The organism is Marinobacter salexigens (genome assembly GCF_002806945.1).
In the GTDB taxonomy this organism is placed as follows: Bacteria; Pseudomonadota; Gammaproteobacteria; order Pseudomonadales; family Oleiphilaceae; genus Marinobacter; species Marinobacter salexigens.
In genome coordinates, this window is the sequence record NZ_NIHC01000001.1 from 746,901 (window position 1) to 802,274 (window position 55,374).

The window sequence follows — 55,374 nt, forward strand, 5'->3', positions numbered from 1 at the left end:
TTATCCATGGCCTTCTCAAGCTTGCTGATGGCGTCTTCATCGATGAACACTTTCAGATCGCCCACATCTGAAAAGTCCAGCATGCTGTTGAGAAAGGTTGCACTCTTGACCCGGTCATCTTCCCGGGCAGCCAGCCATGAAAGTGTGCACCCCAGCAGGGTGCCTCCAATGCAGTAGCCCACGGTATTGAGCTCTCGCTCGCCGGTCGCTTGTTCGATGGCATCCATGGCTGCTACAGGGCCTTCGAGCATGTAATCTTCAAAACTTTTATGGGCCAGCTCGGCTCCCGGGTTTATCCAGGAAATCACGAACACAGTATGACCATGTTCTACCCAATAGCGGATGAATGATTTTTTCTCGCCAAGATCGAGAATGTAGTATTTGTTGATCCAGGGTGGCACTACCAACAAGGGTCTGCGATGAACCTTTTCTGTAGTTGGCCGGTACTGGATCAGTTGCATCAACTCATTCTGGTAGATCACATCCCCGGGTGTGTTGGCCAGGTTCTCACCAACTTTGAATGCGTCGGGGTCAGACATGCGAAAAGGCAGAGGGCCCTCGCCCTCATCCAGATCGCGCAACAGATTAGCCAGGCCCCGCAGCAGGTTAGCGCCCCGAGTCTGGATGGTTGTGCGCAGCACTTCCGGGTTGCTCAGGATAAAGTTGCTCGGCGCAAGAGCATCGGTCATCTGGCCCGTGAAGAAACGCAGTTTGAGCCTTGTATGCGGGTCCACGCCTCGCACGTCATCAAGGGTATCCATAATCCAGCGGTTTGATAACAGATAGGCCTGCTTGATGACATTAAAGGCAAGCGCATCTGTCCAGGCGTGGTCACGAAAACGCCCGTCACCCGGTTCGGGCTGAGCCACATCCAGGGGCTTTTTGCCAAGACCACTGTACAACAAGCCCGACCAGAAGCGGCTGCTGTCCCGGATAAGCCGCATTTGCGCGAGAATGACGGTGTCAGGTTGCGTTGCAAGCTTTCCTGTCAGTTTTACGAAAGGTTTTGCAATGCTCTTGATGCTGGTGGCATTGGGTTCGCCGCCCCGTAGCCGGCGCATGATTGAGCGCTTCAGCAGGTTACGGCCATGCTCCCCAGCTCGTATTAACGACTGGGGCACAACGTCAGGCTCGAATTCGGGGGAAGAAGATTTCTTAATCGGTTTCTCGGACATAGGCACAGTCTCCACATCGCGGACAACGGGCCGCGGACCTGTTAAAAAAGCTGCGACGAACGCAGGAATTGAGCGCGTTTGTCGCGGCAAAACTCAACTACATATACACGCCACCATTCACATTAATCTGCTGGCCTGTAATGTAATCGCCTTCAGCTGCCAGAAATACGACGGCCCGGGCGATTTCTTCGGGTTGGCCGAAGCGGCCCATGGGTACTCTTGAAATGATCTGTTCACGGATATTTGCGGGCACCTGTGCCAACATTTCAGTTTCGGTAAAACCGGGAGCAATGGCGTTTACTGTAACGTTGTGCTTTGCAGCTTCAAGCGCCAGGGTTTTTGTAAAAGCGATGATACCGCCCTTACTCGCCGCATAGTTGGCCTGCCCGAAGTTGCCAGCCTGGCCAACGAACGAGGTTATGTTGATGATGCGGCCGTATTTTTGCTCCAACATGATGTTCAGCACTTCAGAACATGTGGCGTAGACGCTTCCCAGGTTGGTATCAAGCACCTCGTTCCAATCGTCGTCTGTGAGCTTCCTCATGGACCTGTCCCGGGTAATACCAGCATTGTTTACCAGTATGTCGATGCGCCCCCAGGTATCGTGAACCTCCTTGATCATACTCCGTGCCTCGGGCATTTTTGAAAGATCTGCCTGAATGGCCAGCGCCCGGACGCCAATGGCTTCGAGTTCTTTTATAACGGCGTCTGCATCGGACGCCCTGGAGCGGTAATTAATGGCGACATCAGCGCCGCGCTGGGCAAGCTGAAGCGCGATGTGGCGTCCGATCCCACGGGATCCACCGGTAACGATTGCTATTTTGCCTTTCAGATCCTGCATGGCACTCTCCTTGGTCTGTTGTTGTTACTTCACACTTCGAATTATATTTATTGGATGAATACAACATGGCAACACGCAATACGTTTGCGAGGTACTCCTAAATCAAGCTAGCAGAGCCCTTCTGGCTTCACAAGGAGCCAGGTCAAAGCAACGCATCATGCTGAGCGAATGAAGTCCCGCAGCTTTGGAGCAATGGATTCGCGCCACTGGCTACCGTTGAAAACACCGTAATGGCCAACGCCTTCCTGCAGGTGTTGCACCCTGCGGGAATCTGGCACATTCACGCACAAACTATGGGCGGCGCGAGTTTGGCCTGGGCTGGAGATGTCGTCTTTTTCACCTTCTACCGTCATCAGGGCGGTATTGCGAATGGCCGCCGGCTTTACGAGTCGTCCCCGGTGTTCAAAGCAGCCTCTGGCCAGATGAAACTCCTGAAAAACACGCTGAATAGTGTCCAGGTAATAGGTGGCTGGCAGATCCATTACGGCCAGATATTCGTCGTAGAAGTTGCGGTGACGAGTAACCTTGTCGGATTGCTCGTCGCGAATGGAGCGGAACAAACCGCGGTATGCGTCAACATGGCGGTCGAAGTTCATATTCACAAAGCCGGCCAGTTGAAGGAATCCAGGGTAAACCTTTCGCATAGCCCCGGGGTAGGGAGCCGGAACCGGATGGACGAGATTGCGTTTGAACCAGGCCAGTTTGTTCTTGGTGGCGAGTTTGCATGGGGCAGTCGGGTCCACGCGGCCATCTACCGGGCCACTCATGAGTGCCAGAGAACGCGGTGTTGCAGGGTGGCCATCTTCAGCCATGATTGCCGTAGCCGCAAGCACCGGTACGACAGGCTGGCAGACCGCGAGTACGTGAGTGTCTGGGCCTAGATGGTCAATAAATTCAATTACATAGTCGATGTAGTCGTCAAGGCCAAAGTCTCCATCGGAAAGCGGTACCTTGCAGGCATCACGCCAGTCTGTAATGTATACGTCGTGCTCTGGCAGCATGGCCTCTACCGTGCCGCGCAGAAGCGAGGCAAAATGGCCAGACAGCGGCGCAACGATCAGCAATTTGGGGTCGTTGGGACGCTGCACGTCGCGCTGGAAGTGCTTCAGCTGAGCAAAAGGTTTGCGCTTTACAACGGTTTCACTAACCCCAACCACTTCCCCGTCACAAATTGTTGTTGACAGGTTGAATGCAGGTTTTGGGTAGCGGCGGGTAAGATCACCAAACACACCATAGGCAGAGGCTACGCTGCGTGCACCAGGAATGCGGGAGACCGGGCTCCAGGGGTGCTGGAGCAGTGTGCTTTGGGCTTTGGTCAACAAACGCACCGGCTCCAGTGCTACTCGGCCTATCTCGTGGGCAAAATACATCATAATATTGTCCTACTTGGGTTCCGGGTTATGGCCTCGCGTGCCAGCAGGTTATTGGCAAACAGGGTTTTCCACATTAACACCTTTCTGGAAAACCGAAACAAGAAGCTGAAAGTGTTTACACTTTTGAAGGTTGCGGGTGATTTAACACTAAAGAGCCAACTTTGCGCTTCTCAAGCGAATCTTTACTATAGAGCTCGCCACCTCTTTCCATAAGGCTTTCATGAAATTTCCGACTGTTACCGTGATTCTGGTTATAGCTGCTCTGGCATTTGTTCTATGGGATCAAACCCGTGAGCAGCCACAAGCCGTTGATGCAAGCCGGTTTACCAACCTGGGATCGAACCCCGCAAAACTCAGCGACACCGTAGACTGGCTGGTTACACAGGTGCCCTCGTTATGCGAACAGGCCACTGGCCAGGCTAAGGGTACTGAAGCTAGTGCCAGTTGCGTCAAGCAGGCAAGAACCCGCACCTCAGCTTGCCGGCGCGGGATCTACGATAGATTCCCAGGCGTTGTAAGCTCAGATGCGGTCTTTCGGGATGTGTCGATTACGCTGATTAACTGTCTTGTGCAGGATGCATCACCTTAGTACCACCGGCACACGGTGATACCCGCCCACAGGCGCCACTTCCCGCTCCAGCGGCTCTCCGGGGGCTAGTTCAATTGTCTGCACAGACGTGAGAATAGTCTGCAGAGCGATACGCAGTTCCCATGTAGCTAGCAGCCTGCCTGGGCAGACGTGTTTGCCAGCACCATATAGGAGGTTGTTGGCTGCATTGCCTTCCGGGTCAAACTGGCTGTTGTCGAACACAGATTCATCGCGGTTGGCGGAAGTCCAGTTCAATTTCACCCGCGCACCAGCAGGGATCTCCCGGCTACCGATATGAACGGGGCAGGTGGTTACACGGCGGTTGGATACAAACGGGTTATCCAGGCGCAGTATCTCATTGATGATGGCTTCGGCTTCAGGATTGGAGGCTTCTCGCACCTGCTTAAGTAGTTCAGGATGCTGGGCCAAGTGAGCGATGATGACGCCAACACACAGCGCGATGGAGCCCAGATCCCCGCCTGTCCAGTTACGCAGAATTGAAACCAGTTCCGCTTCGGTCAGTTCACGCCCATTCACTGTTTCGCGGCATAGCTTTGTCGTCAAATCGTCGGGAGCGCTAGCACCAGCAGCACGTCGTGGTTGGACAACCGAGCGAATAATTCCATCAAACTGCTCAGCAACCTCTGCCATCCGCCTGTGGTCGCCGGAGCGGGTGGCAGCATGGTTTTCTTTCATCCAGGCCAGTAGCTTTGGTTCTAGCTCCTCAGGCCACCCCAGCCAGGCGCACTGGGCGCGAACGGCAAATACTGCACCTATATCGTTAACGGCATCCAGTACTTCACCTTTGGGCAACTCAGCGATTAGTTGGTTGGCAACGCGCTTGAAGGCTGGCACGAATGGTTCCACCGCTTCCTGGCTGAGATACCGCTCGATCAGGTTTCGGTAGAGCGTGTGTTCCTCCCCATCAAGCCCGTTCGGAACTTGTAGGTAGCGGGAAACCTGGCTGGAAAAACGCTCATGATCCAGGGCGGCGGCCAAAACGTCGGCATGCCGCAGCAGCACCCATTCACCCCTGATGTTTCGCACAACTGGATGCTTCGGGCGCAGCTCATCGGTATACGCTCTCAAGTCCCGGCCAGTTGCGGACAAGTCATCCGGCATGTGGTCTGTCATAGTGACTCCTTTGCCATCAAAATCATATTGCCTGGCCAGCATAGCGGTAATTGCTTGAATCAAAAATGCGAAAGCGCAAGACTGCGGGGGATTTGCCCGGTATTTTGCCTGATCGACAGAAAAGGAGAGTCCATGCTTATTTGTGGTGTTGAACTAAGTGGAAGTGATGCCGTGGTGTGTTTGCTGAATCTGGATGCAGGGCAGTTCAGCCTGCCGGATACCAAGGTTCGCAAAATCACCTTGAAGAAGAACCACACCCGTGAGGATCTCCAGGCATTTCAGGCGTCTTTTGCAGCGTTTCTGGCAGAACACGGGGTGAAAAAGGTGGCCATCAAAGAGCGCATGCCCAAAGGCAAGTTTGCCGGTGGTGCCATCAGTTTCAAAATGGAAGCAGCTATTCAATTGATGCGAGAGACGGATGTTGAGGTAGAGTTGCTTTCATCAGCAACCATCAAATCAACATTGTCTGCCAAGCCGCTGCCCATTCCTTTTGCAGAGACAGGGTTGAAGATGTTTCAGGAAGCGGCGTTTGTTGCGGCTTATGCAGGGCATCTGGCGAAGTAGCCGCGCTTGGCACTTCGCCTGATGCACATCCTGTTACTGTGCTGTTGTAACGTATTTCAGAATCTCGACCACCTGCTCGGGAGTTTGCGCCCACGCCATGGCGGATGCGTCTACTTCCTTCAGTGGGTGGATAATGTCTTCAGCGTGCAGGGTAACGTAGGGCGTGCCCATAGCGGCACAGTAGCCGGCATCAAAGGCCGCGTTCCATTGTTTGTACTTGTCACCGAAACGGATCACCGCCAAATCGCATTGCTCCAGCAGAGTTTTGGTGCGAATGCCGTTTACCTTGGATGACTGGTGATCCCGCCAAAAACCTACATCTGGCTTGCCCAGCATATCGCCGGCTGCATCGCTGGCTTCGTGGTTTGTAACCGGTGCGGTGAATTCCACAGGTAATCCCGCGGCTTCTGCTCCAGCCTGAATTTGCTCACGCCAATCAGTGTGAATTTCGCCAGAGAGATACACAGTCCAAATCATGGAGTTCTCCTAAGTAAAATGGATAAGGGGAGGGTTCAAACCTGCGAAGCCCTATTATAGCCCAGCAAGTTAGAGATTCTCAGCCCGGTTAATCCCTATCATCGTCAGCCACTTTCGCCAGCTGAGCGCGAGTCTTCAGGCGCCCCTCTCGGCGAATCTCGGCATTATCGAACCGCTGTCGCTGTTTTGCGGTTTCTGGCACAACGGCCGGAACATTTACCGGCTTGTCGTCTTCATCCAGAGCTACGAATGTGAAGAAGGCCGAGAGAATATGACGGGTTTCGCCGGTGTAACTGTTCTCCGCAACAACCTTGGCGCCGATTTCCATAGATGACCCCCAGCTACGATTCAGCGCTAAACTGAACAGCAAGGTGTCATTGCCTTTTGCAGGGGCACGAAAATGAATGGAATCCACCGCAGCAGTCACACAAACACAGGTGGAATGTCGCTCGGCAACCACCAGAGCCAGGCGGTCGCATTTTGCCATGATCATGCCGCCGAATACGGTGTCGTGGGAGTTCATATCGTTGGGAAACACTTTATAAACGTGCTTCTCAATGGCCGAGGCGGATACGGGTTTTGGTGCAGGGTTTGGCATAACGTTCTTTCTCTGCGTTGATTTTAAGCTAAGGTTGATCGTGAAAGGTGCGGCTGAGGGTACTACATCTTTAACTGTGCCGGGCCAAGCTTGTATTTTTTCCAATTGCGCCAATCATATATAACCAGAGAACAATCTTTCATCAGATGCGAGGAGTTCAATGGACTTCAAAGACTATTACGCCGTGCTTGGTGTGAGCGAGTCTGCCTCCCCCGAGGAAATCAAAAAATCCTACCGAAAACTGGCCCGAAAGTATCACCCGGATGTCAGTAAAGAGGAAAATGCCGACGAGAAGTTCAAAGATCTCGGCGAGGCATACGAGGTGCTGAAAGATCCGGAAAAACGCACCGAATACGACCAACTGCGTAAATACGGTGCGCAGGCCGATGGGTCTTTCCAGCCGCCTCCCGGTTGGCAGAGTGCATCCGGTTTTGGTGGTGGCGGTTATACCGATGCAGATGCACGTCAGTTCAGCGACTTTTTTGAAGAAATCTTCGGTGGCAGGCGGGGTGCCGGCCCCGGCGCAGGAGGCTTTTCCAGCGCTGAATTCGGTGGAGCAGGGGGTGGTTTCAGGCAGAACGTTCGGGTGCGTGGTGAGGATGTTCACGCACGGCTGGCGCTGTTCCTGGAAGAAGTGTTCAATGGATGCGAGAAGCAGGTGTCCTTTGTCGTCCACGAGGCTGATGAACACGGCCGCATAGTTGCACGCCAGAAAACCTTGAAGGTGAAAATCCCGGCCGGTATGCGTGAAGGGCAGCATCTGCGGCTGAAAGGCCAAGGTTCGCCGGGAATTGGAGGTGGCGAGCCAGGTGACCTGTTAATAGAGGTTGAACTGGCACCACACCCCCTTTTCAGTGTGGAAGGCCGGGATGTTGTGGTGACGGTTCCCGTGGCGCCATGGGAGGCGGCATTGGGTGCAACGGTTACCGTGCCGACGGTGGGCTCAAAAGTGAACGTGAAGGTGCCAAAGGGAACCTCTTCGGGTCGCAAACTTCGCCTCAAAGGCAGGGGTTTGCCGGGCAAGCACCCGGGTGATCAGATTGTTATCCTGCAGATCACCATACCAGAGCAGCATTCTGCTGAAGCAGAAGAGCTCTACAAGCAGCTTGCCGAAGCTGAAAAAGCGTTCAACCCACGCAGCAAACTCCATCTGTGAAGGGGAGAGTAAACAATGAGTGAAAGAAACAGTGTTCTGACCGTTGAAGTAATGGACTCAGATGGCAGCACCTTCACCCTTCACGAAGTGTGCGAGCGTGGTGAGTGTCATGCGGAGTTTGTGATCAAGCTGGTCAACTACGGCGTTATTGCGCCTGTAGAACCCGCAACCGAAGCACGGCAGTGGCTGTTTGATGTGGCGGCTCTGGCTCGGCTGCACAAGGCCAGGCGTTTGCAGCGCGACCTTAAAATGAACCTTCCGGGCCTTGCCATGTCGCTGGAACTTCTGGATGAGGTTCAGGAAATGCGCAAAGAGGTGGATCGCCTCAACCGGCAACTGCAGCAGTTAACGGGGGAGTGGTAGCGCTGCTTGCTGCCACTCGTCCGTAAGATTTTCTCTACGGATTCTCGCCGAGCGCCCTGATCTCGGCGTAAATCTTTTCTGCCTCCTCCATCAGGGTGCCGTGGCTTCTTAAATCTCTATTGCGCTGCGCATGCAGCGCTTTCGCCAGTTTTGCTTCGTACGCTTTCTGCAGTTTCTTCTTCGGATCACCCTTCAAGAATCCCAGCATTTTTTGCGCCTCGCATTTGGTTCCTGTTCATAAGGTTACGCAGGTTCTGTCTGAAAGTTCATAAATTATTCGAGTCTATTGCTGGACAAATTTCATTTGTGGGATTAAATTCCCAATTAACGTTTTGGGAAAATTTTCCCATATTGTTCGGGCGGTCGAAGTTCGATTGCCGAACCCGTGAAAACAGCCTGGAGAAGAACCATGAAGCACAATCTTTTAGTCTCAGCGATAAAGTTAGCTCTGACCGGCGCCCTCGCGGGTTCACTTCTAGCCTGTGGTGGCGGCTCAGAAGGCTCAGACTCCGCCGGCGTTTCGTCCGGCACCAGTGTTGGCCGGGTATCTGGCTTTGGTAGCGTGTACGTGAATGGCACCAGGTTCAGTACCGATGGCACCGTAAAAAGTTATGACGGTATTGAACGTGAAGAACAGCTAGAGAAGGGCATGATCCTGAAGGTCCGGGGTGACTGGGATGGTCAGGGAGAAGGCAAAGCAAGAACGGTCATTTACGATGACACCTTGCGTGGCCCGGTTACGTCAATGACCTGGGACGCAGCCAATCGTACCGGCGAAATTGTAATGCTTGGCCAGACAGTGTTTGTGGATGGCCAGACTGTATTCCGCGGTGCGACCCCCACACTAATGGCGAGTAACGCAAGCGAGTATCGGGTTCGCGTGAGTGGCTGGCGCACTGCAGAAGGTGAATTTCGCGCAAGTTTTGTAGGGGCCAAATCGGATGGGGTGGATTTTGATGATGTGAATGATGTTGAAATAGAGGGCGTTGTGAGAAATCTCGACAAAGTTGCCGAGGCCTTCACCATCAACGGATTCACAATCGACTACGGAAGTGCCACGCCAGAAGATGGGTTCTCTTTGGAGGACCTGACTGAAGGCATGGTTGTGGATGTAGAGGGGGCTCTATCGGCAGACGGGAAAACCATTTTGGCCGCCGAAATTGACGACGAAAGCGATTGGCTTGATGGTGACGATAACGACGTAGAGATCTCTGGCGAGCTGTATGACTACGATGAAACCAATCTGCAGTTTTACATAAACGGCGTATTGGTGCAGATAACGGCCAATACCGAGTTTGATGACATTGGCAAATCCGACTTGCAAAACGGCGTTCACATACAGGTGGAAGGTGAGTACCGCGATGGCCTTTTGTATGCTGAGGAAATCGAAGGCCAGGAAGCGGATGTTGAGCTTGAGGGCGTTGTTGAATCCGTAGATCTGGAGAACGAAACGCTCAGGGTCAGCGGTGTGAAGGTTCAGCTCACTACCAGCACATTGATCGATGAGGGCGACGACAATGACCGGCGCACCCGGGTTCTCGATATTCAAAGCTTCGCAGCGGGTGATTACCTTGAAGTAAAAGGCTACCAGCGCAGCAATGATGGTGGCTACCTTGAGGCCGCAAGCGTGAAGTACGAAGACGAAGACGAAGGGAATTGTGCGGAGTTGGAGGCGTTTGTTACTGTGACGGATTCCGGCTCAATCCGTGTAATGAATCTGGAGATTCTGGCAGGTGGTTATAGCCTTGAGGATTTGGACCTCCAGGAAGAGGTTGAGCTTGAGTATTGCGCTACGGCTGGCGGAGAGTACGAGCTTCAGGCTAGCCCTGATCAGTAAGACAGCGCAAAAACTGGTTGTAGCCTTTGCGGGCGGGCTTGCCCCGTCCGCGCTTCTGGCTTTTAGTGGCTATGTGGGAATATAATCCCAAATATGATCGAGTCCCGTACGAACCCATTGCACCAGGCCCTGTTCCGTATTCTGCGCCCCCTTGCGAGGTTGCTTCTGCGTAACGGCGTTCCCTATGGTGAGTTTGCCGAGCTGGTCAAGCGAGCCTACGTGGAAGCGGCCCTGGAAGATTTCCCCGGCGAACGGCGCAAGCCGTCTGATTCCGGGGCGGCAGTGATGACAGGATTAACGCGCAAAGAAGTTAAGCGCCAGCGGGAGATTCTTGCGGGCCAACACACGGGAAAATTCGAAGTTTTGCACACCAATCGTGCATCCCGGGTAGTGTCTGGCTGGGTGCACGATAGCCTTTTTCAGGACGCTGCCGGAGAGCCAGCTATACTTCCTTTTGATGGGGCGTTGAGTTTTTGTGAACTGGCAAAAAAGTATAGCGGGGATATGCCCCCCCGTGCCGTACTAGACGAGCTGTTAAGGGTTGGGGTGGTGACTGTGGATAATGCCACCGGCCAACTTACTCTGAAGCAAAGAGCCTACGTGCCTGCGGGAGATAGCAAGGAATTGCTCCGGTTCTTTGGCGAGGACGTATCAGATCTTATAGCCACGGTGGATCATAATCTGGTGTGTGGCGAGGGCGATCCAGCGCCTTTGTTTCAGCGCACGCTGAGTTATAACAACATACCTCCTGAAACCATGGAGGCATGGCGAGCCCATGCTGCTGAGCAGTCCCAGAAGTTACTGGAGCAACTGGATTCCTGGCTGGGGCCCGAAGATCGCGATGTTTCAGGTAAGCAGGATGACGCCTCACCGCAGCAATCCTTCAGAACAGGTGTCAGCGTCTTCTATTTTGAAGAGCCACTTTTACCAGAAAATCCCGAGCCAGGCTCTGGAAGAGGGAAAATGACATGAGCGCTCGCCACGAGCCAAAGTTTGTTTGCCGCTGGGAGCCTACTGTCCTTGCTAGCACCCTGTTATCTGCTCCCAGCCGTGAGGTGATAAAACACTGGATTAGTGCAGTAGCGTTTCTCGATGAGAACCAGCACCCCGTTTTGTTGTCGATGAACAGTCAAAACGAGCCAACTTTCAGCCAGCTTGTACAGGCGGCTAATCCGAAGCTTGCCCCTTCTGTAGTGCTCAATGAACTTTTGCGTAAAGGTATTGTTGAGCAACTGGACAGTGGGCAGGTTCTGCTCAGACGAAGCACCTACATACACGATGTGCCCAGTTTCGAGGTGACGCCCGCTGTTCGGCGCCAAAACGACAGGCCCGGCCAGAAGGCAGGCAGGCGGCGCAGTGATGAAGTTTGATACACACCTCCTCCGAAACTGCATAGCAGGCCAATTTGAAACGGTGAAATTAATGAAAGTGACACTCCGCAAACGTGTGTTTCCTGCGCTGGCGACACTGCTGGCTATGGGGTTGTTTTCAGCTTGCGGCAGTGAGCAGCAAGTAGCAGACGGCGGAATTCGCGGTACTGGGTCTAGTGTTGGGCCTGTATCGGGGTTTGGTAGTGTTTTTGTGAATGGTGTGAAGTTCACAACTGATGGTTACGTGCGCAGTGATGATGGTATTACAACCGAGAGTCAACTCGATGAAGGGATGATCCTTCGGGTTGAGGGTGAGTGGCGAACTGACTACACAGGTCTTGCCGAATCGGTTGAGTATGATGATAGTTTGCGCGGAGAAATAGCCATTGTTAAGGCTTGGAATCACGCTTCAAAAACCGCTGAAATCAGCATTCTTGGTCAGACAGTTCGAATTGACTCACAAACTGTTGTGAAAGGAAAAATGATCGAAAACGTTGTTGAGGGTGACTTTGCAAGAATGTCTGGGTGGAGGATGCCTAATGGCGATTTTCGGGCCAGCTACCTTGGAGTCCGCACTAATCAGAACAAAAGTAACTTTGACGGCTTCAATGAAGTAGAGCTCGAAGGCAAAATATCGCAGTTGAATACCTACAAAAAGACTTTTTTCATAGGTATGCAGCTTGTTAATTATGGGGGCGCAGAGTTTAAAGGTATTGCCGAAACAGACCTTGCAGACTCGGTAGTGGTTGAGGTTGAGGGTAATTTGGGTAGCGATGGTATTTTTCTGGCCAATGAAATAGAGCCTGATGATTCCCGGCGCTATCGCCAGAGCATGGAGGCGGGCATTGAGTTTGTAGGCCCAGTTACCAGTCCGTTTGAAGTCGGCACTGGTACCTTCAAGGTTAACGGATTAACAGTCGAGGTGACTGGCGATACTAAGTTTGATGATGGTATTCAGAGCAGTGATCTGGTTGAGGGAGCACTGATTCAGGTAGAGGGCAACTTCGTTGCTGACGGAACTGTAAAGGCAGAGGAAATCAGCCTGCGTGAGTCCGATGTGGAAGTCGAGGGCGGCAAAACCTCTGCAATAGATTATGGCAGCCGTCAATTGTCCGTGGGCGGCGTTTTGGTGCAACTCACACCTCTGACCGTTATCACTGATGACAGTGAGCGGCGCCTCAAATTATCCAACCTTGAGGCAGACTTCAGCCTTGAGGTTGAGGGGATAGAGCGCGAGAACAGTGAAGGGCAAACGTTCCTTGAGGCGCTTAAGATTGAGCAAGACGATGATGCACCGGGTTCCGAATATGAACTCACTGGGCGTGTAGCTGGAATGGCGGGTAATGATATCCGTGTTCTTGGCGTGGATATGCGCTTGGATAGCGAGACGGAGTACGACGGTGTTACCAAAGCAGGCCTTCAGGCAAAGATTGATAAAGACGAGCGCCCGATGGTTGAAGTGGAGTATGAGTTACGCTCCGGTGCTTACGTCATCACCGAAATCAAGTTGGATGAACCTGACTGAGTTGACAGTCGCCTGGTGTTGAAAGTGCCCCGGCCAACTCGCCGGGGCAATCTCTCCACATCCCGCCTTTTTAAAGATCCGCAACAAATCCTTGCATAAAGAAGTCCCTCTTTGTCGCCCACTTTGCTACAACTGGTAGTAAGAGGCATCTCAATGGCTGAATAAAAAATCCTTGGGATGCCGGAATACTCTGTTGAGGGATTGAATTATGGCCTCTCGTTTCCTGAAAAACCTGGTTGCCAGCAGGCTGTTCCGGCCAGTGTTTGTTGTTCTGGTGGTGGCTGGCCTGGCACAGGTTTTTATCAGTCAGTGGTTGATAACGGAGCAGGTTGAACGCTTGATAAGCACCGCCAGCTCAGCACTGGAAGCGAGCAGCGACCAGCTTAGCGAATCCTTTGAAAACACCCGCGAGGATGTGCGCCTGCGCTTGCAGACCATGCGGGAGCAAAGCGTTGGTGAGCTGACGCAAGAACTTACGTCCAAGCAAAGTCAGCAGCAGGAACGCGTGGCAGCAAATGTCCGCAATGCTGTTATGGCAGAGGCACAGGGCTTGGCTGATGTACTGGCAGCGGTAGCGGCCCCACTCATTTGGGACCGGGATATTCCAAAACTGACTGATCTTGTGGAGTTGGCTGATGCCAGAGAGTCGGTTCTCTTTGCAATCTATTTTGATCAGTACGGTGAACGCATGACCCGCTATGTTGATCGCACCGATGAGCGTGTACGGGCCTTGATGGAGCAAGGTGAAGGGCGCGGCGCTGCAAACCGCGTGCTGGAGGCTGCAGGCCGTGATCCGAATGTCGTCATTATAACCGCAGACATCAAACCGAAAGGCTCGGCGATTGGGCAGTTGAAGATCGGGCTGTCGCTGGATGGTATTAACAGAGACCTCGCCCAGCTGGAAGACGAGTTCAATGCCGTACTCGCCAGCAGTGTCGAGACCTCAAGGCAAACCCTGGAAGCAGAAACCGGCCAGGTAAATCAGCGCCTTCAGCACCAGCTGACGGATATCGGCGCGGTTACGCAAGCCCATATCAACGATACGGTTGATGCGCTTCGCCTTGAAGCATCAGGCTTGTCTTCGAGTCTCTCACTGGTGGCTGTAAGCTCCATGGTCATTCTTCTGGTATTGGTGGCAGCCGTGCTTGGGGGCAGTGTGTTGCCTCGGGTTTTGCGCCTGAACTCAGCCATTCGCGGCATTGCCGATGGTGAGGCGGATCTGACTCGCCGGGTTAACCTGAAGGGCAACGATGAGCTAACGGAAATGGCCCGGGGTGTGAACCAGTTTATTACCCGCATTCAGGAGTTGGTGTCCGATGTTAAGAGCTCGGCAGAATCGGCAGCAGGGCAGGCCCGGGCGCAGGGTGAAGTCAGCCGCGATGCGGTGAAAGCAGTCAGTGCCCAGCAGCAAGAAGTGGTAGAGGTGTCCGAAACCATGGCCGCTATGTCTCAGAGCATAGCGGGTGTTGCCCGGGATATTCAGGAAGTGGCTGGTGCCGTAAGCAATGTCAGCACGGAGAGCGATGCGACAGCGGCTATTTCCCGGGATGTATTGAAGCGCCTTGATGAGGTTGTGCTGGATGTACAGAAGGCGGTGGATGCGGTCAGCACTTTAGATAAACAAAGTACGCAAATTACCTCGGTTTTATCGGTTATCGGGGCCATTGCGGAGCAGACCAACCTGCTGGCTCTTAATGCGGCTATTGAGGCCGCCAGGGCTGGTGAATCAGGTCGTGGTTTTGCGGTTGTTGCCGATGAGGTAAGAACTTTGGCAAGCCGGACACAGGAGTCCACCACCGAGATCGAAGCCATCATTGCGCAGCTACAGCAGGGCAGCAAACAGGCAGTGACGGTGATTGCTGAGGTGTCTGAACAAGTGGCTGAATCGTCTGCAGAGTTTCGTCGAGCCGATGAGCATTTTGACCAGATCAACCAGCTGCTCAGCAGTTTGCAGGAACAGGCTCTGAGTATTTCAGCTGTGGCGGAGCAAGAGGGCCGGCAGGCGGAAAGCGTAAGTGTGAGCGTTGAAGGCATCGCGCGCACGGCTGAGGCCACTGTGGAGGCGATTCAGCGTTCCGATAAGGCCAGCCTGGAGATCAGTGAGCTTCTGGTGGCGCTTCAGAAAAACGCATCCCAGTTCCGTGTGTAACGGAACCGGGTTTCCTGGGCGGGAGGCTCTTGCTCAGTTGCAAAGCCGCGCCCGGGCGCTTTCATATTCTTGCTTCAATCTTGATACCAAGGCTTCAACACTGACCACATCGTTGATCTGGCTTACTCCCTGGCCAGCGGACCACACGGTCTTCCAGGCCTTGGCTTCATCATCCACGGGTTTCAGTTTTTCACCGTAATTGATTTCGCCCGCCTGGTTCAGCTTGTCCATATCAAACCCAGCAGCTTCCAGGCTTTGTCTCATGAAGCTGGCAGGTATGCCAGAGACGGCTGGCGTATGGATAATGTCACTGGATTCAGATTCGATAATCATGGTGCGGTAGGCATCGTCTGCCTGGGATTCGGTGGTGTTGATAAAACGCGTACCCATGTAGGAAAGGTCTGCCCCAAGGGCTTGCGCGGCTAATATGTCTTCGCCATGAGAGAGCCCACCGGCCAGCAAAATGGTGCCATCAAACACTTCGCGGATTTCGTGAACCAATACAAACGGGTTGATGGTGCCGGCATGACCGCCAGCACCTGCAGACACTGCAATAATGCCGTCTACTCCGGCCTCGGCGGCTTTGCGGGCGTGCTTCTGGTTGGTTACATCGTGAAAAACCACCCCGCCGTAGCTATGCACGGCTTCTACCACTTGGCTCGCAGCCCCAAGCGACGTGATAATCATGGGTACCTGGTGCTTTGCACACAGCTCCAGGTCGGCCTGCCAACGGGGGTTGGAGCGATGCACGATCAGGTTGACGGCATAGGGAGCAATCCTGGCTTCCGGGTTTTCTGCTTTCAGTTTTTCAAGGCCCTCGTTCATCTGAATCAGCCACTCTTCAAAGCCTTCGCTTGTGCGCTGGTTCAGTGCCGGGAAGCTCCCCACAATCCCCTCCCGACAGCATGCAAGCGCCAATTCGGGGCCAGAGATCAGAAACATGGGTGCTGCGACGAGAGGAAGATTGAGAGAATCCTTGTTAAAGGCGGGCAGTGGCATGATATCTCCTTAATTTGTATTGGAACTTATGTAGGATATAGAGGATCTTAGCTTGCCTGACTGATTGTGGGAATGTTCGCCTGCTAACAACTATCGGGTTACCTCTGAAAAACGACAAAAAGGAGTCAAAAATGGGTGAAGCAAAACGTCGTAAACAAACCGGTGCGCCACCACCCCGTAAAACCAGTTCGAAAAAGCCCTTGGTTATCGGAGTGAGTGTTCTGGTTCTGGTCGCACTTGTTGTTGGCGTTTACTTCCTTACCGCAGCTCCGGCACCAACATCGAGTGAATTGCCGGTTGCTGCGCCCAATGCAGAAGCCTTCCCCGCAGAGCTGGATCAATACGGCGTTTCTGTCGGTGCTGCCGATGCGCCGGTGGTTGTGCGTGAATTTGCAGATTATCAGTGCCCGGCCTGCGGCCTTTTTGCGTCGGCAAGCAAGCGTTTGAAGCAGGAGTATGTGGAGGCAGGCACTGTTCGCTTCGTGTATTACGATCTACCACTGCAGCAGCATCAAAACGCCTTTCCTGCAGCCCAGGCTGCCCGTTGTGCAGGCGATCAGGGGGCTTACTGGGAAATGCACGAGCGCCTTTATGAATCACAAACGGAATGGAGCGGCTCCAACGACCCGATTGCAACCTTTACCCGTTACGGCAAGGACCTGGGGCTTGAAGAACGCCGGTTGCGCCGTTGCATGACAACCGAGTTACACCGGGAAGTTATTGAAGCGAGCCGTCGTGTTGCCGTGCAGTTGCGAGTAACCAGCACACCCACCGTACTTGTGGACAACATTCGCCTCACCCGTCCCGGTTGGGGACAACTTTCAGCCGTTGTGGAGCGGGAGCTGTCCAAGGCTGCAAAGTAGGTGGTGGTTTCCGGTCGCGGCCAGCCCTGACTTGAACCTGGGCCAGAGTGAGTTAGAATCTTCGCCCTTTCTGGCTTAAACCTTCCAGATACATTAAACCCATGCTCCGGATTTACGATTCGGCCCGCAGGAGATTTGCTATGAGCAACAATGTTGTTGTGTGCGCGCTTTATAAGTTCGCCGTTCTGAATGATTACAAAACCCTTCGCCAACCGCTGCTCAGTATCATGCAGACAAACGATGTGCGCGGCACTTTGCTGCTGGCCCGTGAAGGTATTAACGGCACCATTGCCGGCAGTCGAAGTGGTATCGATGCAGTTAAAGCCTGGCTTGATGCTGACGAGCGTTTTAGCGGCGTTGATTACAAGGAGTCGTTTGTTGATATTCAGCCGTTCAAGCGCACAAAGGTGAAGCTGAAGAAAGAGATCGTCACCATGGGTGTTGAGGGCATTGATCCCAAGCGTATCGTGGGTACCTATGTGGAACCGGCAGACTGGAACGCCTTGATTTCAGACCCAGAGGTTCTTCTGGTCGACACCCGCAACCAGTACGAAGTTGAGATTGGCACCTTTAAGCATGCCATTAACCCCGCCACGGATACTTTTCGCGAGTTCCCGGAATACGTTAAGCAAAACCTCGACCCGGCAAAACATAAAAAAGTTGCCATGTTCTGTACTGGCGGTATTCGTTGTGAAAAATCCACAGCCTACCTGCGAGAGCAAGGTTTTGAGGATGTTTATCACCTCAAAGGCGGCATTCTGAAGTATCTGGAAGATGTGCCGGAAGAGCAGAGCCTTTGGAAAGGTGAATGTTTTGTATTTGACGATCGGGTTACGGTCAATCATCGTCTTGAGCGCGGCGGCTACGACCAGTGCCATGCTTGCCGTCGTCCGATTACCGAGGCGGATAAGGAGCACCCGGATTATAAGCAGGGTGTGAGCTGCCATAACTGTATTGATTCTTTGAGCGAAGAACAGAAGGCGCGCTTTGCGGAGCGGGAACTGCAGATGCGCTTGGCTGAAGAGCGGGGCGAAGCTCATGTAGGGGGTGACGCTGCCCGTGTTATTGCTGAGCGCAAAGCGCGCAAGAAAATTGAACGGGAGCGCCAAGCCCAAAAAAGCTTGAAAGGTGAGCGCCAAAGCGCACCCGCTCGTTAACATGTGTTAATACGCTTGAGACAACTTTTGAGGAGTACTTCCATGAGTTTTAAGAAAACCGTTGCCATTATTGCTATTTCGGCTGCACCACTGGCCTACGGCCAAGGTGCCAAAGACTGGCAAGGCGAGGCAGAACTCGGGGTACTTATCACTTCTGGGAATACAGAAGAAACGAATATCAACGGGCGCTTGGGGCTGGTGCATGAGGTAGACGACTGGCGAAACATGGCAGATTTCAGCTCCAATTACTCTGAATCTGAAAATAGCGACACAGGTGCAGACCAAACGACGGCCGAGAAGTATAAAGCGGCGCTTGAAACCAACTACAAGTTTGATGAACGCCAGTACTGGTTTCTGCGCGGCGCCTATGAGAAGGATCGTTTCTCCGGGTATGATTTCGAGTCCACCGCATCCACCGGCTACGGAAATCGTGTTTGGCAGCGCGGAGAGCGCTCCTTCCTCGATCTGTCGGCGGGCGCCGGTTATCGTTATAACAAACTGGAAACCGTGAATTCCGACGGTGACGATGTTGAAAAAGAAGCGATTGCGCGGCTGGCGGCTCAGTTCAACTACGCGCTTTCTGAAAATGCGCTGTTTCATCAGAGGCTGAGTACAGAAATCGGATTGGATGAGAACAACGTTATCAGTCAGTCCGAGACCGCTATTAAAGCGAATATTATGGGCGATCTCTCCATGAAGGCTGCTTATCGGGTGAAGCATGTATCCGATGCGCCAGCGGGCGTCGATTCAACGGATACAGAAACATCCCTGTCTCTGTTATACGGCTTCTGAGCTGGTGCTTACACCTTGTTCCTGAGCCCTAATCCGTCAGGGTAGGGGCTCAAGTACTGTTGCAGACGCAGGTAATCGGCCGGCTCCCTGCGCTGCGCCATTCTCAGCAATGTCATGGGCACAATGAGCGGCACTTCGCCGCGACCGTAGGCTTCAATTTGCTCTGTCAGAACCTTGCGATCCTCGCCTTTCATCGCATCCCGTAAATAGCCCATCAAGTGCTGCATTACGTTTATATGGGAGCCCCGGCTTACCTTCTTGGTCATAGCTTCCATGAATCCCTGAATGTAGCGGCCGGCAATAACGTCCAGGGCTTCTGATTTCAGATCGCTCAGCATTGGGCCCAGCTGTCGGTAAATTTTCTCTGAGTGAGCCAGCAGCTGAAATTTGTGGCGGGTATGGAATTGGATCAGTGCTTTGGCAGAGAGGTTTTCGCCGCCAACATTCTGCATCCAGTCGTCATAGGCGAATACCCGCTCGATGAAGTTCTCCCGTAATGCGTCATCGTTCAACCGGCCTTCTTCTTCCACCGGTAGCAAGGGGTAAGCGCGCATCAGCGCCTCAGCAAACATTCCCTGACCATCCCGCCTGACAACCTGGCCCTCTGGATTATGAATCTTGATGCGTTCCATACCACAGCTCGGTGATTTGGCCATCAGAATGTAGCCGCGCAGGTCGGCCAGATGCGGAAGAATCCCGTTTGTGAAATCCTGCATGGCGGCGGTGTGGTCGGTAGACCCTTTGGCCTCTATCAAGCGAATGCCGTCAGGGTATTCCCGCAAATGAATGGCAGGGCGGGGGACGCCCAGACCGGCTTCCAACTCAGGGCAAATGGGGCGAAAGTCGAAGTGTTGTGACAGCACTTGCGTGCAGTAGCGTGAATGCTTGTGGCCGCCATCATGGCGAACCTCTTTGCCTAACAAACAGGTACTGATTCCTACAGGAATACCGCTCACGTTTTGCCCCGCTGCCTTAGCTTGTGATCGTTGAGTGCTAAAACGGTAGCCTAAGTCTCGTGAGCATTACAGGCAAGCGGTAGTGCTTAAAATCTTTGGTGGGGCACATCGGGATTGCCTACCAAGGAGGGTTTGGCAGTCAATAAAGCACTAGTGGCCATAAACCATCATGGTTGTATTTGTAATGGCAAAGTCGGTGAACTGAACACTGCCAATGCTGACTTGCCCCACTTTGAATACGGGCATGTCAATGTCGGCCCGGAATTCGACGTCGTGAACCGATAGGCCTTCTATGCCAGTCGCTGAACTAGTGCCCTTGGAGAGTTTTGCCGTTACGCTGGCCATACCGAAGTGGCCAAGAGTGTCGTTGCCTCGCCGGTTATGAATTTGCAGGCCTTCAATTCCAACGGCTGCAAAGTTAAACAACAGAATGACATCTGCCGCATCCCAGTTCAGTCTGCCGTTGGTGACTTCAAAGTGAGTGTCCAGTTGTAATTCAGCCCCGGACACTATGTTGCCATTGCCAAGCGTTCGGTTTGAGCCGCTGGCGTTGCGAATAACCAGGTCCGTAGGGCCTACATAGCCTTGCAGAAACACATCGGAAAACAGCGAAGCAGTGCCACCATTTCCGCCTGTACCACTGGTGGTGACGCTCTCTACCTCCAGCTCGAAATCCACAGCTCGCAAATAGTCTGTCAGGCTGGTTTCGTCACCATAATCGGTCGCACCCAAGTGAATCACCAGATCGCCACTATTGAACTGTTTTCCGAACTCACCATTTACGGAGTATTTCGTCAGGGCATCAGCAACATTGGCATCGCTGGTGCCAAGAAGGCCAGCACTGGCCCTGCGCGCGATTTCTGAAAATCCATGCTCCAGAACTTCACCCGTTCCGGCAATATCCACCGTCAGTTTGATGTTATCCAGAACAGTGTCGTTATGCCCTGAAATTCGCAAGTTGTTCACACTCAGCATGCCTTCATCTTTCCAGCTCAGGCGGTCGATGCTGATCTTGGTTTCCAGCTCAATGGTTACCCCGGCCTGGCCCGTTACCCCGGAGAGAATACCGTCATCCAGCGGCTGAAATTCGGCCATGGCAGTAGTAGGAAGGGAGAATGCAAGCACCCAGAGTGAAAGCGCTGTAGATCTCATTGTGCGGCGACAGGTGTGCGGATACATCATGACGGCCCCGGTTTCATGTTTGTTTTGTTGTTGTTAGTAGTAGGGAGCCTTTATCAGGCTCCCGGGCCGCAGGGGACAGCGAAACCAATGCAGCGGGAATAAAGCTTTGTTACACGTTGTTACGATAGGTAGGAGGCAGCGATATGTCTGTGCGGTTGATCACAGTTGGCGGATTGGCTTGGAGAATGGCCTGCCTGCTGGGCTGCCGTCTCTAACTGGAGCTCAGGGCCTTTTGAATCATAACTTTCTGGTGCTCAGCAAACTCCCGAATCAGAGCCTGCGCCTGCTCCACATCCCGTGCCAACACAGCCTGCGGAAGGCGCGTAAAAAACTGGCTTGTCTGAGTCAAGCCATGGCGATAACGCTCCGCGCTCAGGTAGTAAGCACGACTAACCGCCGGTTTGAAGTTTGTAAGCGCCTCGGTGAGATAGGGGTTGCCTACTAAATCACAGCAGGCCTCCATCACCTCAAAACTGGCCTCAACCACCGCCGTAATATCTGCTGAGGGCGTCTGCATTTGCTTTACCGCTCTAGAGACCACGGCCATTACACGCTCCCTGTCGCTGTCCTGCCAGCGCTCACACAGCCGCACGGCAAGCATCATCAGGAGATGCATATAAACGTCGTACAGCTCGGAGGCATGTTCGGCATCCAGCTTTGACGCTGATGCGCCTTTTCTGGGTGTGATCTCCACTAGGTGCCAGCGCTCAAGGGTATAAAGCGCTTCTTTCACTGACGCTCGGCTGACCTTGAGTTCGGTGGCCAGAGTGGCCTCCTGGATGCGCTTACCAGGCTGTATTTGCCCGGTCATGATGCGCTCTGCCAGGTAGTTGGCGATCTGCTCCGCCAGGGTGTTAGGCACCTTGAAATCCATAAAGGCCCTCTTGGTAAGTTGTTGTGGCCGGCGGGCCGGAAATTGGCAGAGTGCCGGCAGGAGAATGTGTGCGGGGGAGTTTAACACACACCATATACAGCCTATGAACTAGCGTACTGTGAGGGGGGAACCCTTGAAATTCTGATTGAGAGCACACACATATAGACCCTGAATTTTTGAAAGCAAAAAAGGGAAGCTCCATGCCCAAGCACTTTGAACAAGCTCCCGGTTTGTACGAAGAACCGGTTCCGGAAACGGAAGGCTATGTATTTAACCAGACCATGTTGCGCATCAAAGACCCAGAGCGTTCTATGGATTTTTACACGCGGGTGTTGGGAATGCGGCTGGTACGCAAGCTGGATTTCCCTGAAATGAAGTTTACGCTTTACTTTCTGGCCTACCTTGATGACCGGCAAGCCGGATATGTGCCATCAGACGATGCTTACCGAACCACCTATACGTTCGGGCGGGAGGCCATGTTGGAATTGACCCATAACTGGGGCACCGAAAACGACAATGATTTTGCCTACCATAATGGCAACGATGAGCCCCAGGGCTTCGGTCATATCGGTATCGCCGTGCCAGATGTATACGCGGCCGCAGAGCGTTTCGAAAACCTTGGCGTTGAGTTCGTCAAGAAGCCTGATGACGGCAAGATGAAAGGGCTGGCGTTTATCAAAGATCCGGATGGCTACTGGATCGAAATCCTGCAGCCCAATATGCTGGAAAAACAGCGCAAGGATAGCTGATCAGTTGGATGACCCGGTGTCGCTTTTCGTTGCGGCACCGGGTTTCCCGCCATAGCGCGAGGCCACAACCACTGCGGCGGTGAGGATAAATGCGCCCGCAATCCCGACCGACCCCAGAATCTCTTCCAGAAAGATCCACGCAAGCAAGGCAACAAACAAGGGTTCCAGCGTAACGATGATGCTGGAAAGTGTGGCAGGTGTGGTTTTCATGCCGGCAAAAAAGCTCACATACCCTATGCAAGTGGGCACAATCCCGATAACTGCCACCATCAGCCAATGCCGCAGTGTCAGCTCTTCCAGCCCCTCAAAGCCACCCGTGAATACTACCACCGGCAGCAGAATGAGCGCGGCTGTAAAAAAACATATGAAGGCTGTGGTAAACACGGGCGTGCCGGTTGAACTGTAACGGCTTGTGAGTGTGAAACCGGTGTATACGAATGCAGCCAGAAGCGCCATGAGTATGCCCGCGAGACGCAGGGTGCCGCTGGTATCCATATCGCTGATAACCAGCATGGAGGTGCCGGCAACTGCGGTAATCAACGCCATTATGGTGATCAGGCTTGGCTTTTCCCCCAGTAACGGAGCCGCTAGTAGTGCCACCAACACCGGGGGCAGGCACAAGGCGATCAGTGTGGCGATACCGGCGCCCGTAAGATCCACGGCCAGCAGATAGCTGCCCTGATAGATGGCCTGAAACAAGCCGAGTGCGGCAAGGGGCGCGAGGGACTTTAGCCCCAGTTGCCGCAACGAGCTGCCCGGCGCCTGTGTATCTGCATTGGTCCTTTGCAATCGAAGCTGCTCTCTGCGCATCAGAATCCAGAAAAACGGCAGGGCCACCGCAAGCCTGAGAAACGCCAGCGTAGTGGCTGGCAAGTCGGTCTCGGTAAACAGAAACTTTGCAACGATTCCCGTGGTCGCCCAGAGCAGCGCGGCCAGGGCTATTAGCAGGGCACCTCGAATCATTCTATAACCAGTATGATCAGCTCTTTGGGACCGTGAACACCGTAAGCCAGAGTTTGTTCAATGTCGGCGGTTTTCGATGGCCCGGAGACTAGCAGAGCGTTTGTTGGCATGCCAGACGCCCAGTTTTGGGCAAGCATGGCCTCATGGAAGCTCGTATAGAGTTCCGAAGCCTCCAGAATGGCAATATGTATAGGCGGAACCAGGCTCATCAGGCGGGGCTCGTCGGGTGTTGGCCACAGGATCAAAGACCCCGTTTCGGCAATCCCGCCCCGGGTGGAGGTGATGCTGGCATCGACTTCGTTGAAAAGGTGAGATTGCCAGCTGTCGATGGGTTCGTTATAGATCAGCAACTCCGGTAGGCCGTCCTGTTGCGACTCGCGCAATGCCCGGCCAACCTCGTGTTTGGCCGGAATAAGCAAGCTGCTGGCCCCGCGAGAGGAAAGAATGTCGGCAAGCTGGGTAATCCAGGAGTCTCGCGTGCACCTGTGCACTTCCCCGTGTACGGATTCAATGGTGCTCTGGAATTGGTCAATCCGCTCGGCTACTGACGACGCCGGTCGCTGCAATACTGAAAAGTCGCGCTCGGGCACGACCAGGTCGCCGCCGCTGCGGTTTCGCAAGCGTTGTAAAATGATGTCCCGGGAGCTCATTGACCGCGCTCCTTCATTCGTTCATGGAGGGTTTTGGCGGCCAGCTTTGGCGCTGTCCGGTATTTTGTCCAGCTGCCAAGCTGGCCGGGCTGCAGTTTGCGCAATCGTGTGGCCACTGCCGTGCCAAAACGATAGGCGCCCGGCCGGGCATGCATCCAGCTCCAGCCTTTCCAGACCATGGCTTCCAGAGTGCTGCGTTTCGCACCATGGCCGGGTACTTTGGCGGGGTTCAGCTTGTCGCCATCCACGGACTCCTGGCGCAGGCGCACCAGCAAATCCGGTATCGGGATCTTAACCGGGCACACTTCACCACAGGCACCGCACAGGCTTGAGGCCGTAGGCAGATGTTGGCCTTCATCCAGGCCGATCAGGTGCGGCATCAGAATCTTGCCAATAGGGCCGGGGTAGGTGGTGCCATAGGTGTGGCCGCCCACGCGGGTATACACCGGGCAGTGGTTCATGCAGGCGCCGCAGCGAATGCAGCGCAGGGTATCCAGTAGCTGATCATCCTGATAGATAGACGAGCGGCCATTATCCACCAGTACGAGGTGGACTTCTTCAGGACCGTCCAGCTCATCTGGCTTGCGCGGGCCGGAGATCATGTTGAAGTAGGTGGTAATGTGCTGGCCGGTGGCAGACCGGGTTAGCAGGGCGAGAAGCGGCACCACATCTTCCAGATTGCCCACAACCTTTTCTATGCCGGTAACGGCAATGTGGCAGGGCGGAACGGTAGTGGTCATGCGGCCATTGCCCTCATTCTCTACCAGGCAAAGAGTGCCGGTTTCCGCCACTGCGAAGTTAACGCCAGACACACCGACATCGGCATTCATAAACTTTTCACGCAACTGCTGGCGGGCGCTGGCAGTGAGATATTCCACATCGTCTGAGCGGTCGGTACCGGTTTTGTTATGCATCAACTCGGAAATTTCACCGGTATTCTTGTGAATCGCGGGCATGATGATATGAGAAGGCGTCTCATCGGCGAGTTGGACTATGTATTCTCCCAGGTCCGACTCCAGCGCTTCAATACCGCGTTCTTCAAGGTAATGGTTCAGCTCCATTTCCTCAGAGACCATGGACTTGCCTTTGATCACCGTTTTGGCGTTTCTTGCCACACAGATGTTCCGCACAATTCGGCAGGCTTCGTCGCCATCAATGGCCCAGTGGACTTTGATGCCGTTTTCGGTGAGCTTTGTTTCAAGTTGCTCAAGCAAATCTGGCAGGTTGGCCAGTGCTCGCAGGCGGATGTTTGCGCCCAAATCTCTCAGAGCGTCCAGATCCATGCCCTGAAAGGCGTCCTTGCGCTTGCTGATCAACCCATCCATCGCTCTGCGGAAGTTCTGGCGTATTTTGGGATCGGCAATCGCTGCCCGGGCACGGGGGTGAAATTCCTTTACATCAATGTGGTGTGGATGTTCTGAGGGAGGGTGGCTCATGATGTGCCCTCATCACCGGAATGTGTGCGCTCCCAGAGAAAGCTTAGAATGTGTTGGCCAACCAGCGGCTTTCGGTTCTTCTCTGCATACCCGGCAATGTTCATCAGGCAGCCGCAATCCGTTGTCACAAACTCACCTGCACCGGTGTCGACGAGAGCGTCTACCTTCTCGCTAACCATGGCTCCGGAGATTTCCGGATGGCGCACGGCAAAGGTGCCGCCAAAGCCGCAGCATTCCTCTGCACGAACCTGCTCAACCAGCTTTACGTTGTTGAGTTGCCCGATCAACTGAGGACCAACCTCTGCAATACCCATTTCCCGGCGAGCCGAGCAGGAGGTGTGCATAGCAAGGGTTGTGGGCTTGCCCAGATCCTCCAGTTTTATGTGGCAAACATTCAGGAGGAAATCCGTTAGCTCCCAGGTTCGGGCTGCAATGCTGGTCGCCCTGGCTTCATGATCTGTATGTTTGAAGAGGTCTGGATAATGTTTGCGCATCATCCCGCCACAGGAGCCCGAAGGCACAACGATGGGCCAGTCCTCCGGGAACAGGCCAAGTTGGGCCTTAGCCACGGCGCGGGCTTCATCATGATAGCCAGAGGTATAAGCGGGTTGACCGCAACAGGTTTGATCTTCCGGAAAGCAAACCGTAATACCTTCCCGTTCAAGCAGCTGAATGCCTGCCATGCCGGCATCGGGGTAGAACATGTCTATCAGGCAGGTCGCGTAAAAATAAACGTTGGAGGGTTTTGGTGGATAAACCTTAATGGGGTCTGCCATAGGGTGCCACTCAAGCTGATTAGCGTTCTTGTTCAGTAATCATAGAGTGGTGATTGGCCAGGTGCCAGGCTACTTTTGTGGGAGGAGGTGTGCGGTCGCGAATGGAGAGGAGAGAACGGCGGCTTTCAGCCGCCGCCAGGTAAGCTATTGTGCAATAAGTCCAGCCGCTTACTTTACAGTTAAACGCTCAGCGTTCTTTTCAACGGTACGAGCGCCAATGCCTTTCACGTTGGACAGATCCTCTGGCGCTTTAAAAGGGCCATTGGCGTCGCGATAAGCGACGATGGCTTCGGCCTTGCTTGCGCCAATGCCGTCGAGGTTCGCCAGGGTTGCTGCGTCTGCGCTGTTGATATTAATTGCTGGTTGTTCCGCATAGGCAAATCCTGTTGCCAGGCTGAATAGCAGAACCAGAGCGGCGAAAAATGATGTGTGCTTCATGTGAGTGACTCCTGAGGCTAAGGTGCGTCTTTATGGTTATGAGTCAGGGCGCAATACAGCAGGAGCAGGTTTTGTGGCTTTATGGAGTGAGGGCTGAATGCGAAGAGAGGTAGCAGAATACGTGTGAAAGACAGTGCACGGACAAGGACCACATTCCATGTGATCCTCTGTTCCGTGGCTGACCCCCGCCTGTTCCCTCAGGCTGCGCTCTTCCTGAGCGCTTCATCCCTGGTCGTCCTTGAAAAGCCCAAATCCTTCGGGCAGTACCAATTCCTTTTGACAGCTCCAGTTCCATGGAGCATTCATCCCTGTGCCACCGGTCCTTGCTGGCTTGTCATCCCTGACACTGCTTATTCTAGCGGGCGTGTATTTGTGAACCACGGGATATTGGCTCGTTGGTTTGTGAGACATCTCCTACAAGCTGCGTAGGCCCGAGCCATATCGATCAAAGCGATATGTTATAGCGAGTGCCCAAGCAGCCCCAGAACGCCGAGTGTGATCAGGTAACCGGCCACTATGTAGTTGAGTAAACGGGGAAATACCAGAACGCCAATGCCTGCACCCAAACTGATGAGCGGGGCGAGTTCCAGATGAATAGTCATAACTGTCCTCTGTGATTTTCTAGAAAATGAAATGATTCCGCCGGCGGCGATCAGGGCGGAACCTCTTGGCGAGTGTGTCCGTATTGGCCCAAAATGCAGATAGACGTGTGAAATATGTAATTCAGGCTAACACATTTTCCCCATCAACCTTTTTGGAGTAAACAGCAATGTCTGAAAGAACCATCTGGATAACCGGCGCATCCTCCGGTATTGGCGAGGCGTTGGCAGCCCGATTCGCGCAAGAAGGGGCTAATCTTGTGTTTTCTGCACGCCGCGAAAGTGAGTTGGCTCGAGTCGCTGAGCGTTGCCGCAACAAAGGTTTGAGTGCAGATCAGGTTCTGGTTCTGCCTCTGGATGTTACAGACTGGGATGCCTTGCCAGGCGCAGTACAAACCGTGCTCGACAAGTTTGGCCAAGTTGACCTGTTGATCAACAACGCTGGCGTGTCCCAGCGTTCACTGTGTGTGGATACGGACATGTCGGTTTACCGCCAGTTGATGGAAGTGGATGTGATGGGACAGATTGCCCTTACCAAAGCGGTATTGCCCCACATGCTTGCGCGAGGTGCCGGCCATATTGCCGTGACAGCCAGTGTGGCCGGTAAGGTCGGCGCGCCTCTGCGCACCGGTTATTGTGCAGCCAAGCACGCGGTTATGGGCTTCTTTGACTCCCTACGAACAGAAGTTGAAGATCAGGGGATTCATGTGTCTACAATTGTTCCCGGTTTTATTCGAACGGACATCGCCCGTAATGCCCTTGCCGGTGACGGTAAGACTTCAGGCCAGGACGATGACGACATAATCAACGGTATGGATGTGAACGACTGTGCTGCCGTTGTCGTTAAAGGCTTGAATGAGAAAAAGCGTGAGATCCCCGTGGGAAAGGGCAAGGAAATGGCTGCTCTTTGGGTCAAGCGGCTGTCACCGGAACTGTTGTTCCGCCTGGCCAAGGGAACCAAATAAGCGACCCAGTCTGTTGCACGGCTTTAGAACAGTCCCAATTGGGGCTGTTTTTCATTGAAGCGCAGGGGTTCTATTCCACCCGCTCGTGCGCCTAAAAGCTCGGTCCATAATTCTGTCAGGCCCAGCGCATCGCCAATATCCGGCATGTGCAGGAAAAACCAGGGGCGCCGATCTTCCTCAATCCATGTGGCCACCCGTTCAACCCAGGGGGCCAGAAAACGACGATTGGCTTCCTGATTCGGGTGGCCAATGTAGCGGATTACCGGAGCTGCATCGCCGGGGAGTAAATGCACTGGTACTCGAGGCTTCTTGCGCTGGGCTTCTATGGTGATGTCGTTATCCGGCACGGCTGCGAACAGTGCTCGGGTATCCATACATACGCGGGCAATGTTGCGTTCACGAAGACCTCGATTCAGTGCTTTTTCCGCTTCGCCCTTGCTGAAAAAAGCGCTGTGACGAACCTCTACTGTGCAGGTGAGCGGTGCTGGCAGGGCATCAATAAACTGCCACAGATTATGCAGGTGCCCTGGGCTAAAGGCGGCGGGAAGCTGCAGCAAAAACGGGCCAAGCACATCGTTCAGCGGCGCGATAATGTTCAGGAAATCCCGCATGTCGGCGTCTACACCAGACAGTAATCGGTCGTGGGTGATGGTGCGGGGAAATTTGAGCAGAAAGCGAAAACCGTCTGAGACCTGCGAGCGCCATTGCAGGCACTGTTCCTGGCTTGGCGTCGCATAAAAGGTTGTATTGCCCTCAACACAATTGAACACTTGGCTGTAACGGCCCAGAGGGCTTTCGCTTGGAGGCAGCAGGCTGTTCCACGCGGGGTGTTGCCATTGAGGTAAGCCGAGAAAGTAGGGAAGCGCCATTGTCAGTTATCAGTGGTTCCGGATGTCAGGGCGGTGAGCTTGCGCTATAGCTTACCGTATCCGGAATGACGATGCCGCCTGCCGCTGAGGATTGATACCAAATGGCTCAAGGCATGGAACAGCGCCATCAAGAGGGGAGCCAGCAGCCATAGTAGCCAGCTGCCGATGTAAAGCGCCGGGATCAGCAGTAGCAGCCAGCCGATAAACTGAACGGCGGCCACAGGGTAGCCAAGTACTTCTGCAATACCTGCAAACAGGTCGTTGATAATACTGGGGTGGGTTATTACGAGGTAACCGGCGCCAATAACCAGAGGCCACTTGGCGTAGCGGGCACTGCGCAGAACCATTTTGCCACTGCGGCTGACCCGAGCCGCCAGTGCCGCAGTGCGGGTACCTCGGCTTGCCCCCTTGGTGGTGACAGCTGCCGCTCGCCCAACTCGGAGCACTTTTACGGCGCTGACAAAGATCAAAGCATCAACAGAGGCCCAACCAATATCACCTGCGGTGATCTCGTTACCGGAGCGGTAGTTCTTCTCCAAATCACGGATGCCGCTGGCGAAAAACTGGTTTAGCCCTTCCAGCACCCGTTCCGTACCAATCCATTGGGTTGTGCCTTGGTCATCCACAACAAACTGGCCGAGAAAATCGTGCCCCTCGCTTTTTATGAAATTAACCGCGTACCAGCCCCGTTCTTTTGGTGAGAGATTGTTGCCTTCGGTTGCGGGTTGCTTTGCTGTTGATGATGGCTCCGGGGTACCGGTAAAGAACCGCTTGACGGCCTGGTACTGACGAGACGCTTTGTTCATCCATTCAATGGTGCTGATGGGCTGGCCTGCAAACAGCTGAATGGGAGGAAGGATGTCCTCGCCATAGCGCTTCAGGATACTCCGGAACTTTGGCTCGGCAGAGTAAAGCGGAAACAACTCCCTGGCCATGTCGGGATAGCGCATGAACGCCGCCTTGGCCTTCAACAGCAGGAGAGGGTCATCGGCCATATCCAGCAGTATCGCCTGGATTTCAACCGGCTCTTGTTCAATGCCGGGAAAGTCGCCCAGCACGTCGTTGGCATGAATGTTAATCAGCTTCTGCTCAATGGGCACCGGTTTGGCGATCGTGCTGAAAACCGCCGCCATCAGCACGGCCATTGCACAAATCAGGAGGAGCTTTTTCAAATGGTCACCCGCGAATTTCTATTATTCATACCCGCCAGTTTAGCGCGAACTGAGTGAGTTGGAGTTGTTCCATTTCTGCTATCGTTATCAGAATGCGGCCACGAAGGCGCCAACTCCGGGTTCTATGTAAATGACCAGAATGAAATCGTTTGTACTACCGGTGCTCGCGCTGATGATATTGTCTGCCAGCTTCTGGTACAGCACCGGCTGGCTGCAGCTGTGTGCGGGCCTGGCATTGTTTCTGTTTGGTATGCAGTGCCTTGAAGAGGGCCTGAAAGAGCTGGCCGGTAGCCGGCTGGAACAGCTTTTGGAGCGCAGCACCGCCACCCCTTTCAAAGGGCTGATGTTTGGTGTGGGCGGCACCATGATTCTGCAATCCACCACCCTGATGTCCCTGTTAACCATTGCGTTTATCAGCACCGGGTTGATTCACCTGGCAGGCGGTATCTCCATTTTGCTGGGTATCAATCTCGGCACCAGCGGTGGTATCTGGCTGCTTGCGGCGGCGGGCCAGAATCTCAGCCTGAGCCCGCTGGCGTTGCCGTTGCTGGTGTTTGGTGTTCTCGCAGGCTTTAGCTCGCCAAAAGGTAAGGCGTTTGGCCGCATTGTGCTCGGGATTGCCTTTATCTTCCTGGGAATTGACCAGATCAAAGGCGGGTTCACCGAGTTTGGTGGGGCAATTGATTTTACCGGATCCGTGGACAGCAGTTTTATCGTTCAGCTCAGCTTTGTTGCTGCTGGCCTGGCGTTAACAGCGGTTCTTCAGTCCAGCCATGCCACACTGATGCTGGTGCTGGCAGCTTTGGCCGGAGGCCAGATAGAGCTATGGCAAGGGGTTGCCGTCGCAATTGGCGGCAACATTGGCAGTAGCGTAACCACCGCTATTGTCGGGTGGCTCGGCGGTAATCGCAGTGGTCAGCGGCTGGCCTTGGTGCATGTGTTGTTCAATACTCTCACCGGTGTAGTAGCGCTTCTGCTGCTATCTCCGCTCACATGGCTCTCCCAGGCTACTATGGCCATGTTTGGCGCAGGTGATAACTCACTGCTGCAACTGGCTATGTTTCAGACGCTGTTCAATGCCATTGGCGTACTGCTGTTCTGGCCCTGGCAGAAACAGCTGGAACGCAGTTTGCGCCGAATATTGCCGGATCGTGCAGAGCCCGTTGTGTTGATTACGGATGCAGCCACCGGGCCGCGCAATCTTATAGAGCAACGGGCGTTACCAGAGAGCCACGCCCGTTACCTGAGCGAAGCAGCATTGGCTTCGGTTGATACGGCCTCCCGGGCGGTTGTTCAGGAGCTGCAACACCTTGGTCGGCTGAGTCTTGAGGTCATCTGTCATGCACTGTTTCAGCCGGTTGAACAGCTGATCGCGAGAGAGGTGGATGAAGCGCGCCTGAACGCCAGGCCAGATGATTCCGAAGGGCTGGATACGGAAGACCTGTATCGGCGCCATATTAAAGTGGTCTATTCCGAGTTGCTGGGTTTTATGAGCCGGCTGGATACCACGAAAGACGAGGAACACCAGCAATTCTGGATGACCTGCCAAATGGCGGCGTTGCAACTGGTGGATGCGGTGAAAGATGCAAAAGCGCTGCAAAAGAATCTTGGCCGATATTTGCGCGATGATCGCTCGCCAGCCCACGAGCACTACATGGAACTACGCCGGCATCTGCTTTGGGTATTACGGCAAGTGCGCGAGGTCAGCAGCCTGGAAGTGCCGGATGACGTGTGGCGCAACCGCCTGGACTGGGTGGACAGTGAGGCGGCAAAATTTGATTCCGGCTTCCGCCACCGAATCTTCAGCGATGTGCGCAAAGGCCAACTTAATAACCTGCAAGCCAGCTCCTTGATGCATGACCTGGGTTATTCCGTTCGCATAACGCAAAGCTTCCGGAATGTGCTGCAGTTGGGGCTGGCGGATGGGGATGAACTACTGCGGGAAGTGCGCAGACTGGGGAGTGATGATGATTTGCCACTTATCCGGATGTGAGCCGCTATCGCGTGGGATTTCACATTGCTTTGAGGGTATAATCCTGCGCGCAGTTTGAGCGCCCCAGGACAGGGGCGTTGCATCCCAAATCTCAACGTTTAAAAAGGAAGATACCGTTGAAGACTCTGAACATTATCAAATACGTTTTTGCATTTATTGGTGCTTGCATGTTGGCTGGCGCCTTTGCCTCATACAGCAGCACAGCTTCATTTCTGGAGCGCTCTGAGACCGCACAAGGCACCGTTGTTGAGCTGATACGCTCCCGCTCCAGTGATTCGAATAGCTACTACCCAGTGGTCCAGTTCACTGCCCGCAACGGCCGCGAAATTGAGTTCCAATCCAGCACAGGCTCTTACCCCGCGCCATATGATAGGGGCGAGCAGGTAACCGTACTTTATGAGTCCACTAACCCGGAAGACGCGGTGATCGACAGTTTCTTCTCGCTGTGGGGTGTGGTGTTAATTGTTGGCATTTTGGGTTCCGCTTTTGGGCTGGTTGGTGGAGGGATGATGTCTTATGGCTTGCTAAAGGGCCGTTCAAAAGCCTATCTCCAGAAAAACGGTGTCCAGATTCACGCGTCGCTTCAAGGGGTAGAGCAAAACACTAGCTTGACCGTAAATGGCCGCAATCCGTTCAGGATTGTCTGCCAGTGGCAGCACCCGCAGACTCGTGAACTTCATGTTTTTCGTAGTGATAACCTTTGGTTTGATCCGACTGATCACGTTAACCAGGAGAAAGTTCCTGTGTTGGTGGATGAGGGGAATTTGAAGAGGTATTGGGTGGATACTTCGTTTTTGCCTAAGTTGGCGGGTTAGGTAAAGTGCTTACATCAGTTGACTGATTTCCGCCTCCTCTGGAACAAGAGAGGGCGTATCTGGCTTGCGCCCCTTGAGCATATTTGCCAAGCGGCGCTCGCGCACTTTGTGCGCAGTGGGATCTAACTTCAACACTTTTAGCGGCACTGGATCACCTTCTTGGAGCTTGTCAAAAGTTTCCAGTTTGTTCATATAATAAGCGCCACTGTATTTCTGCCCATTAAACTGAAATTCAAACTCAACCAGCAGGTTGCACAGGTACTGACCCTCTCCCAGCGGTCGGTTGTTATTGTCGTACTCCTGGTGAAACTGACAGCCAGCTGTTTTCCGAGTCAATACGCCATCGACTTCTACGCCGTGTTTGCGCAGCAAAGCTTGTTCGTAGTAATAGCTGATGCTTGAGTAGGTAGCGATGAACGAGTATACGGAAAAGAATCCACCTATCAGTGCAAAGAAGCCTCCGAACACCATTGCGCCCCATTGGCCAAAGCCCAGGTAGAAAACACCTCCTCCCACAACTGCACAAATCAGGCCTATACCCAGCATCAAAAAGAAGATATCACGATTGTCTTTTATTGCTGTCCACAGAAGTGAGCGGTCAGTCGCGGCTTTTGTGTTCATCTTGCACTCAATTGTAAGTTCATGGGTTGGCTGGAGACCGAATTGCGATGAAAAACAGCCACCTTTAAAGATTGGGACGATACTCGAAGTTGCTTGCGGCTTTGGAATCCGTAAACACCCGTACGGGTGGTTCCTTATTCAGTATCGAGTTCACAAGGTTGTTGGGGAAGTTTTGAATGTAACTGTTGAAAATCTGGACATTACTATTGAACAATCTCAGCGCTGCGCCGATTTGCTCCTGTTGTTCGCTGATTTCTTGCATCATGTTTCTGACCAGACCTTCCGATTTCAGATCAGGATAGGCTTCAACAGTCAAATTGACAGACTTCATGATTTCGTTGGTGAGCGCTTCAGATTGGTTGAGGCGATCGGTGTTCGGTGCCTCCTCCTCCAGTCCGTTTAAATGCTCTCTGAGTTGAGTGATTTGTGTGAGCAGCCCCTTTTCAAACTCAGAGTATTCACTCACTGCTTTCTCTAGTGCGGGCAGTATCTTCATTTTCTGACGCTCTTGAACGAGCACGCTTGCCCAGGCGCTTTGAACCGCATTTTTTCGATTAACAATGCCGTTATAAACAGGCACCGCCAATACAACCAAACCGGCTAAAGCCAACAACAAAAGTTCCATTTATCTACTCCCTCTAGGTCGACACTGAAGACGAGATGTCTTCATTCACTACGAAATTTGAGTCGTGATATTTTACAAGTTCATGAGCTAGCTTTAGCAGGGCATCCAGGCGCTGCATTGGTCTTTCCATTTGCAGAAGTCTTTGCAAGGCCTCTGAACTTTTTGCAGGATCCAACCGTTCATTGCTGTAGTCCGGCAATTCGATTTCAGTAACTTTTCCGCTTGAAGTGGAAAGGTAAAGCAGGTTGTCCTTGCTTACCTCTACAACCAGACCTTCAACAGCCCGCGACGCTCTTGATATTGCGTCTACGGTCGCTGGGTTCAGAAATCGAGCAAGATCGGCTTCATTGCTACCGTTGCACGAAAATGATCTCCGGAACTCGTATGAGGCAGGCTCATATTCTTTTAGATAGAGCGTGCTGCGACCCGTGGACGATATCCGTAAACCAGAGGCGTAGGGGAAGTCGAGCAGGATTCCGCTACGCCAGGAGTCACTATCTTTTTTCTTGGCCCGCAATTTTGGCTTAATCCTGAAAGGAAAGAACTGAATGTCAGCAGAGAGCGCCATTTGTTGCGACGGTTGGGAGGTGTTTTTTGCGATGTCGGCACACTCGAAGTGGCACGTAGTGTATGAGAACTCAACGTCTGTGCCGTGATGGCGAGCTTGCATCGTGTTCCAAATACGCCGGGCAGAGCTGTGTTTGTCTCTCTCTATCTCTTCCAGTTGGGCGGCTCTGGCCTTGATAGGCTCGGGTTTTACCGGCACCAGTCCATAGGCGAGCTGGACAGAGCGCTCTACCAGTTGGCCACACAAGATACCAACTCTGGCGCGAAGTCGAATGGCGTCCAATACAAAGGCAATTGCCGCCCCCGTACCGACGAGGAAAATGAGTGAACTGTCAAAAAGCGCAGCGCCGAAATAAGTCAAGACGAACACACCAACACCCAGCGCTATTTGCTTCCCGAAGCTATAACGCAGCACAATTTTATTATTAGCAAGATGCGCGCCCAACTCATCGATTTCGGCTTTTGTTTGGGCTGCCATGCCCACTTCATTTAACGTATCCAGAACGCCAGTCAGCTTTTTGCGGGTAAGCACGGGGTACATCCATCCTTGGTGATTTTTCAGGGCAGTGATTGCCGCCATAAGGCTAACTAGCGCTCAATCAAGCCTCACTTTTTGTAATCCTGTTTGTCAGCTAGCGGATACCAACTCAGCTGGAGAACCAGTCCCGTTGAATACGTCCGTCTTTGAAACGGTACATGGAAAGCCCAAGCCGAAGATCCTGGCCGCGCGCATCTTTGACGAACCCGGTGTCTTTTCCGAGAGAGTGCAGGAAAGCGTCAGTCAAAACCATCGCGCCATCGATGAACCACCAGATGCCAAGGCCACCAATCGTAAGGCCCTTGGCGATACCGGATTTCCACTTGCCGAGGTAGAAGCGGTCAACGCCGAAGATTCCGAGGAACATAGCGAGAACCAGGGTTATCAGGCGGTTCTTTTGTTTGGGGTGGCTGGTGTTTGACGTGGGCATGTTTTCCTCCTTGAAAACTTGATTTATAGAATTGATTAGTGCAGACCCATGTAAGGGCACGCGATTAAGCCTCGAAGGCTCCCGAGCAAAAGCTGAAGAATTTAATTAACGCCTTCATCTGCGCAGGCTAATCAATCGGTCAATACAAATTACTTTGGCAGAACTCTGCGCATTCGCTCATGAAGCTCATCCAGCTCTTTTTGCTTCTGCTTCATATAGCTATCCTCTATGTCGATCAATCGCGTGGTTGGGCCGTTCGGATCCAAGCGCTCTTGTACAACCTCCGGCCAATGGCGCTTGCTTCTCAGTCTATTGATTCGTTGGACGCACTCCATTCCAAGTGCCATAGGAAAAAAGAAATAGGAATCTACCCAGTAAAAAAAAGCGCCGCCAGAGATGCCTTTGCCCTCTTGCCTTTCCCGGCTCAGGAGCTTTCTGCCTTGGCGCAGTTGGTCGAGAAATGAAACTCCGCCAGATCTTAAGCTTTTCTCTATAAATGGAGTTTTGGATTTGGTTTTCTTACCTGTTTCATCAAACCAGGGGCCGATGGTCATGAAACACCTTAAATACTCCCAAATGCCCACCAAGCTGGGAAGGCGCTTGCCCGCAGGCACGCCAGAAAGATTTACTGCAATTCGATTTTCAGGGTCACCAAATTTTTGCAGAATGATTTCCAGATTGCCGTGGACGATTGAACCGGAATACTGATTAACCATTTTATATTCATAGGCCACGGCTTCAATGCCGTCCCAGGTGGCATGATAGAGCTGACCCTTCATATCGTAATATATTTCTTGTGTCCGTCGATTAAAGATGATTGGCAAGTATGGTGGACGGCTTACTTCCCAAATCATGGGGGCTAGTACCATCAAAAAAGAAAGCAACATTAAAACCCAATCAAAGCCAGGTGACTTTCCGAACAAGCCGTCGAGTAGGAAGAGTATTAATCCAGCTCCACCAAGGAAAAAGCCTACACCGGTTAGGGTACCTTTACTGTCAGAGCTTGCCGTTCGTAAAGAAAGTGACATCGCATCCTGCGATTCTATAAGCCCGGGCTGAGATGGCAGGTAGCCACTACTGGTTTTGCCATTCAGTAGCAACGAGTTTGAAGAATCCCCAAACTTATCTACTATCCTGTTAAACAGTTTATTCGTGCTTTCAATCACCAAATATCAACCTTTACTGGGGGCATTTCAAGACCAGGTTGGGGGCTATATATCAACTCTCCTTCGAGCCCGAAGATCTGGTCATCGTCATGATAAATTTTTCTGTAGGTCGCCGTAGCGGTGGCGTTGTGAACCCTTGTCCCCTCGTGGAGTGAGAAATCTGCACCCGACCAGACAACCGGGGTTCGTTTTGGCTGCAGTATCCGCTCCCTTTCATTAGCATCAAACACCTTACGCAATTGCTGCTCAACCCATGCCAAGGATCGGTATGTGGCATCATTCCTTAACTCATGTCCGGAAAATTGAATCATTCCGGGGTCTAGTTTTTTCTGTCCTTTTAGTTCCAGAATCACCCAGCAGTCCTGAACGTGGGTTCCCGTTCGTGGGTTTAATCTCGGAACCCTTTCTAGACTGAGTTTAAGGGGAAAAACAGCGGTGTATAGTCGCTCCATTTCATCTTTATAATTGCCTGCCCAGTCCGCCGGCGTAATGCCAAACCGAGTGTTTGCCAACCAGCGCTCGAGAGGGGTGTTTTCGATGTAATTCCTAGCGACCAATCCACCAATTAATGACGCTGTTAGGCCGACCGATAATGCCGTGAACCAGCCTCCCAATCTGGAGAGGCCACGCACAGCTGAGGCTGTTTCCAACCCTAATGCAACAGCTCTCGCTTCTCGATAAGCCCTAAATGCCCTTACACCGAGTGCTAACTGACCCGACGATATGCCCATTAGGCCAACCTCAAGGGCGGCGGTGTCAAAATCTCCGGCCTGGTAGGATTCGATCGCCTGCAAGCCGAAGACTACAATATCAAGTGCAGCAGTCATTGCGGTTGCAACTGCCGCAATAGAGCCTAATTTGTGGCTATATGCCTCTGGATTATCTAACGGGGATACGCCCTGCTTCCAGTTGAGCTCTGCAATTCTATGGCGCACTGACGAAAACGCGGCTGCAAAACCCGTAATGCTACCTGCAGCTCGCGCGCGATCTTCAGCATCACGAGTAGGAGAATTGAAGTAATTAAAGGTTGCAGACGCCATGTTTATGCCAGTCAAGACGACCAACACCGAACGCAAAGGAGTCTTTTCTAGCGCATCAATTAAAGTATAGGGATTGCCCCGAAAAAACTTTGATGCATTGGCAGCAGTCGCCCGGATGACAGGTACTTTAGGTGCTTCAGCATTTAATTTTTGGTGCGGCAAGTTGCCATTAGCTCTGCCTTTTGCAGCTTCGCTCAACCACTGATTGGACTGCACACTGCTAACATTTTCTACAGCCAACGTCTGGCCGGTTCTCGCGAAACCCGATATCAAAAAGCCCTTACCCAAAATCGAAAGTCCTCTGGGGAAACTGTTCAGCCCTGCTGATGCGGCGGGTGAAATTGCAGTATAGAGTGATCGCGATGGAGGGTGCGGCGCTCTGGATACCAAGCCTGATATCTTGGAGTTAATGGCTGCAACAACAGCAGTTGCTGTTTTAGAGAGGTCTTCAACTGAGTCGTTCGCCGTATCCCCAATTTCAATGAGCTTCTCAATCTCACCGAGAGATAACCGCTCTCTTACTCCTAGCAGTGCCTGCCATAGCCACAGAGCACCCGCTCCCTTGATATCAGCCAGCCTGCCAATTGCCCCCGCCCCCTTGCTGAAATACGAAGGACCTAGCAAAACCAGCCCGAATTTTTCTTGCAGTATTGTGTGGTGTTCTTCTTTAGCCAGATCCAGACTTTCACACGAACTCGCCAGTGTTTCAGGGCCGTTGGCGCATTCCAGGGATGCCATCCACGGGATCCAGGCGTCGAGCAGTCCTGCAACAACTTTTTCGAAATGGGATTGAGACTCGTCTGATTCTCGCCATGCTCTTTGCAATTTAGGCAGCTCAACGAGTTCCGGGAGTTTTGCTTCCAGTTGCCTGTCGGTTTCGTAAAGGTCTTTAATCGTCTTTGCCAGACTCCATTTCCCGCCATATCTTGCGCGCAAACGTTCCTGGTTGTCGTGAGCCAAGCGAACCAGGGCCGCTAGATCTTCTGTGACTCCCCAGGGATCATCTACAATGCCTACGGTGCGCTGGTCGAATCTTCTGGTTGCACGCTCCAATACGGGCCAGTGTGGAATTGTCGGCGCCAGTCCTGACCAGTCGAAATCATCGATAGAGGCGACTTCAGGCAAGTCATAAAAAACTTGTTCATCAAGCAACACGCTTTGAGGTGTTTGCCTTGGAACAACTGTTCTCATAAAATTACTGCGTTGATCGGGTTCACTCACGATCATGTTGAAATGTGCGGTAGACCACTGATGCTCACTCCAGGCAATATCAGCAGGTTCTCCTGAGGGGAGCGATAAAAACGCAGCTTCACTACCATTAACAACAGCACCGCCTCGGGCAGTCTCCTTAAAAGCAGAGTCAACTACCGAATACTCTATTAACCGATTCTCGTAATCGCTCCATACGTATAACCATCCGTCTCTTAAAAAACGAGGGACCAAGCCAAGGTGTCGATCCTGTAAGCCAGTATATCGCTCCAGGTTTGGAAATTGATTCGGCAGGTTGGGTAACTCCAATCCTGCTAGCAAGTCGCCATCGTAATTCAGTGGGCCAATCGCGTATCGAAGTGGCAGGAATGCTGTCATTAGCGGACAGGTCGCGCAATATGTCATAACACTTCCCTGTGTTTCGTATCGGTTGAAGACTCCAGAGTCGATATCAAATCTGAGCTAAAGTTGAAGTTAGGCGCCACTTTGGATGACAGGAGCGAGCCCATGCTGTGATCAATCTCATCTTGGACAAGCAGTGGGTTGTATTGAATAATCGAAGTGTCCGGAGCACGGAAAAAAATACTGTCCACATGAGCCCAAAAACGCACTGGCAAGCGATGCCCCGCTGCAGCCAATCTCGAGACCACTTTGGCATCTCCAAGCCTTAGCCAAACATTCCGACCGTCAGGCATTACCACTTGTACTCTAGCCCTCATAAACCCAATGAAATCAGACTCTCCAAGAGACGTGTGCCAAAGTGATGCCCTGTTCACTATTGGGTGGTTATTCTCCCACAGCTCTTTAAGAGCGTTGCTTGAACCTATGTCAGCAATCATCGGGCCAAGCTCGGAAACGCCGTCGTAAACCCCATCTTTTAGTACCATCATCGGGCACACGTCGAGGCCTGCCTCGTACCAACTCCGCAGACCATACTTCGCACATGCGCCATCAAACAGCAAAAACATCTGTCTGTTTGACTGTGATGGGGTCAAACTATCGCCAGGCGTTGATGATTGGAGCATCATGAAAGACTTTCCTTGCCCGACTTCACAGAGCAGACCTCTGAGAAAGTCGTTTCCTGCTGTGCTGCATGCCTGAAGCTCGATGCTTGTTTCACATCGGACTCAATCGGTCTCAGTTGGTCGAGATCGAGGGTTTGAAGTTCACCGCTTTGCCTCGTGCCGGCTTCGGCAAGCTTTGACGGGGGCTGAGTCGTAGATGCATCTGGCATCATGTCAGTTGGCAACAACGGCCCCTTAGCCCCAACTCCACTCCCACTCCCCGGCCCACCCCCGGAATTCATCCTCACCAATGGCCCCGAAATCGTCACGCCACTGGGATCCACCTTCACAAAACTCCCACCGGCTTTCAGCGTCACTTCCGCCCCAGCTTCGATAACAATCTTCATGCCCGCTTTGTGATGAATCTCATTCCCGGCTTCCACAAGCTGGGATTTGCCGAGCTTGCTGTGGTGGCTGCCGTTAACGGTGAGGCTGTAGTCGCCACCGATCTTTTCCCGGTGTTCGCCGTCTACGGTTGAGTGGTGGTTGGCTTTTACCTGGCTGAAGCGGTCGTTCTCGACCGTCAGGTGGCTGTCATTTTTGATGACTTCGGTGCGGTTGTTTTCGGTGAGCAGGTCCAGGTCTTTTTGTGCGTGGACGTAGATCTGTTCTTTATCTGCTTCGTCTTCAAACCGCAGCTCGTTGCTGCCTTCACCCTTGTGGGTTTGGGTTTTCAGGGTGGTGCGGGTTTTATGCTCGGGCAGCGGGTAGGGCGGTGTATTGGTGGCGTGGTGTGTTCTCCCCGTGATGATGGGTTGATCCGGGTCGCCATCGAGGAAGGACACAATCACTTCGTGGCCGATTCTTGGTAGCGCCATGAACCCATACTGTCCGCCGGCCCAGCCCTGGCTTACGCGCAGCCAGGCGCTGCTGTGTTCATCATTCTCAGAGTAGCGATCCCAGGGGAAGCGCGCCTTTACCCGGCCGTATTCATCGCAGTGGATTTCTTCGCCTTCGGGGCCGGTGACTATGGCGATCTGCGGGCCGTCCATTAGTGGGCGGTGGGCGCACAATGGCCGCCAGGTTTTGCTGGAGGGAACCGCGCTGAACAGGTTGTGGTAGGTGGTCGGGCCTCTACCGCCTTCTTCAGCTAATGCTTGGGGTTGTTTTCCAGTGTGTGTGACGGCGGTAAGCAGCCAGTCGCGGTTCAGTCGGGCGCTGTCGTGGTTGGAGAGCTCCACTTTGGCACCGCAGGTGAAGTCCGGGCGATTACTTTCACCATTGGCGGTGTTGGTGTCTTTTCTGAGGGCGTCCAGCCTGGCTTCGGTAAAGGGCTGACCGCTGGCGTCGGCTTTGAATCGCCCCGGGTAATCGAAGTGCTGATAATCCTGCCGTTGGTTCTCAGCGGAAGCCGCGCTTTCGTGCATCAGGCCATAGGCCGGGTTTTTGAAGGTGTAGTCTTTGGTGACTACCGAGGCGGCACGAACCCGCTCTTCGTAGCGGAAGCGGAACACGGAGGGTTGTTTGGTGCTGCCGCCGGCTTTAGCGTTGTACTCAACAGGTTCGAGCCTTGGCGCGTCGCCGTGGTGGTCCGCCAGAATCAGGCCGGGCTGTTCGCTGCCGTCTAAGCTGCCATGCTGATAGCGGTAGTGCCAGCCTTCTTCGGCGGCCAGGCGTTCTATAAAGGCCAGGTCGCTTTCCCGGTGCTGTACACAGTATTCCCGTTCTTGGGGCGTGCGTTTGAGGTCAAATACCGAATCTACAATGCCTCGCTCTTCCAGCAGGGTGCGCACGATGGTGTCTGTGGTTTGGGTCTGAAAGATGCGGCTGTTGTGCATCAGCCCCAGGCGCCATAAGGGCGGCTGAATGACCAATTCGTAGCAGGTGCGGCGGTGGCCAGTGTCGCCCCGGGCAAACTCGTTCACCACACCGGTGAAGCGACGTAGCGGCATGCCGTCTTGCCAAACCACCAAATCTACGGATTGCTCCAGAATGTCCGAAGCCTGAAGGTCGGAGTCGGTGCTTGCCAATATCAGGCGGCCATGAAAAAGCTCCGATAGCCCTTCGGTAAGCGCAAAGCTGACGACAGAAAAAACATCTGTGGGAAGTTCACCAACACGCGCGGTGAACTGCAATCCGTTTGCCTGGGGCATATCTTCAGTCCTTGAAGGTATGTTGATCTTGGGATAAATCTGAGCGGGAAGGTATCAGGGCTGGGGTGAAAAATCCAGCGACTGGCCGGCGGTGTGTAACCTTTCTATCTCTGTTGCATCTATACAAGTACAAGCCAGATTTGGCGCAACATGCAATGGAGAATACTCATGTATAAGCAACTCACTCTTACCCTTGGCCTTCTGGCCGCATCAGTTGCCTTTGCACACGATCAAGGCGCGGTAGAGGAAATGCCCCCTGCGAGCCCATACGTGCAAGTGAGCGATGTTCTTCCCCTTCCCGCTTTCATTCCCGGATTGGGCACACTGTTTGTTAATCCGGACACGCTTCCTGCCGGCCCGTTCCTGGGTTACGACCATGACGGCAAGTTATCGGCAACCATATACATGACCCCACTGGAGGAGCTGGAAAACGGCGTATCTTATGATGATCTGGGAATAGGGGCGCATAAGGTTACCTCCGTCGATATTTACTATAACGCCGGGCACCCAGGTGTTGAGGTTCCCCATGCCCACGTAGTGCTGTTCCATGATGAAGCCGCAAAAGGGAGGCTGGCAAAATGACACTCACACGGCGTGAACTGCTGATCGGGGCGAGCGGCGCCTTGTTAGCTGTCAACATGCCGGTGCTCGCATCCGGTCAGCCTTCAGTGCTGATCGAGATGCGAGGAACAGCTCGCGGTGAACGGGTCTGGTTTGACCCGTTTGGCGTGGCTGTTAAGCCGGGAACCCGTGTGAGGTTTGTAAACAGAGATAGTGGCAACGCCCACACAGTGACAGCCTACCATCCGGAGGTATTTGGCCGAGTGCGTCGTATTCCGGAGAAGGCAGCCCCTTTCAATAGCGGCTATCTGCTGCCGGAAGATACCTTCGAGCTACTATTAACCTCACCGGGTGTCTATGATTTTTACTGCATACCCCATGAACAGGCCGGAATGGTGGGACGGGTGGTGGTTGGAGATCCCGATGAGAATGGCTGGGATGATTCCGCCGTCCGCGCCGGTGGTGTCACCAAAAGCTTAGAGGCTGCATTTCCCTCAGTCGAAAGCATACTGACGTCAGGCAGCATCCGTGCCCCGGAGTTAAAATGAAACTGACAGCTGAACTATCAAGTCGCGAGGGTGTGGGTTCTGATACGTCAGAACCCGAGCTGGTCGAGTTGGCGCGCAAAGGCCATGAAGCCGCCATTCGGGAAATTATCAGGCGCATGAATCCAAGGTTGTTCAGAATTGCTCGAGGAATTGTTGATAACGATGCGATCGCAGAAGAGGTTGTCCAGGAGGCGTACCTTGTAGCGTTCACGCGAATTGATGAATTCCGGGGTGACTCCAAGCTTGCTACCTGGATCACCCGTATAACCTTGAACGCGGCTAAAATGAGGCTGCGAAAAATACGGCCAGCGCAGGAATACGATTCCATCAATGAGTCCCGGAACGCGGATATATCGGTGGTTGCCTTCCCCGGGGTTCAAATACCAGGCCCGGAAGCAGAGCAGGGGCGGGCACAATTTCGCCTTTTGATTGAGGCTGCTGTAACTGAGCTGCCAAGTACTTTGCGAGTGCCCTTTATTTTAAGGGAGGCAGAAGGTATGTCTGTAGCGGCTATTGCTGAAGATTTGGGAATCAGCGTGATTACGGTTAAAACAAGGTTGTTCAGGGCGCGTCGGCAGCTGCGCAGCGTTATGGAGGAGAAGATCAAAGGCGGTTTTGATTCGATATTTCCATTCGATGGCCTGCGGTGTGCTGGCATGGCTGATTCGGTTGTTGAAATTCTTATCGAAGCTTCGGATCCCCCGAGAGACGGTTGATTTGCTTATTGCGCTTCTTGTTTCACGCACACAAAGATCGCATTCCCCGATGACATGTCCCAAGGTGTGATCTTTTCGTAGTCGTGTTCAAGAATGTGTACGTCGAACCAGGGTTTTAGAAGGGCAGTCAGCTCGTCAAAACTCACGGCCACCATAGGGTGTTCGTCGTCCCAAGATTGAGTGAGGCCGTCGGTCGTTTTCGAAATGTTGAGCTTGAGCCCCTGCTTCTCTCCTTCGCCAGAGTAATGCCACGCGGAGCTGAAGGTGAACAGGCTATCACCCTGAGTGACGGTATGCCGCTCAAATAGTCTGTTATCAATTTTGTCCTTATCGACGGAGTTGAAGCAGAACACGCCACCGGGTTTTAAAGCTCTGTGTGCACTGGCAATGCACTGCTTCAGCTTTTCGATGTCTCCGCTGTAGTGGATGGAGTACAAGAAGCAGGTGATCAAATCGAGCGGCTCGTCCACCTGGAAGTCGCACATGTCCCCTAATGAAAATTGAGCCTCCGGGCACCGGGCCTTCGCTTGTTCCAGCATGGGCTGGTTTATGTCCAGACCACTACACTGATACCCGAAGTCGATAAAGTGGCGCACGTGGGGGCCGGTACCGCAGGCCAGATCCAGATGGGTGTTGCCCTCATTGCCAAATAGCTGGTGCAATCTGTGCACGCCGTTGCTTTGGGCATGGTAGTTGATGTCTGCACACATCAGGTCGTAGTAGGCGGACAAATCGGTATACAGGTAATTGGAGGGCATGGCGGCCTGACGGTATTTGAAGCTATAAGCGGGAGCATAGTGTGGCGGCGCATCGTAAACCAATCTGCGGTGTTTGCGAAGCAATGTAAGCTTAAGCGGTCACAACTGGTTATTAATAATAACAATGCAGGTGAGCTCACTTCTGTCTTAGGCAATGAGAGGGCAGGAGGGGTCAGATGTCGTAAGTCTGAAACATTTGATCAAAGTGTGCTTGGTGAGAAAAGCTGGAGATAATACGCTTGCTGGTGAGGTGGGGTACAGAGGATGCCCCCGACTGCTCATTAAAAGTATCGATTAATGATTGATAAACAGTGCTGATAGCGTTTTCGAATGGTGTGTGCCCGCGCATGTACACCCGCACACCTTGGGTAGCTAAAGCTTCAGAGTTGCCCAGTTGATTGTCGCCATAGCTAATGATCATGATTGGCAAAGGAGTAGCCTTTTTAATAGCCGTCAGCGTTTCGGGATTGCTCAGACCGAACGCACAAATAGCATCAACGCCCGTCTGGGTATAACAGTCGACACGTTCAAGAATCGAATTCAATGGTTGACTGTTGTCTGCCGGCGTACGGGCAATTACAGCCAAGGATTCATCCTTGCGGGCATCCAATGCAGCCTTGAGTTTACTGCTGGCTTCTGCAAGTGAAGCCAACGGATGCTCAAGACCATGAGGCTTGGGTAGCATTGTGTCCTCGATAGTTACCCCTGAAGCACCAGCAAATTCCAGTTCTTGAATCAGCCTAGTTACATTCAAGGCATTGCCATAACCACTGTCGCCGTCCACGATAACCGGCAGTGTTGAAGCCTGGCAAACTCGACGGGCGTGATCTGCCAGTTCACTCAGCGTAAGCAAAGAAATGTCTGGCAACCCCAGCTGCATTAATGAGCTGATGGAGCCGCCCAGAATGCCGACATTGAAACCGATACTCTCCGCCATACGCGATGACAGCGGATCGAACACTGAGGCGCAGGCGTTACACTCATTGCTCTCCAGGATCATTTGTAGCTTGTTTCGGGCAACGTTCATCCTGATAAGCCTTCAATATGGCTATGAATCCAGCGCGCTGTTTGCAGCAGTGCATCATCGTCACGAGATTTGCCAATCAGCTGAACCCCTAACGGCAGACCTGCTGCATTGGTCTGCCCGGGCAAGGTAATCACCGGCAGGCCCATCGCCTGCCAGGGGCGACTCATGTGCGGTTTGCCCGTGGCGCCCAGCCCTTCCGGTGCTGCCCCCGGTGCTGCGGGAGCAAGAATGGCATCGACATCCGGATGCAGGTGCCACAACCAGCGCGTGGTAATGGCGATATTGGACAGCGCCGCAAGATAGTCTGCCCGTGATATGCCCTCACCCTCCTGCAGCAAACCAAGGAAAGATTCACTAAGTTTATTCGCGTTCTGACGCTCTACCGCCAGATTGCGATACACTTCATAGGCCATAACGGTTTCATGGTTGCCCACCAGCCGGCTGATCAGATCACAGCTTTCCAGCTCCGAGGTTTCTATTCCATGATGTTGCAACTGGGTTGCCAGATCCGCCATGGCGGCATTCATGTCGGCGTCGGTATCGCCCACATTGCTGCCCGGGCACAGCAGAATTTTCGTGGGTTTCACTAGCTCTTCGGTGCCTGCACCGTTATCCGTTGCCGGGTTGCCCAATAACACCGAACGCAACAGAACGATGTCATCTACTGAACGGGCGAAGAACCCCAGTGAATCCAGTGATTGTGCCAATGGTTGAATACCGCGGGAAGAAAACTCCCCGCAGCTACCTACGTAGCCGACCGTACCGCAGTATGCCGCCGGGCGAATCACCGATGCGGCTGTTTGCGAGCCCAGCGATGCGGGCACCATACAATCTGCAACGGCAGCCGCAGAACCACTGGAGGAACCTCCGGGGGTGTGTTGCAGGTTTTTCGGATTGGCTGTCGTTCCGGGCTGGAAGTAAGCAAATTCGGTGGTGACTGTTTTACCCAATACAATACCGCCGGCCTGCTGAATCAAGGCCACACAACTGGCATCGTCGGCTGGCTGTCGGCCGGCGTGCAGACTGGAGCCCATTTCGGTCGGCATGGAAGCCGTATCAATGGTGTCTTTGACACCCACTGGCAAACCCTTCAGACGACTGTTTTTATAGAACGCTTCGTTAGCCCGATACGCCTGCAAATACTGCTCCCGTGTTAACGAGTATTGCCAGGCCGAAACCTGTGGCTCGCGGGCATCAATCTGATCGTAGCAGGCGTTAATAATCGCCTCTGCGCTGGTGTCACCACGCGCAATAGCGTTCACCGCTTCGGTCAGGCTGAGTTGGTTCAGCGGCTTGGTTGTCATAGCATGGTCTCACCCAGTACTTTTTCAAAAAAGGCGACGGGAACATCAACCACCCCGCCGCCAATACGCCCTGCTTCTCCCGATGCTTCAATCATGCCCAGCAAAATCAGCGGGCTGCTGGCATTGGCAGCAGCCGAACGGGCATTGGTAGCACCGGGTCGATTACCAAACCCGACTATGGTTCCAGAGAGCACCTTGGCAGGACGGGCCAGGGCATCTTCCGGCAAATACGGCTTCAGGTTCGCGAACGACTGTTCGGCGGTATCCAGCACCTGGCCACCCAGGCCCATAAAATCGACTACGGCACTGTCACCAATTGCGCCCAGAGCAGTGCGGCCTTCATGGGCCGGTTCAATCGCACCGTTGATTGCAGGCGCAGCTGCGGTAATCCACTTGCCCGGCTGCGCGGCGACCTGAACACCAAAGTCTACGCCGTTACCACCAGCCCGGGTAATCAGTGACGACCCGACAACACCTTCTGCGGCAGCCATCATCAGGCTGCACGCTGCCATCCACACGTTCAGTGCGAAGGCGAGTGATTCGTTTAAAAATGCATCGATATCTTCGGGGACAGCTTCTGTTGATTGCAGTCTTAAACATTCTGCAATCAAGGCAGATCCGGCCATGGTGCGACCATGACAATCATCTCCGTCTGCCAGCGCCGCCGAAATAATTGGCAACAAAGGCATCGGCTGTTGCAGACGCTTGCTGACCCAATCGGCAAATTCGGTATTAAGCCAACTCAGGTGACGCGGCAACCCCGGGTTCATCACACCCAAACGTGTGCAATGCACCATACCCTCATTAAAAACGGAGTATTTGCGCACCTCGGGGTTGCGAGCATCATTCACAATCATTAACTGCATGGAGGGTGAAACCACCCCTGCTAGGGGTACAACAATATCGTGATCCTGGGCAGCTGCTACCGTAACAGCACCACTCAGGATCAATTCCTGGGCTGCAGACCTGTCTGCAGCCCAGCCTTCATAAATAGCGCCGATGCACAGAGAGTTCATCACCGGTACCGGAATGCGTTGCACATCGCCAAACGGAGGCCCGGCATGCAGCAATACTTTTCCACTACCTTCTTGCAGCACGTCCTTCACCAGACATAAACCTGTCCACTGCGGCTCACATGCTGCAACCTTGTCAAACGCTACTGAATCAGCACTATTACTCAACATTGTTGTTATCCTTGGTCAATCAAAGAGAAGGTCTCAGGACATCTGTACCCAGCTTTCACTGCTCGCCAATGCGGCAGACAGGGCACGACGGTCCAGGAAGTCGCGCTCTATGGGCTCGCCTTCAATCGCTTTACCGTTCACTTCAACCTGGGCACTGGTAGCCGCATTGAAAACAGCGAACATTTCATGCTTGCCCGTCTGGGTTTCAGCCGGTGGCAGGGCCACAGCAAACGGCTCGTTGAGGCCATTCCAGATCAGGTTGACCGTCATATCCTTGCTGGCCGAATACGCCGACTCGATGTGCTGTCTCGGGTAATCTGCTTCGGTCTTGAAGGTCGCATCGTTGATATATTCCATGTTCTCCAAAGAAACGGCTTTGCGGAACAGGGCAAAATGAGAGAGAAAGTCTTTAACCAGATAGCGGGCCAGCTCCAGGTTGTCGGTCAGACACACACGCACCGCGCTGTCATCTTCCAACTCATATGGGTTTTCCAACACGATAATGGCTTCGCCACGACCGTAGTCTGAGGCCGCAATGCGGAAGTACACAGACAAGGATGTCCAGTCTCCCTCCGGATCCGTTTTCATGTAAATGAAAGGGTTATCACCGGTCCAATCGACTTTTCCCGTACGTACTGATTTCATTTCAGACACTCCTGACATTTTTGTTGAGTCTTTTTCGTTAGTTATTTTTGACGGTTCTTGGCTTTCGCGCGTAACTCGTCAAAATTGGACGTTGGTTGCCAGCCCAGCACCTCTTTGGCCTGGCGATTACTGAAAATAGAAGCGCGTGGGTTTTGCTGATACAGCCTTGGATTGGCGATCTCGGGCAATGGCCCGATCACGTCCTGATACCATTCGGCTGTTGGTTTCGGGTGCGAGGTGTCATCAGCGCTCAAGAAGAAGGTTCCATAACGCAAACCTTCTGTTTTCAAAGCTGCATCGAAAGCCGTCGCTACATCAGCGGCTGTCACATAGTAAAACAGCCAGTGACGGTCCGGGTTGTCGACGAACTCGATGTATTCATCAAGCGTTTCGTCCAACACCACAGCCAGTGGTCGCAGGCAAATAACGTCCATGTCGGTGCCGTCGACAAAGCTCTTCGCCATCTGCTCCATAACCAGCTTACTGACGCTGTAGGCTTGCACGGGTTTGTTGTCATGGCGCTCATCGACGGGCAGGTACTCGGGCGTCCAGTCCGCGCGCATTTCTGATAATCCACAGGCAGAAATGCTGGAACACAACACGACCTTTTTCACGCCCATTTCGGAGGCGGCCTGTAGTACGTGCCAGGTACCACGCACGTTAACGTTGATGTAGTGTTCTTCCGGTGCTTTCCAGTCAAAATCGATGGCGGCCAGATGCACCACTGCGTCGGCGCCTTTAAATGCGGCCCGTAACTCGTCCAGCTCCATGACGTTGGCTTGCACATACTCGGCATCCGCGTTACCTGGCACCAGATCCGCGATCACCACGTTGTAATCATGCAAGAGCTGATGCACAACGTAACCGCCAACCCGGCCAGAGCCACCGGTTACCACTACTCGCTTAATCGACATCAATTTCTCTCCAGATAATTTGTTGGTTTCGACAAAGGCCAGGGATCAGAGATCCAGCACCAACTCTTCTGAGTGCGCGCGCGAGACACAAACCATCATGTAATCGTTATCCGCTCGTTCTTCGGCAGACAATACAGAGTCACGATGATCGGGCAGCCCAGACAACACACCGGTTTCACAAGTACCGCAGACGCCATCGCGGCAGGAACAGGTAATTCGGATACCCTGATCGCGAAGGGTTTCAAGAATCGACTGTCCTTCCGGTATATGAACCCGCTTACCGGTACTGTTGATGACCACATCGAAGGAGCCACTCTGATCTAGAGCCGATTCTTTGGCGGTAAAGCGCTCAATGGTCAAACTCCAACCGGCTTCTTTTTGTTCACTGTGCAGCTTTTCCAGTGCGTCCAGCAGTGGTTTCGGGCCGCAGGAGTACACCGTGGTTTCTGAATCACAGGTACTTAACAACTCCACCAGATCACAAAAACCGTCTTCGACGTCACCGTTCAGACGTATGCGTTTACTGTCGTATTTCTCAAACCGGTCCAGATACACCAGGCGGCTGCGCTCTCTGGACAAATACACCAAGCGCCAATCGATGCTATCCGCTTCTGACTGCTGAATCATGGGCAGAATTGGAGTGATACCAATACCACCAGCAATAAACAGTACTTTTTTACCCGGCTTGAAAGGAAAGTGATTACGCGGCCCGGAGACCTGCAGCACATCGCCTTCTTTCAGTTTTTCGTGAATGTATGCAGAGCCACCGCGGCCGCTCTGTTCACGCAGCACCGCCACTTCCCAGTTATCGGTACAGTTATAATCACCGCACAGTGAATAATGGCGCAGCATGATGGCATCTTCGTCGGCACCATTGCTGGTACTCAGCTGCAGTTCAATGTGAGCACCCGGCTCCCAGGCTGGCAGGGGCGAGCCGTCCAGCGCAACCAGCGTTAATCTGACAATGTCTTCGTTGAGTTGTGTCCGGCTAGCCACTTTGACTGCGATATTTTTGTTATTTGCCATAAATACACTCCGGGGTGCCGTACCATTACCAAGACACCGATTGTTCGAGGGAATAACAGCCAGGCAGGCTCACTCGTTAGTGTGAGCCTGCCTGATTACTCTGTTAGCTGACTTTCTTGCGAGCTGGAATGTCCTGTGCCTTCACAGCAGCATCCTCAGCACGATATTTGTCAATCAGCCACTTTTGCAGGCGGTGAATAACCTGCTCTTTTGAGGTCAAGCGACCCCGCGTAGCAAAACTGGATTCCATTCCGGCTTGGGTCCGACGCCATGCAAACAGATCTTCTTCCATAACTGGCCACAGATCAGTGTGCTCTTGATCGAAGTTCTTTCTAAAATCCTCTCGTTCAAGCGTACTCTCAGGGTACAGCCAGGAAACTCCATAGTACGTCTGTGTTGGTCCAGCGGGTAACCAGATGAAATACTTAACTTTATCGGGCATCGCCACGATGAACATGTTGGGTGCAACAGTGATATAGCTCAAACGACTACGTTCTTCTTCGGTCAGACCGGGCAACCCTGGTTGCAAAATTGAGCCTGTATGAGTTGGCGCTGCATCTGGATGAGTACTGAGCAGGTGATAAGAAACGATGCCCTGAGAGTCGTCGTTATATATGGCATCTTCATCCACCGCAGACGGTGGTAGTGGATACATTTCACCCCACGACGAAGCGTGCAGGTAACCGCAGTGGTAGCATTCGTCGTTGAAGATTTTCCAGTTCCAGTCGAAGGTTTCCATTTCCAATGGCTCTGGTGGACGCATTCCTGCCAGGTCGTAGTTTTTGAGCTGTTCGGCCAAGTTACCTAGACGATCCTGCAGCGACGGAATCGTTTCATCAAAGGTGATAAAGACAAATCCTTCCCACTGATCAGCGCGAATTTTGGGCAGACATACCTCTTTGATGTCAAAGTCTTCCTCCACGTCTGTGAGACCTGGAGCAGAAACCAGATCACCTTTGGTACTATAAACCCAAGCATGCAGTGGGCACTGCAAGCGGCGGGTATTACCCCGACCTTCCAGGATTAGCATCCCTTTGTGCTGACAAACATTAGACAGCACGTTTACAGAACCACTACGATCGCGAATAACAATTAGCGGGTCGTTGCCAATAGTAACCGTGTAATAGTCGCCCGCATTCGGGATATCGGTAGCCCGACCAACACAGATCCAGTCACGGCGCCAAACTGCATTTAATTCAAACTCGTAGAATTCTTTGGACCAGTAAGTCTCAGAAGGCAACGAATAAATTGGTGAACCTTTATCATCAGGATAACTTATATCGAAAGTTTCAATTGGTAGAGGACTTATTGTTTTTTTAATGTTCATTTGAATATAGCTCCCTTGAAGATCAACACGACCGAATAAACCTTGCTGAAAGGACTCTAAATAAACTGTGAATCCATTTGTTATTATGTTGCCTGAGCTCTAATGCTGGGGGAAGCGAGTAGACTTCAATGCAGGGTGAGTAAACCTCAGCATGCTTGTTTAAAAAATAACGACTCATCTATGCTAGGGTGGTGTCTGTAAATTTTATAATTGTGAGCCTGGATACGATGACAGTAAAACCAAACTTTCGACTTGATCACACGATGTTTCGTGTTTCTGACCTGGATGAATCGCTTGACTTTTATGTTCGCATTTTTGGCATGAAAATATTGCGGCAAAATGAATATCCGGAAGGCAGGTTTACGAATACATTTTTAGGTTATGGTCCGGAAAATGAAACCACTACTCTGGAGCTGACTTATAACTGGGATACTAAAGAGCCTTACGATAAAGGAAAGGGGTATGGGCACATTGCCTTTAATGTTGAAAATGTAAAAGAAGCTATGGCGTACTTGGAGGCTGAAGGGGTTAGTATTCGTAGCCCTGCTAAACCCATGAACCATGGCACCCGTATGCTGGGCTTTATTTATGACCCCGATGGTTATATCATCGAATTAAACGAACCAATCTCTAAATAAAAAGATAGTAAAAAAACAGCGATCATTTGATCGCTGTTTTTTTGTTCTGCGTCAGCAATCTTCACTGAGGGTACTGCTTGCCCGTTGGTACCACATACACGGGGATGGTTGAACGGCGAATGACGCGTTGGGTCTTGCTGCTTTGCATCCCGGCACGGTTCTCGGTGCCCATTACGATCACATCGGCACCTTCTGCAGTCGCCGCATCCAGAATTGCCTGATCATACCGCCCCGTCACCACCATTGGCCGCACCACAACGTCGCTGTACTGCCCCATGTCCTTCTGCTCATCCGACATGATTTCCTGCAGCCGTGCTTCCATCTTCGCCATGACCCGACGCACACCTTCATCGTGCACCTCTGCCACCAGGTCTGCAGGCAAGTATTCTTTGATCAGCGCCTCACCCATAGACCCGACCGGTCTGATGACATGCAACATAATCAGTTCAGCGTCGTTTCTGTACGCCAGTTTCAACGCATGACGATATACATGTCGACTATGGGGCCCGAGCGCAGTGGTATACAACACCCGGTTAATCTTTGGCATATTCATGAGTTAGTCCTTCTGGTCTTCATTCTTATGACATTAACTGTGGCAAGAACAGCGCGATGTTCGGAAACAGACTCACTACCATGACGACAGCAGCCATTAACAAGAAGAATGGAAACGCTGCTTTTACGATCGTACCGATAGGCTGCCCGGTCAGGCCCTGAAGTATGAATAAGTTGAACCCTACTGGCGGCGTCATTTGCGCTAACTCAATCATCAGCACCAAAAATACGCCGTACCAGATTGGGTCAAACCCTGCCTGCAAAATCAGCGGTAGCGTGATCGGCAGACTCATAACGATGATAGAAATACCATCAAGGAAGAATCCGAGAACCACATAAAACAACGCTAGAATCAGCAACAAGGCATAAGGCGTGAGCCCCATACTTTCAATTACAGCCACCAGCTGCGAGGGGATGTGCAAATAGCCAATGGACGTGGACAGCAGCGCCGCAGCAATCAGGATGGAACACACCATGCACGAGGTACGTATTGCTCCCATAGCGGCCTCGATAATGACCTTCCATGAGAAACTGCCCATAACGATTGTCACTAAGAACGTAGCCAACACTCCGACCGCTGCGGCTTCTGAAGGTGTCGCAATACCGGCATAGATGCTACCTAGCACCAGCACGATCAGAAACACCACCGGTAACAAGTTCTGCAACCCGCTGATACACTCTTTCAGACTGAACGGCTCCGTCTCTTTGGGTGCCAAATCTGGGTTCATGCTACAGCGAGTGATGATGTACATGGAGTAAACAAATGCGACCAGCAAGCCCGGAAGAATACCGGCGGCAAAGAGCTTGGCGATCGAAACCTCGGCCAACACGCCGTAAATAATCATTACGATTGAGGGTGGGATCAACAAGCCCAGACTGCCCGCACCCGCCAACGAACCGATTGATAGAGAATTACTGTAATTACGCTCGGCCAGGGCACCGGTAGTAATTTTGCCGACCGTCGCCGTGGTTGCCGACGTAGAGCCACTTACCGCTGCGAACAGGGTGCAGCCCAGCACGTTAGTGTGCAGAAGGCGGCCTGGCATCCATTGCACTAGTGGCGACAAACCACGAAACAGCCGGTCGGATATATCGGTACGGAAAATAATCTCTCCCATCCATATAAACAAAGGGATCGCCGATAATTCCCAGGCACTGGAACTGCGCCAGATAATGGATTTGGCGATGATACCAATTCGATCCATCGGGAAATCTGCAAGAATTGCCAAACTGCATATTGAGACCAGTATTAGACCTGAAAATACCCATACCCCAAGTCCAAGGAAAAGTATAATCAGCAACAACATGAAGCCCATGCTTAATAGAACATCCATCGTCATTTACCTTTTTTATTGTTCAGACATTAGTTTACTGCCAGATAGCAATCTCAGAACATAAGCGAGCATCTGAATAACAAATATG

At 52.9% G+C, this 55,374-nt stretch carries 58 protein-coding genes (2 of these 58 running past the window's edge); 20 read left to right on the forward strand and 38 right to left on the reverse strand.

Annotated features, from left to right (window positions below; all coding sequences use genetic code 11):
- From CDH47_RS03450 to CDH47_RS03460, 3 genes are all read right to left on the reverse strand, one after another.
- Positions 1-1,175, reverse strand: partial view of a class I poly(R)-hydroxyalkanoic acid synthase gene (locus CDH47_RS03450; protein ID WP_100638411.1) — the 5' portion only. Its footprint begins 637 nt before the window's first position; the window shows 1,175 of its 1,812 coding nt (coding positions 1-1,175); the start codon lies at positions 1,173-1,175; its stop codon lies beyond the left edge, outside the window.
- 97 nt (positions 1,176-1,272) lie between these two features.
- Entirely contained in the window at positions 1,273-2,016 is a 744-nt protein-coding gene (gene fabG, locus CDH47_RS03455; RefSeq protein WP_100638412.1) for a 3-oxoacyl-[acyl-carrier-protein] reductase, read from the reverse strand.
- A gap of 155 nt (positions 2,017-2,171) precedes the next feature.
- A complete protein-coding gene (locus CDH47_RS03460; protein ID WP_100638413.1) occupies positions 2,172-3,389 on the reverse strand; it encodes a polyhydroxyalkanoate depolymerase in 1,218 nt (405 codons plus the stop codon).
- A gap of 220 nt (positions 3,390-3,609) precedes the next feature.
- On the opposite strand from CDH47_RS03460, the gene CDH47_RS03465 reads away from it, so the two are divergent.
- Entirely contained in the window at positions 3,610-3,978 is a 369-nt protein-coding gene (locus CDH47_RS03465; protein WP_100638414.1) for a hypothetical protein, read from the forward strand.
- Here CDH47_RS03465 and CDH47_RS03470 read toward each other — a convergent pair.
- Complete coding sequence (locus CDH47_RS03470) at positions 3,970-5,112, reverse strand: cytochrome P450 (protein WP_100638415.1); 1,143 nt, start codon at positions 5,110-5,112, stop codon at positions 3,970-3,972. The genes CDH47_RS03465 and CDH47_RS03470 overlap by 9 nt on opposite strands.
- 132 nt (positions 5,113-5,244) lie before the next feature.
- On the opposite strand from CDH47_RS03470, the gene CDH47_RS03475 reads away from it, so the two are divergent.
- Positions 5,245-5,676, forward strand: coding sequence for a DUF3010 family protein (locus CDH47_RS03475; RefSeq protein WP_100638416.1), 432 nt, complete (start codon positions 5,245-5,247; stop codon positions 5,674-5,676).
- Between the two features lie 33 nt (positions 5,677-5,709).
- On the opposite strand, the gene CDH47_RS03480 is transcribed toward CDH47_RS03475, so the two are convergent.
- Positions 5,710-6,153 (reverse strand): YtoQ family protein, encoded by a 444-nt coding sequence (locus tag CDH47_RS03480; protein WP_100638417.1) that lies wholly within the window; start codon positions 6,151-6,153, stop codon positions 5,710-5,712.
- A gap of 88 nt (positions 6,154-6,241) precedes the next feature.
- Positions 6,242-6,751, reverse strand: coding sequence for an acyl-CoA thioesterase (locus CDH47_RS03485; protein ID WP_100638418.1), 510 nt, complete (start codon positions 6,749-6,751; stop codon positions 6,242-6,244).
- Positions 6,752-6,911: 160 nt separating this feature from the next.
- Between CDH47_RS03485 and CDH47_RS03490 the strand changes: the two genes are divergently transcribed.
- A complete protein-coding gene (locus tag CDH47_RS03490; protein ID WP_100638419.1) occupies positions 6,912-7,907 on the forward strand; it encodes a DnaJ C-terminal domain-containing protein in 996 nt (331 codons plus the stop codon).
- 15 nt (positions 7,908-7,922) lie between these two features.
- Complete coding sequence (locus CDH47_RS03495; protein ID WP_100638420.1) at positions 7,923-8,270, forward strand: chaperone modulator CbpM; 348 nt, start codon at positions 7,923-7,925, stop codon at positions 8,268-8,270.
- Positions 8,271-8,304: 34 nt separating this feature from the next.
- Here CDH47_RS03495 and CDH47_RS17475 read toward each other — a convergent pair whose 3' ends face one another.
- Positions 8,305-8,478 carry a DUF6435 family protein gene (locus CDH47_RS17475; protein WP_153045458.1) on the reverse strand — a complete coding sequence of 58 codons (174 nt, stop codon included), beginning with the start codon at positions 8,476-8,478 and terminating at the stop codon, positions 8,305-8,307.
- A 201-nt stretch (positions 8,479-8,679) separates the two neighbouring features.
- On the opposite strand from CDH47_RS17475, the gene CDH47_RS03500 reads away from it, so the two are divergent.
- The 5 genes from CDH47_RS03500 to CDH47_RS03520 all read left to right on the forward strand — a co-directional run bounded on the left by CDH47_RS03500 (position 8,680) and on the right by CDH47_RS03520 (position 15,151).
- Positions 8,680-10,107: a DUF5666 domain-containing protein gene (locus tag CDH47_RS03500; RefSeq protein ID WP_100638421.1), complete on the forward strand. Its 1,428-nt coding sequence runs from the start codon at positions 8,680-8,682 to the stop codon at positions 10,105-10,107.
- A gap of 93 nt (positions 10,108-10,200) precedes the next feature.
- Positions 10,201-11,079 (forward strand): DUF6502 family protein, encoded by an 879-nt coding sequence (locus CDH47_RS03505; RefSeq protein WP_100638422.1) that lies wholly within the window; start codon positions 10,201-10,203, stop codon positions 11,077-11,079.
- Entirely contained in the window at positions 11,076-11,477 is a 402-nt protein-coding gene (locus CDH47_RS03510) for a DUF6502 family protein (protein ID WP_100638423.1), read from the forward strand. The genes CDH47_RS03505 and CDH47_RS03510 overlap by 4 nt, the downstream gene beginning before the upstream one ends.
- A 52-nt stretch (positions 11,478-11,529) precedes the next feature.
- Positions 11,530-13,002: a DUF5666 domain-containing protein gene (locus tag CDH47_RS03515; protein ID WP_153045459.1), complete on the forward strand. Its 1,473-nt coding sequence runs from the start codon at positions 11,530-11,532 to the stop codon at positions 13,000-13,002.
- Between the two features lie 208 nt (positions 13,003-13,210).
- Complete coding sequence (locus CDH47_RS03520; protein ID WP_100638425.1) at positions 13,211-15,151, forward strand: methyl-accepting chemotaxis protein; 1,941 nt, start codon at positions 13,211-13,213, stop codon at positions 15,149-15,151.
- Between the two features lie 33 nt (positions 15,152-15,184).
- Here CDH47_RS03520 and CDH47_RS03525 read toward each other — a convergent pair whose 3' ends face one another.
- Positions 15,185-16,150, reverse strand: a complete 966-nt coding sequence (locus CDH47_RS03525; RefSeq protein ID WP_100638426.1) for an NAD(P)H-dependent flavin oxidoreductase — start codon at positions 16,148-16,150, stop codon at positions 15,185-15,187.
- Positions 16,151-16,281: 131 nt separating this feature from the next.
- Here CDH47_RS03525 and CDH47_RS03530 point away from each other — a divergent pair, with 131 nt between their 5' ends.
- From CDH47_RS03530 to CDH47_RS03540, 3 genes are all read left to right on the forward strand, one after another.
- The gene (locus CDH47_RS03530; RefSeq protein WP_100638427.1) at positions 16,282-17,013 is read left to right on the forward strand and encodes a DsbA family protein; all 732 of its coding nucleotides are present in this window, start codon (positions 16,282-16,284) and stop codon (positions 17,011-17,013) included.
- Between the two features lie 140 nt (positions 17,014-17,153).
- Positions 17,154-18,170 carry an oxygen-dependent tRNA uridine(34) hydroxylase TrhO gene (gene trhO / locus CDH47_RS03535; RefSeq protein WP_100638428.1) on the forward strand — a complete coding sequence of 339 codons (1,017 nt, stop codon included), beginning with the start codon at positions 17,154-17,156 and terminating at the stop codon, positions 18,168-18,170.
- Positions 18,171-18,212: 42 nt separating this feature from the next.
- Complete coding sequence (locus CDH47_RS03540; RefSeq protein ID WP_100638429.1) at positions 18,213-18,962, forward strand: DUF481 domain-containing protein; 750 nt, start codon at positions 18,213-18,215, stop codon at positions 18,960-18,962.
- Between the two features lie 8 nt (positions 18,963-18,970).
- Here the strand turns inward: CDH47_RS03540 and CDH47_RS03545 are convergent, their stop codons facing one another.
- The 3 genes from CDH47_RS03545 to CDH47_RS03555 form a co-directional block, all read right to left on the reverse strand.
- Positions 18,971-19,918: a YbgA family protein gene (locus tag CDH47_RS03545; protein ID WP_100638430.1), complete on the reverse strand. Its 948-nt coding sequence runs from the start codon at positions 19,916-19,918 to the stop codon at positions 18,971-18,973.
- 150 nt (positions 19,919-20,068) lie between these two features.
- Positions 20,069-21,100 carry a DUF6160 family protein gene (locus CDH47_RS03550; protein WP_239985558.1) on the reverse strand — a complete coding sequence of 344 codons (1,032 nt, stop codon included), beginning with the start codon at positions 21,098-21,100 and terminating at the stop codon, positions 20,069-20,071.
- 211 nt (positions 21,101-21,311) lie between these two features.
- Positions 21,312-21,974 (reverse strand): GntR family transcriptional regulator, encoded by a 663-nt coding sequence (locus CDH47_RS03555; RefSeq protein ID WP_100638431.1) that lies wholly within the window; start codon positions 21,972-21,974, stop codon positions 21,312-21,314.
- Positions 21,975-22,174: 200 nt separating this feature from the next.
- On the opposite strand from CDH47_RS03555, the gene gloA (CDH47_RS03560) reads away from it, so the two are divergent.
- Complete coding sequence (gloA, locus tag CDH47_RS03560) at positions 22,175-22,723, forward strand: lactoylglutathione lyase (RefSeq protein ID WP_100638432.1); 549 nt, start codon at positions 22,175-22,177, stop codon at positions 22,721-22,723.
- Here the strand turns inward: gloA (CDH47_RS03560) and CDH47_RS03565 are convergent, their stop codons facing one another.
- The 6 genes from CDH47_RS03565 to CDH47_RS03590 form a co-directional block, all read right to left on the reverse strand.
- Positions 22,724-23,686, reverse strand: coding sequence for a DMT family transporter (locus CDH47_RS03565; RefSeq protein ID WP_100638433.1), 963 nt, complete (start codon positions 23,684-23,686; stop codon positions 22,724-22,726).
- Complete coding sequence (locus CDH47_RS03570; protein WP_100638434.1) at positions 23,683-24,336, reverse strand: LutC/YkgG family protein; 654 nt, start codon at positions 24,334-24,336, stop codon at positions 23,683-23,685. Before CDH47_RS03570 ends, CDH47_RS03565 begins: the two co-directional genes overlap by 4 nt.
- Positions 24,333-25,772 (reverse strand): LutB/LldF family L-lactate oxidation iron-sulfur protein, encoded by a 1,440-nt coding sequence (locus CDH47_RS03575; protein ID WP_100638435.1) that lies wholly within the window; start codon positions 25,770-25,772, stop codon positions 24,333-24,335. Before CDH47_RS03575 ends, CDH47_RS03570 begins: the two co-directional genes overlap by 4 nt.
- Positions 25,769-26,548, reverse strand: a complete 780-nt coding sequence (locus tag CDH47_RS03580; RefSeq protein ID WP_100638436.1) for a (Fe-S)-binding protein — start codon at positions 26,546-26,548, stop codon at positions 25,769-25,771. Before CDH47_RS03580 ends, CDH47_RS03575 begins: the two co-directional genes overlap by 4 nt.
- Before the next feature lie 168 nt (positions 26,549-26,716).
- A complete protein-coding gene (locus CDH47_RS03585) occupies positions 26,717-26,986 on the reverse strand; it encodes a ComEA family DNA-binding protein (protein ID WP_100638437.1) in 270 nt (89 codons plus the stop codon).
- A 458-nt stretch (positions 26,987-27,444) separates the two neighbouring features.
- A complete protein-coding gene (locus CDH47_RS03590) occupies positions 27,445-27,588 on the reverse strand; it encodes a DUF3096 domain-containing protein (RefSeq protein WP_100638438.1) in 144 nt (47 codons plus the stop codon).
- 167 nt (positions 27,589-27,755) lie between these two features.
- On the opposite strand from CDH47_RS03590, the gene CDH47_RS03595 reads away from it, so the two are divergent.
- Entirely contained in the window at positions 27,756-28,550 is a 795-nt protein-coding gene (locus tag CDH47_RS03595) for an SDR family oxidoreductase (RefSeq protein WP_100638439.1), read from the forward strand.
- Positions 28,551-28,573: 23 nt separating this feature from the next.
- On the opposite strand, the gene CDH47_RS03600 is transcribed toward CDH47_RS03595, so the two are convergent.
- The gene (locus CDH47_RS03600) at positions 28,574-29,419 is read right to left on the reverse strand and encodes a DUF72 domain-containing protein (RefSeq protein ID WP_100638440.1); all 846 of its coding nucleotides are present in this window, start codon (positions 29,417-29,419) and stop codon (positions 28,574-28,576) included.
- A gap of 44 nt (positions 29,420-29,463) precedes the next feature.
- On the reverse strand, positions 29,464-30,591 hold the full coding sequence (locus tag CDH47_RS03605) for a hypothetical protein (protein ID WP_100638441.1): 1,128 nt from the start codon (positions 30,589-30,591) through the stop codon (positions 29,464-29,466).
- A gap of 139 nt (positions 30,592-30,730) precedes the next feature.
- Between CDH47_RS03605 and CDH47_RS03610 the strand changes: the two genes are divergently transcribed.
- Together CDH47_RS03610 and CDH47_RS03615 are read left to right on the forward strand one after the other, a co-directional pair.
- Entirely contained in the window at positions 30,731-32,584 is a 1,854-nt protein-coding gene (locus CDH47_RS03610) for a Na/Pi symporter (protein ID WP_100638442.1), read from the forward strand.
- Positions 32,585-32,700: 116 nt separating this feature from the next.
- Positions 32,701-33,399, forward strand: coding sequence for a DUF3592 domain-containing protein (locus CDH47_RS03615; RefSeq protein WP_100638443.1), 699 nt, complete (start codon positions 32,701-32,703; stop codon positions 33,397-33,399).
- A gap of 9 nt (positions 33,400-33,408) precedes the next feature.
- On the opposite strand, the gene CDH47_RS03620 is transcribed toward CDH47_RS03615, so the two are convergent.
- The 8 genes from CDH47_RS03620 to CDH47_RS03655 form a co-directional block, all read right to left on the reverse strand.
- Complete coding sequence (locus CDH47_RS03620) at positions 33,409-34,020, reverse strand: DUF3592 domain-containing protein (RefSeq protein ID WP_100638444.1); 612 nt, start codon at positions 34,018-34,020, stop codon at positions 33,409-33,411.
- Positions 34,021-34,084: 64 nt separating this feature from the next.
- On the reverse strand, positions 34,085-34,645 hold the full coding sequence (locus tag CDH47_RS03625; protein WP_100638445.1) for a LemA family protein: 561 nt from the start codon (positions 34,643-34,645) through the stop codon (positions 34,085-34,087).
- A gap of 13 nt (positions 34,646-34,658) precedes the next feature.
- Positions 34,659-35,690 carry a hypothetical protein gene (locus CDH47_RS03630; RefSeq protein ID WP_153045460.1) on the reverse strand — a complete coding sequence of 344 codons (1,032 nt, stop codon included), beginning with the start codon at positions 35,688-35,690 and terminating at the stop codon, positions 34,659-34,661.
- A gap of 169 nt (positions 35,691-35,859) precedes the next feature.
- Complete coding sequence (locus CDH47_RS03635) at positions 35,860-36,180, reverse strand: TM2 domain-containing protein (RefSeq protein ID WP_100638447.1); 321 nt, start codon at positions 36,178-36,180, stop codon at positions 35,860-35,862.
- A 149-nt stretch (positions 36,181-36,329) separates the two neighbouring features.
- Positions 36,330-37,346, reverse strand: a complete 1,017-nt coding sequence (locus CDH47_RS03640) for a DUF6708 domain-containing protein (RefSeq protein WP_100638448.1) — start codon at positions 37,344-37,346, stop codon at positions 36,330-36,332.
- Positions 37,343-39,973, reverse strand: a complete 2,631-nt coding sequence (locus CDH47_RS03645) for a toxin VasX (protein WP_153045461.1) — start codon at positions 39,971-39,973, stop codon at positions 37,343-37,345. Before CDH47_RS03645 ends, CDH47_RS03640 begins: the two co-directional genes overlap by 4 nt.
- 23 nt (positions 39,974-39,996) lie before the next feature.
- Positions 39,997-40,623, reverse strand: a complete 627-nt coding sequence (locus tag CDH47_RS03650) for a DUF4123 domain-containing protein (protein WP_100638450.1) — start codon at positions 40,621-40,623, stop codon at positions 39,997-39,999.
- A complete protein-coding gene (locus tag CDH47_RS03655; RefSeq protein WP_100638451.1) occupies positions 40,620-42,752 on the reverse strand; it encodes a type VI secretion system Vgr family protein in 2,133 nt (710 codons plus the stop codon). Before CDH47_RS03655 ends, CDH47_RS03650 begins: the two co-directional genes overlap by 4 nt.
- A 168-nt stretch (positions 42,753-42,920) precedes the next feature.
- On the opposite strand from CDH47_RS03655, the gene CDH47_RS03660 reads away from it, so the two are divergent.
- Genes CDH47_RS03660 through CDH47_RS03670 form a run of 3 tightly spaced genes read left to right on the forward strand, consistent with a single transcriptional unit; the run spans position 42,921 to position 44,577 of the window.
- Positions 42,921-43,334, forward strand: coding sequence for a hypothetical protein (locus CDH47_RS03660; RefSeq protein WP_100638452.1), 414 nt, complete (start codon positions 42,921-42,923; stop codon positions 43,332-43,334).
- On the forward strand, positions 43,331-43,861 hold the full coding sequence (locus CDH47_RS03665; protein WP_100638453.1) for a plastocyanin/azurin family copper-binding protein: 531 nt from the start codon (positions 43,331-43,333) through the stop codon (positions 43,859-43,861). Before CDH47_RS03660 ends, CDH47_RS03665 begins: the two co-directional genes overlap by 4 nt.
- The gene (locus tag CDH47_RS03670) at positions 43,858-44,577 is read left to right on the forward strand and encodes an RNA polymerase sigma factor (RefSeq protein WP_100638454.1); all 720 of its coding nucleotides are present in this window, start codon (positions 43,858-43,860) and stop codon (positions 44,575-44,577) included. The genes CDH47_RS03665 and CDH47_RS03670 overlap by 4 nt, the downstream gene beginning before the upstream one ends.
- A gap of 5 nt (positions 44,578-44,582) precedes the next feature.
- Here the strand turns inward: CDH47_RS03670 and CDH47_RS03675 are convergent, their stop codons facing one another.
- The 8 genes from CDH47_RS03675 to CDH47_RS03710 form a co-directional block, all read right to left on the reverse strand.
- Entirely contained in the window at positions 44,583-45,335 is a 753-nt protein-coding gene (locus CDH47_RS03675) for a class I SAM-dependent DNA methyltransferase (RefSeq protein ID WP_100638455.1), read from the reverse strand.
- Between the two features lie 172 nt (positions 45,336-45,507).
- Positions 45,508-46,362, reverse strand: coding sequence for an isocitrate lyase/PEP mutase family protein (locus CDH47_RS03680; protein WP_100638456.1), 855 nt, complete (start codon positions 46,360-46,362; stop codon positions 45,508-45,510).
- A complete protein-coding gene (locus tag CDH47_RS03685) occupies positions 46,359-47,666 on the reverse strand; it encodes an amidase (protein ID WP_100638457.1) in 1,308 nt (435 codons plus the stop codon). The genes CDH47_RS03680 and CDH47_RS03685 overlap by 4 nt, the downstream gene beginning before the upstream one ends.
- A complete protein-coding gene (locus tag CDH47_RS03690) occupies positions 47,663-48,850 on the reverse strand; it encodes an oxamate carbamoyltransferase subunit AllG family protein (protein ID WP_100638458.1) in 1,188 nt (395 codons plus the stop codon). The genes CDH47_RS03685 and CDH47_RS03690 overlap by 4 nt, the downstream gene beginning before the upstream one ends.
- Positions 48,851-48,883: 33 nt before the next feature.
- Entirely contained in the window at positions 48,884-49,495 is a 612-nt protein-coding gene (locus CDH47_RS03695) for an NAD-dependent dehydratase (RefSeq protein ID WP_100638459.1), read from the reverse strand.
- 41 nt (positions 49,496-49,536) lie between these two features.
- Positions 49,537-50,409, reverse strand: coding sequence for an NAD-dependent epimerase/dehydratase family protein (locus CDH47_RS03700; RefSeq protein ID WP_100638460.1), 873 nt, complete (start codon positions 50,407-50,409; stop codon positions 49,537-49,539).
- A gap of 45 nt (positions 50,410-50,454) precedes the next feature.
- The gene (locus tag CDH47_RS03705; protein ID WP_100638461.1) at positions 50,455-51,435 is read right to left on the reverse strand and encodes a PDR/VanB family oxidoreductase; all 981 of its coding nucleotides are present in this window, start codon (positions 51,433-51,435) and stop codon (positions 50,455-50,457) included.
- Between the two features lie 103 nt (positions 51,436-51,538).
- Positions 51,539-52,762, reverse strand: a complete 1,224-nt coding sequence (locus tag CDH47_RS03710) for an aromatic ring-hydroxylating oxygenase subunit alpha (protein WP_100638462.1) — start codon at positions 52,760-52,762, stop codon at positions 51,539-51,541.
- 227 nt (positions 52,763-52,989) lie between these two features.
- Between CDH47_RS03710 and gloA (CDH47_RS03715) the strand changes: the two genes are divergently transcribed.
- Positions 52,990-53,400, forward strand: coding sequence for a lactoylglutathione lyase (gloA, locus tag CDH47_RS03715; protein ID WP_100638463.1), 411 nt, complete (start codon positions 52,990-52,992; stop codon positions 53,398-53,400).
- A 61-nt stretch (positions 53,401-53,461) separates the two neighbouring features.
- On the opposite strand, the gene CDH47_RS03720 is transcribed toward gloA (CDH47_RS03715), so the two are convergent.
- The 3 genes in view from CDH47_RS03720 to CDH47_RS03730 are tightly spaced (at most 25 nt apart) and all read right to left on the reverse strand, a layout consistent with a single transcriptional unit that may run on beyond the window.
- Entirely contained in the window at positions 53,462-53,953 is a 492-nt protein-coding gene (locus CDH47_RS03720; RefSeq protein ID WP_100638464.1) for a universal stress protein, read from the reverse strand.
- Positions 53,954-53,978: 25 nt separating this feature from the next.
- A complete protein-coding gene (locus tag CDH47_RS03725) occupies positions 53,979-55,292 on the reverse strand; it encodes a TRAP transporter large permease (protein WP_205077496.1) in 1,314 nt (437 codons plus the stop codon).
- Between the two features lie 9 nt (positions 55,293-55,301).
- Positions 55,302-55,374, reverse strand: partial view of a TRAP transporter small permease subunit gene (locus tag CDH47_RS03730; RefSeq protein ID WP_100638756.1) — the 3' end only. The gene runs 452 nt beyond the window's last position; only the last 73 of its 525 coding nucleotides appear in the window; its start codon lies beyond the right edge, outside the window — the gene reads right to left on this strand; its stop codon occupies positions 55,302-55,304.

Excerpts from the sequence above, each read along its gene's own strand:
- gloA (WP_100638432.1), top strand. The coding sequence starts at position 22,175 with ATGCCCAAGCACTTTGAACAAGCTCCCGGTTTGTACGAAGAACCGGTT.
- CDH47_RS03585 (WP_100638437.1), bottom strand. The coding sequence starts at position 26,986 with ATGAAGCACACATCATTTTTCGCCGCTCTGGTTCTGCTATTCAGCCTG.
- CDH47_RS03515 (WP_153045459.1), top strand. The coding sequence starts at position 11,530 with ATGAAAGTGACACTCCGCAAACGTGTGTTTCCTGCGCTGGCGACACTG.
- CDH47_RS03510 (WP_100638423.1), top strand. The coding sequence starts at position 11,076 with ATGAGCGCTCGCCACGAGCCAAAGTTTGTTTGCCGCTGGGAGCCTACT.
- gloA (WP_100638463.1), top strand. The coding sequence starts at position 52,990 with ATGACAGTAAAACCAAACTTTCGACTTGATCACACGATGTTTCGTGTT.
- CDH47_RS03695 (WP_100638459.1), bottom strand. The coding sequence starts at position 49,495 with ATGAAATCAGTACGTACGGGAAAAGTCGATTGGACCGGTGATAACCCT.
- CDH47_RS03520 (WP_100638425.1), top strand. The coding sequence starts at position 13,211 with ATGGCCTCTCGTTTCCTGAAAAACCTGGTTGCCAGCAGGCTGTTCCGG.
- CDH47_RS17475 (WP_153045458.1), bottom strand. The coding sequence starts at position 8,478 with ATGCTGGGATTCTTGAAGGGTGATCCGAAGAAGAAACTGCAGAAAGCG.
- CDH47_RS03630 (WP_153045460.1), bottom strand. The coding sequence starts at position 35,690 with ATGGCAGCCCAAACAAAAGCCGAAATCGATGAGTTGGGCGCGCATCTT.
- CDH47_RS03645 (WP_153045461.1), bottom strand. The coding sequence starts at position 39,973 with ATGACAGCATTCCTGCCACTTCGATACGCGATTGGCCCACTGAATTAC.
- CDH47_RS03660 (WP_100638452.1), top strand. The coding sequence starts at position 42,921 with ATGTATAAGCAACTCACTCTTACCCTTGGCCTTCTGGCCGCATCAGTT.
- CDH47_RS03705 (WP_100638461.1), bottom strand. The coding sequence starts at position 51,435 with ATGGCAAATAACAAAAATATCGCAGTCAAAGTGGCTAGCCGGACACAA.
- CDH47_RS03675 (WP_100638455.1), bottom strand. The coding sequence starts at position 45,335 with ATGCCCTCCAATTACCTGTATACCGATTTGTCCGCCTACTACGACCTG.
- CDH47_RS03460 (WP_100638413.1), bottom strand. The coding sequence starts at position 3,389 with ATGATGTATTTTGCCCACGAGATAGGCCGAGTAGCACTGGAGCCGGTG.
- CDH47_RS03665 (WP_100638453.1), top strand. The coding sequence starts at position 43,331 with ATGACACTCACACGGCGTGAACTGCTGATCGGGGCGAGCGGCGCCTTG.
- CDH47_RS03550 (WP_239985558.1), bottom strand. The coding sequence starts at position 21,100 with ATGATGTATCCGCACACCTGTCGCCGCACAATGAGATCTACAGCGCTT.
- CDH47_RS03685 (WP_100638457.1), bottom strand. The coding sequence starts at position 47,666 with ATGACAACCAAGCCGCTGAACCAACTCAGCCTGACCGAAGCGGTGAAC.
- CDH47_RS03720 (WP_100638464.1), bottom strand. The coding sequence starts at position 53,953 with ATGAATATGCCAAAGATTAACCGGGTGTTGTATACCACTGCGCTCGGG.
- CDH47_RS03690 (WP_100638458.1), bottom strand. The coding sequence starts at position 48,850 with ATGTTGAGTAATAGTGCTGATTCAGTAGCGTTTGACAAGGTTGCAGCA.
- CDH47_RS03625 (WP_100638445.1), bottom strand. The coding sequence starts at position 34,645 with ATGGAACTTTTGTTGTTGGCTTTAGCCGGTTTGGTTGTATTGGCGGTG.
- CDH47_RS03570 (WP_100638434.1), bottom strand. The coding sequence starts at position 24,336 with ATGAGCTCCCGGGACATCATTTTACAACGCTTGCGAAACCGCAGCGGC.
- CDH47_RS03565 (WP_100638433.1), bottom strand. The coding sequence starts at position 23,686 with ATGATTCGAGGTGCCCTGCTAATAGCCCTGGCCGCGCTGCTCTGGGCG.
- CDH47_RS03580 (WP_100638436.1), bottom strand. The coding sequence starts at position 26,548 with ATGGCAGACCCCATTAAGGTTTATCCACCAAAACCCTCCAACGTTTAT.
- CDH47_RS03530 (WP_100638427.1), top strand. The coding sequence starts at position 16,282 with ATGGGTGAAGCAAAACGTCGTAAACAAACCGGTGCGCCACCACCCCGT.
- CDH47_RS03525 (WP_100638426.1), bottom strand. The coding sequence starts at position 16,150 with ATGCCACTGCCCGCCTTTAACAAGGATTCTCTCAATCTTCCTCTCGTC.
- CDH47_RS03620 (WP_100638444.1), bottom strand. The coding sequence starts at position 34,020 with ATGAACACAAAAGCCGCGACTGACCGCTCACTTCTGTGGACAGCAATA.
- CDH47_RS03670 (WP_100638454.1), top strand. The coding sequence starts at position 43,858 with ATGAAACTGACAGCTGAACTATCAAGTCGCGAGGGTGTGGGTTCTGAT.
- CDH47_RS03590 (WP_100638438.1), bottom strand. The coding sequence starts at position 27,588 with ATGACTATTCATCTGGAACTCGCCCCGCTCATCAGTTTGGGTGCAGGC.
- CDH47_RS03650 (WP_100638450.1), bottom strand. The coding sequence starts at position 40,623 with ATGATGCTCCAATCATCAACGCCTGGCGATAGTTTGACCCCATCACAG.
- CDH47_RS03500 (WP_100638421.1), top strand. The coding sequence starts at position 8,680 with ATGAAGCACAATCTTTTAGTCTCAGCGATAAAGTTAGCTCTGACCGGC.
- CDH47_RS03700 (WP_100638460.1), bottom strand. The coding sequence starts at position 50,409 with ATGTCGATTAAGCGAGTAGTGGTAACCGGTGGCTCTGGCCGGGTTGGC.
- CDH47_RS03655 (WP_100638451.1), bottom strand. The coding sequence starts at position 42,752 with ATGCCCCAGGCAAACGGATTGCAGTTCACCGCGCGTGTTGGTGAACTT.
- CDH47_RS03575 (WP_100638435.1), bottom strand. The coding sequence starts at position 25,772 with ATGAGCCACCCTCCCTCAGAACATCCACACCACATTGATGTAAAGGAA.
- CDH47_RS03600 (WP_100638440.1), bottom strand. The coding sequence starts at position 29,419 with ATGGCGCTTCCCTACTTTCTCGGCTTACCTCAATGGCAACACCCCGCG.
- trhO (WP_100638428.1), top strand. The coding sequence starts at position 17,154 with ATGAGCAACAATGTTGTTGTGTGCGCGCTTTATAAGTTCGCCGTTCTG.
- CDH47_RS03725 (WP_205077496.1), bottom strand. The coding sequence starts at position 55,292 with ATGACGATGGATGTTCTATTAAGCATGGGCTTCATGTTGTTGCTGATT.
- CDH47_RS03595 (WP_100638439.1), top strand. The coding sequence starts at position 27,756 with ATGTCTGAAAGAACCATCTGGATAACCGGCGCATCCTCCGGTATTGGC.
- CDH47_RS03635 (WP_100638447.1), bottom strand. The coding sequence starts at position 36,180 with ATGCCCACGTCAAACACCAGCCACCCCAAACAAAAGAACCGCCTGATA.
- CDH47_RS03490 (WP_100638419.1), top strand. The coding sequence starts at position 6,912 with ATGGACTTCAAAGACTATTACGCCGTGCTTGGTGTGAGCGAGTCTGCC.
- CDH47_RS03495 (WP_100638420.1), top strand. The coding sequence starts at position 7,923 with ATGAGTGAAAGAAACAGTGTTCTGACCGTTGAAGTAATGGACTCAGAT.
- CDH47_RS03555 (WP_100638431.1), bottom strand. The coding sequence starts at position 21,974 with ATGGATTTCAAGGTGCCTAACACCCTGGCGGAGCAGATCGCCAACTAC.
- CDH47_RS03465 (WP_100638414.1), top strand. The coding sequence starts at position 3,610 with ATGAAATTTCCGACTGTTACCGTGATTCTGGTTATAGCTGCTCTGGCA.
- fabG (WP_100638412.1), bottom strand. The coding sequence starts at position 2,016 with ATGCAGGATCTGAAAGGCAAAATAGCAATCGTTACCGGTGGATCCCGT.
- CDH47_RS03710 (WP_100638462.1), bottom strand. The coding sequence starts at position 52,762 with ATGAACATTAAAAAAACAATAAGTCCTCTACCAATTGAAACTTTCGAT.
- CDH47_RS03540 (WP_100638429.1), top strand. The coding sequence starts at position 18,213 with ATGAGTTTTAAGAAAACCGTTGCCATTATTGCTATTTCGGCTGCACCA.
- CDH47_RS03470 (WP_100638415.1), bottom strand. The coding sequence starts at position 5,112 with ATGACAGACCACATGCCGGATGACTTGTCCGCAACTGGCCGGGACTTG.
- CDH47_RS03480 (WP_100638417.1), bottom strand. The coding sequence starts at position 6,153 with ATGATTTGGACTGTGTATCTCTCTGGCGAAATTCACACTGATTGGCGT.
- CDH47_RS03475 (WP_100638416.1), top strand. The coding sequence starts at position 5,245 with ATGCTTATTTGTGGTGTTGAACTAAGTGGAAGTGATGCCGTGGTGTGT.
- CDH47_RS03610 (WP_100638442.1), top strand. The coding sequence starts at position 30,731 with ATGAAATCGTTTGTACTACCGGTGCTCGCGCTGATGATATTGTCTGCC.
- CDH47_RS03485 (WP_100638418.1), bottom strand. The coding sequence starts at position 6,751 with ATGCCAAACCCTGCACCAAAACCCGTATCCGCCTCGGCCATTGAGAAG.
- CDH47_RS03505 (WP_100638422.1), top strand. The coding sequence starts at position 10,201 with ATGATCGAGTCCCGTACGAACCCATTGCACCAGGCCCTGTTCCGTATT.
- CDH47_RS03680 (WP_100638456.1), bottom strand. The coding sequence starts at position 46,362 with ATGAACGTTGCCCGAAACAAGCTACAAATGATCCTGGAGAGCAATGAG.